The following is a 56,529-nucleotide window of genomic DNA, read 5'->3' as shown; positions in this document are numbered from 1 at the left end:
ACCGCGAGGAGTTCCGCGCGCAGCGCGGGGTCCACGATGCGCGGGGCCAGCGCGCGGAGTTCGCCGTGCGCCTCCCGTACCTCTTCCCACGCGTCCGACCCGTGCTCCCGGCCCACCCCCACCCCCGCCCCCGGCGCGCCGGAGGAAGCCCCCGCACCCCCGTCCGACCGGCCCCGCCCCCGCGCCGTCACCAGCAGGCGCTCCACCTCGTCGCGCACCGCGAGCGCCTGCTCCACGTCGCGGGCCGCCGCCATCGCCGCGTCGAACGTGCGGTCGCCCAGCGCCAGCGGCTCGCGCAGCGCCCCGTACAGCACGCCGCGCACCCGGCGGCGCACCACCACGGGAACCGCGAGGACCGCGCGCAGGCCCTCCGCCGCGACCGGGCCGTCGTACTCGTGGCTGATGTGCCGCGACGCGGGGTAGTCCGTCACCGCGCACGGCCGCGACAGCGCGATCGACTTGCCGCCGAGGCCCGTGCCCGCCGAGATCGCCAGGCCCCGCAGGGCGTGCGAGGCGGCGCCCGTCAGTTCGGCGATCCGCAGTCTGTGCGGGTCGCTCAGCAGCCCGCCGAACGCCACCGGGAGCCCCGTCGCGCGGCGCAGCCCCAGCAGGGCGGCCCGCATCTCCACCGCCGTGGCCACCTGATCGGTTACGTCCTGCCCGTGCACGCGCGATTCGCTTCCCTTCACCCCCGTCCGGGGGTAGTGAGACCCAGGTCACTGATTACACGATGGGCGGGGCCGGTCCCGCAATGAGGAGGACGCATGTCGGAAACCAGCGCGACGGAGGAGTTCCGGGCCGCCCGGGACTTCCTGCTGGCGCACCGCGAGGACTACGCGACGGCGTACGAGGGCTTCGTGTGGCCCCGCCCCGAGCACTTCAACTGGGCCCTGGACTGGTTCGACGCCATCGCGGACGGCAACGGCGGGGACGCGCTGCGCATCGTCGAGGAGGACGGCAGCGAGGTGCGCGTCTCCTTCGCCGAGATGTCGCTGCGCTCGGCCCGCGCCGCCAACTGGCTGCGGGAGCGGGGCGTACGGGCCGGGGACCGGGTGCTCGTGATGCTCGGCAACCAGCGGGAGCTCTGGGAGGTCGCGCTCGCCGCGATGAAGCTGCGCGCCGTCGTCATCCCCGCGACCCCGCTGCTCGGCGCCGCCGACCTGGTCGACCGGGTGGAGCGCGGGCAGGTGCGGCACGCGGTGGTGCGCGACGCGGACGCGGGGAAGTTCGACGAGGTGCCGGGCGACTACACGCGGATCGTGGTGGGGGAGCCGAGGGAGGGCTGGGCCCGCTACGCGGACGCCGACGCCGCGTCCGCGGAGTTCGCGCCCGACGGGCCCACCCGCGCCACCGACCCGCTGATGCTCTACTTCACCTCGGGCACCACGGCCCGTCCCAAACTGGTCGAGCACACCCACGTCTCCTACCCGATCGGGCACTTGGCGACGATGTACTGGATCGGGCTGAAGCCCGGCGACGTGCACCTCAACATCTCGTCGCCCGGCTGGGCCAAGCACGCCTGGTCCAACCTCTTCGCGCCGTGGAACGCCGAGGCGACCGTCTTCATCCACAACTACGGCCGGTTCGACGCGGGCCGGCTGATGGGCGAGATGGACCGGGCCGGGGTCACCAGCTTCTGCGCGCCGCCCACGGTGTGGCGCATGCTCATCCAGGCCGACCTGAAGCAGCTGCGCACGCCGCCGCGCGAGGTCGTCGCCGCGGGCGAGCCGCTCAACCCCGAGGTCATCGAGACCGTGCGGCGCGAGTGGGGCGTCACCATCAGGGACGGCTTCGGGCAGACCGAGACGGCCGTGCAGGTCGCCAACACTCCGGGGCAGTTGCTCAAGGCAGGATCGATGGGGCGGCCGACGCCCGGCTTCGACGTCGTGCTCGTCGATCCGGTGACCGGCGAGGCGGGCGTGCGCGAGGGCGAGATCTGTCTGGACCTCTCCGCCCGTCCCGTCGGGCTGATGACCGGCTACCGCGGCGACCCGGAACGCACGGCCGCCGCGATGGCCGACGGCTACTACCGCACCGGCGACATCGGCAGCCGGGACGAAGACGGATACATCGTCTACACCGGCCGGAGCGACGACATCTTCAAGGCGTCCGACTACAAGATCTCCCCCTTCGAGCTGGAGAGCGCCCTGCTCGAACACGAGGCCGTCGTCGAGGCCGCCGTCGTTCCCGCGCCCGACGAACTGCGGCTCGCCGTACCGAAGGCGTACGTCGTGCTCGCGGAGGGCTGGGAGCCGGGACCCGACACGGCGAAGGTGCTGTTCGCGCACTCGCGCGCGGTCCTCGCGCCGTACCAGCGCATCCGCCGGATCGAGTTCGCCGAGCTGCCCAAGACCGTGTCGGGCAAGATCCGCCGCATCGAGCTGCGCGAGCGCACGGCGGCGGGCTCGGGCGCCGAGTACGTGGAGGGCGACCTGCGATGACCGAGCTCTCCTACGCCCACGGCACCAGCACCACCCCGCTGCTCGGCGACACGATCCCCGCCGACCTCGCCCGCACCGTCGCCCGCTTCCCCGACCGCGACGCGCTCGTCGACGTGCCGTCCGGGCGGCGCTGGACGTACGCGGAGTTCGGCGCGGCCGTCGAGGAGCTGGCGAGCGCGCTGCTGGCCTCCGGGGTCCGCAAGGGCGACCGGGTCGGCATCTGGGCGGTCAACTGCCCCGAGTGGGTGCTGACGCAGTACGCCACCGCCCGCATCGGCGCGATCATGGTGAACATCAACCCGGCCTACCGGGCGCACGAGTTGGCGTACGTGCTCAACCAGGCGGGCGTCTCGCTGCTGATCGCCTCGCTCGCGCACAAGACGAGCGACTACCGCGCGCTGGTCGAGCGGGTGCGGGGCGACTGCCCCGCGCTGCGCGAGACGGTGTTCATCGCCGACCCCGGCTGGGACGCGTTCCTGGACCGGGCCACGGGCGAGGTCGCGGCCGAGGCGCTCTCCTGCGACGAGGCCGTCAACATCCAGTACACCTCGGGCACCACCGGCTTCCCCAAGGGCGCGACGCTCTCCCACCACAACATCCTCAACAACGGCTATTTCGTCGGGGAGTTGCTGGGCTACACCGAGCTGGACCGGATCTGCGTGCCGGTGCCGTTCTACCACTGCTTCGGCATGGTGATGGCCAACCTCGCCGCCACCTCGCACGGCGCGTGCATCGTCGTCCCCGCGCCGTCCTTCGATCCGGCGGCGACGCTCGCGGCGGTCGCGGCCGAGCGCTGCACCGCGCTCTACGGCGTGCCGACGATGTTCATCGCCGAGCTGAACCACCCGGACTTCGCGACGTACGACCTCACCTCGCTGCGCACCGGCATCATGGCCGGCTCGCCGTGCCCGGTGGAGGTGATGAAGCGGGTGGTGAGCGAGATGCACATGCCCGAGGTGTCCATCTGCTACGGGATGACGGAGACCTCGCCCGTCTCCACCCAGACCCGGCGCGACGACGACCTGGAGCGCAGGACGGGCACGGTCGGCCGGGTCATGCCGCACGTCGAGGTGAAGGTGGTCGACCCGGCCACCGGCGCCACGCTGCCCCGGGGTGAGTCCGGCGAGCTGTGCACCCGCGGCTACAGCGTGATGCTCGGCTACTGGGACGAGCCGGAGAAGACCGCGGAGGTCATCGACGCGGGGCGCTGGATGCACACCGGGGACCTCGCGGTGCTGCGCGAGGACGGCTACGCGCAGATCGTCGGACGGATCAAGGACATGATCATCCGTGGTGGTGAGAACGTCTATCCGCGCGAGGTCGAGGAGTTCCTGTACGGCCACCCGAAGATCGCCGACGTGCAGGTCGTCGGGGTGCCGGACGAGCGGTACGGGGAGTCGGTCCTGGCCTGCGTCATCCCGCGCGATCCGGCCAGCCCGCCGACGTACGAGGAGCTGGTGGCCTACTGCGAGGGGCAGTTGGCCCACTACAAGATCCCGGGCGGGCTGCGGCTGCTCGACGCGTTCCCGATGACGGTCAGCGGCAAGGTGCGGAAGGTGGAGCTGAGGGAGGCGTACGGCGCCGGGCGGTGAGCGGGCCCGGTGCCGGGCCCGGTGAACCGGCTTGCCGGGTCGGGACGGCTGCGTCAGGATACGGGCCGGGGGACGTGTGGGACGACGGGGGAAGCTGTCGTGGACACTCGGGCGCCCCGGTCCGTCCACCACCGTCGAACAGCCGAGGCGATCCCACTCATGCATCCAGTCGCACGCACCCTCCAAGTCCTTTTCATGCTGGCCGGCTTCGCCCTCCTCGCCACCGGCTGGATCATGGCCGACGACGCGCACGGGCGTACGGAGTACCGGATGGAGTGGGTCTGTGAGCCCGACGCCGGGAGCAAGACCAAGCAGCGCTGCGCGTCGCAGGGCATGTCCAGCAACTACTCCTTCATCAACGACGACGTCCCGGAGACCGGTGTCACCATCGGGCTCGCGGGCGTCGGCCTGATCGTCGCATCGGCGTCGGTCGCCATCGGCAGCCGCAAGAGCGCGGCCGGTCCCGTCGCGGGCCCCGCCGTCGGCGCGGGCGCGCCCGCGGGCCCGTACGGCGCGTCGCCCTACGGCGGGCAGACCCCGCCCCCGCCGGGGCAGGGGCCGCACCAGGGGTACTAGGGCTGTCGTACCCGGGCCACCCGAAGAGGCCCTTCGGCACAGAACGCGGCGCCGCGTCCCACGGTTGTGGGGCGCGGCGCCCTTTCGTCTTCAGCGGCCCGCCGAGACCAGCTCCTCCGCCGCCGCGTTGACCGGGCGCGGGGTGCCCGTGAGGTCCATGACGAAGAGCGGTACGGACAGTTCGTCGGCGCGGGCCGCGGCGTCGTGCGCGTACCCCGCCAGGGAGAAGCAGGCGCTGGCCGCCGAGGCGCTGAGGCCGTTGAGCCAGAGGCACTCCACGGTGCGCAGGGTGGTGGGCGACGTCGTCGGGTCGACGTGCGCGACCAGCCCTTCGGCGCGCAGGTCCGCGCCGGACGCGGGGCGCGCTTCGGGCCGCACGATGCCGCGGTAGCCCAGCCAGCCCAGGTACCGCGCCGCCACCGTGATGGCGTCGCGGGCCGTGCGGATGGCCTCGGGGCGGAACGCGGGGCGGGGCGCCGGGGCCGTGCGGGGCAGCGGGATGTGGGCGGGGTGCCGGACGGCCGCTTTCGGCGTGTGTGCCGTGGCGGGCCGCGGCCGTGCGACCGGGACGCGGAGCACCGCGCCGCACGGGCAGCCCAGCTCCGGCTGGGGCCACTGCCCGTCGCGCCCGCAGCCCGTGCAACGCACGGTCACCCACTCGTCGGCCCAGGCGCGCCCGGTCACCGGCGCGGCGGGCGCGCCCGCCACCAGCGGCGGGGTCACCGGAGTGCCGCAGGCGCACGGGTAGCTCGCGGGGACGAAGGCGTGCGCGCGGTCGCAGGCCGGACAGCTCACCGGTACGGAATCCACGACGGCCCCCTCCGCGCGGGCCACTTCACGTCCCGCGCTCCCTTCCCATCGTCCCCCAACCGTGCCCTGGCCGGAAGCGGTTTCGGCGACGGCGGGGCGGGCGGGTTCCCCGGCCGAGGGGCGGACGGGCGCGCCGACCGGGGAGCGGACGGGCTCCCTTGACGGTGCCCGGAAGGGCCCTTTACATTGCTTCCGTATAGCAGAACATAACTTCCGCAATATGGAATTGGCGCTCTCAGGTGGCGCGACAGAGCCCGATCCCGCTGTCCCGAGCAGGAGCACTCACATGCCCCGTATGACCGCTGCCCGAGCGGCAGTCGAGATCCTCAAGCGCGAAGGCGTCACCAACGCGTTCGGCGTGCCCGGCGCGGCGATCAACCCCTTCTACCGGGCGCTCAAGGAGGGTGGCGGGATCGACCACACCCTCGCCCGGCACGTCGAGGGCGCGTCGCACATGGCCGAGGGCTACACCCGCGCCAAGGCGGGCAACATCGGCGTCTGCGTGGGCACTTCGGGCCCCGCGGGCACCGACATGATCACCGGCCTGTACTCCGCGATCGCGGACTCGATCCCGATCCTGTGCATCACGGGCCAGGCACCGGTCTCCAAGCTCCACAAGGAGGACTTCCAGGCCGTTGACATCGCGTCCATCGCGAAGCCGGTCACCAAGAAGGCCACCACCGTCCTGGAGGCGGCCCAGGTCCCCGGCGTGTTCCAGGAGGCGTTCCACCTGATGCGCTCGGGCCGTCCGGGCCCGGTCCTGATCGACCTGCCGATCGACGTCCAGCTGACCGAGATCGAGTTCGACCCCGAGGCGTACGAGCCGCTGCCGGTCTACAAGCCGCGGGCGACCCGCGCGCAGGCCGAGAAGGCGCTGCGGTTCCTGCTGGAGTCGGAGCGACCGCTCATCATCGCGGGCGGCGGCGTCATCAACGCCGACGCCACCGGCCTGCTGGTGGAGTTCGCCGAGCTGACCGGCGTCCCGGTCATCTCCACGCTGATGGGCTGGGGCACCATCCCCGACGACCACGAGCTCAGCGCGGGCATGGTCGGCGTGCAGACCTCGCACCGCTACGGCAACGCGACGTTCCTGGCTTCGGACTTCGTCCTCGGCATCGGCAACCGCTGGGCCAACCGCCACACCGGGTACAACCTGGAGGCGTACACCAAGGGCCGGAAGTTCGTCCACGTCGACATCGAGCCCACCCAGATCGGCAAGATCTTCGCGCCCGACTACGGCTTCGCGTCGGACGCGGGGGCGGCGCTGGAACTGTTCGTCGAGGTGGCGAAGGAGTGGAAGGCCGAGGGCCGCCTGCCGGACTTCACCGCGTGGGCCGAGTCCGCGCGGGAGCGCAAGGCGACCCTCCAGCGCCGTACGCACTTCGACGACGTCCCGATCAAGCCGCAGCGGGTGTACGAGGAGATGAACCGGGCGTTCGGGCCCGAGACGCGGTACGTCACCACCATCGGCCTCTCACAGATCGCCGGCGCGCAGATGCTGCACGTCTACCGGCCGCGCAACTGGATCAACTGCGGCCAGGCGGGCCCGCTCGGCTGGACCGTCCCGGCCGCGATCGGCGCGGCGGTAGCCGACCCCGACACCCCGATCGTCGCGCTCTCCGGCGACTACGACTTCCAGTTCATGATCGAGGAGCTGGCGGTCGCCGCCCAGCACAAGGTGCCCTACGTGCACGTCCTGGTGAACAACGCCTACCTGGGCCTGATCCGCCAGGCCCAGATCGGCCTCGACATCAACTTCCAGGTGAACCTGGAGTTCGAGAACATCAACACTCCGGAGATCGGCGTCTACGGCGTCGACCACGTCAAGGTCGCCGAGGGGCTGGGCGTCAAGGCGATCCGGGTGACCGACCCGAACGAACTGGCCGCCGCCTTCGAGGAGGCCAAGAAGCTGGCGCGGGAGTTCCGCGTCCCGGTGGTCGTCGAGGCGATCCTGGAGCGCATCACCAACATCTCCATGAGCAAGACGGTCGACGTGAGCGACGTGACCGAGTTCGAGGAGCTGGCCACGGAGCCGGGCCACGCGCCCACGGCCGTCAGGGCCCTGAAGGTCTGACGCCACGGCACGCGGTCGCGAGGGGCGGTCCACCGGGGCCGCCCCTCCGGCATTGTCGGACCCCGCCGCCACACTGGTCCCCATGACGGTACGGGTGGACATGTCGCTCGACTGGCAGCTGCGCCAGGTCGAGGAGCAGGCCGCGAGCGCGGCCGTGAAGGAAGCGATCGGCGCGGTCTTCACGCACATGCGCAGCGGCACGGGCCGCAATCCCAAGCGGCGCGGCGGCAAGGAGCTGGTCAGGCTCCTGGAGGCGGCCCGCGCCGACGCGGCGGGCGCGGGGGAGTGGCAGGTCGTACGGCTGCTCCAGGACTCCCTCGACTACGCGGAGGGGCGCATCCTGCGCTACGACTTCGAGGAGCGGCACCGGCTGTTCCAGGAGGGCCGGGTGAGGAGCGACAGCAACCGCGACTACCTGGGGCGCCAGCTGTCGATGTCGCTCCAGTACGCGGCGGCGGAGGCCCAGGGGCTGATCGACGACGCACCGCGGACGACCGCGGGCGACGTCGTCGCGCACCTGAGGGAGCGGGCGCGGGACGCCCGGTACCTCGAAGCCCCGGAGGACCGCCCGGGGTGGTACCGGATCACTCCCGGCATGTCCCAGATGGGCCAGTGGGTGGAGCGCGTCCTGCGCGACCGCCGCATAGAGGTGCGCGATCCCGCCGAGGCGGCCCGGCGCATCGTGACGTCCCCCGAGGCGCTGGCCGTCCTGGCCGCCGACGAGGAGGGACAGCTCGTCCTCAGGGCGGCCGAGCTGCACCGGCGGGCCGCGGGCCTCAAGGCGCTGCGCGCCGTCGTCGAGGATCCACTGGCCGTCGAGCACGACCTCCAGAAGGCGCTGGAGGGCCAGTACTGGATCTTCGGCGGGGCCTATGTGGGCGAGGCCGCCCATCGGCGCCTCGTGCCGGGCGACGAATTGGACATCCCTCTCGTACGGGGCGACGGCGCGCTGCACGTGGTGGAGCTCAAGCGCGCGATGTCCCTGCGCGAGGCCCTGGTCAAGCGGCACAGGGGAGCCTGGGTGCCGACGGCTCCGGTCCACGACGCGGTGGGGCAGGCGGTCAACTACCTCGTCGGCCTCGACGAGCACCGCGAGCGGATACGCGCGGAGTTCGGCATCGACACCCGCAGGGCGAGTGCCGTCGTGCTGATCGGGCACCCGGGAGCGCACCCGGAGGTCCCGGAGCAGGCGGTGAACGAGGCGCTGCGCACGTTGAACGCGCACATGAGCCGGGTCGAGGTCCTGACCTACAAGGAACTGGTCGACAACGCCGAGCGGGCGCTGGGGAGGGCCTGAACCGCGGAGCGCACGGGGAGGCCCCGCCGGGCGGGCGGGGGGCGGGGCCTCTGGAGGGGGCGCGCCCGGCTCGGGGTGAGCGCGCCGCACCTCGCCCTCGGCCGGGCGGTGTGTGGGGAGGGACCCGGCCGGGTGGCCGAGACTACGCCCCCGATGGCCGAAAAGTAACCCATTGGGGTAGGAGGGCAGCAGAACGACCGGGATCGGGCCCCGTGGGGGCCGGACCCCGGTCCGGTGCGGTGCGTTGGTGCCGCCCGGCGGTGCGAGGCCGGCGCGACGGAACGTTCGCGCCGCCGGGCGGAGCATGCGGGTCTCCTGGAGGAGACGGGGGAGTGCCGGGACCGCGGCGGGGGCGATCGGCGTCTTCGCCGCGCCCTCCTTCAGGTCAGGAGAGCGCCGCGTCGGGCCTTGACCACCGCACTGGCTCGTCCTGCCGCCGCGGTCCTCAAGCTGTCCGGTACCGGGGAGCCACCCCTCATCGGGCTCCCGGTCCGGACGGCGCACGGAACGTGACCTCCCGTCAGGTCCCGTACGCGGTCTGGGCGTCGAGGTTTCCTCAGTCCTCGCGCAGGGCGCGGACGGCCTCCTCGACGCGCTTGCCGTAGTCGGCGTCGGCGGCGTGGAAGTGGGCGAGGTTCTTCTCGATCACGTCGTCGCGGCCGACCTGCGAGAGGCCGCCCGCGATGTTGGCGACCAGGCGCTTCTTCTCGTCCTCGGACATCAGCCGGTACAGCTCGCCCGCCTGGAAGAAGTGGTCGTCCTTGGCGTGCTCGGGCGCGGCGTGGGTGCCGGTCCAGCCGTGCACGGCGAGCGGGGCGGCCAGCGGGGCGTCCGTCTGCGCCGGGCCCGAGTACGAGTTGGGCTCGTAGTTCTTGTCGTGGCGCGAGCCGTAGCGGGTGGCGTGGACCCCGTCGCGGCCGTAGTTGTCCGCGGTGGTCGCCCTGGGGGCGTTGACGGGGAGCTGGGTGTGGTTGACGCCCAGGCGGTAGCGGTGCGCGTCCGCGTACGCGAACAGCCGGCCCTGGAGCATCTTGTCCGGCGAAGGGCCGATGCCGGGAACGAAGTTGTTCGGGGAGAACGCGGCCTGCTCGACCTCGGCGAAGACGTTGTCGGGGTTGCGGTCCAGGACCAGGCGGCCCACGCGCTGGAGCGGGTAGTCCTTGTGCGGCCACACCTTCGTGAGGTCGAACGGGTTGAAGCGGTAGTCCGCCGCCTCGGCCGCGGGCATGATCTGCACGTACAGCGTCCACGAGGGGTTCACGCCGCGCTCGATGGCCTGGAGCAGGTCGGTCTGGTGCGAGTTGGGGTCCTTGCCCGCGATCTCGGCGGCCTGCTCGGAGGAGAGCGAGCGGACGCCCTGGTTCGTCTTGAAGTGGTACTTGACGAAGAACGCGTCGCCCCCGGCGTTGGTCCACTGGTAGGTGTGGGAGCCGTAGCCGTTCATGTGGCGGTAGGACGCCGGGATGCCGCGGTCGCCCATCAGCCAGGTGATCTGGTGCGTCGCCTCGGGGGCGTGCGCCCAGAAGTCCCAGACGTTGTCCGCCTCCTGCTTGCCCGTGAAGGGGTCGCGCTTCTGGGAGTGGATGAAGTCGGGGAACTTGATCGGGTCCTGGATGAAGAAGACCGGGGTGTTGTTGCCGACGAGGTCGTAGTTGCCCTCTTCGGTGTAGAACTTCAGCGCGAAGCCGCGCGGGTCGCGGACGGCGTCCGCGCCGCCGAGGTTGTCGGCGACCGTGGAGAAGCGGATGAAGGTGTCGGTGCGCTTCCCGACCTCGCCGAGGAAGTTCGCGCGGGTGTACGCGGTGACGTCGTCGGTCACCTCGAAGTAGCCGTAGGCGCCGGAGCCGCGGGCGTGCACGACGCGCTCCGGGATGCGCTCGCGGTTGAAGCGGGCGAGCTTTTCGAGCAGATGCTGGTCCTGGAGGAGGATCGGGCCGCCGACGCCGGCCGTGGCGGAGTTCTGGTTGTCGGCGACCGGGGCGCCGGACTCGGTGGTAAGCACACGCTGCGTCATGGTGGCGGTTCGACCTTCCGTACTGACATCTGCTGACGGTGCCAGGAGCGTAGATACGCCCCGAACAGCGCGTCAACAGTTTGTTGAAATTGAAGTGTGTGGTTCCGGGAGGCGGTGACGCCTGGGCGCGACAGGACAGGTGTCAGCGCCACCGCCACCCGGAGTCTGGGGGCCCGCGGGTCCTAGACCCGCTGGCCGGAGAGGCGCTCGACGGCGCGCAGCAGCGCGGAGTGGTCGAGTCCGCCGTCGCCCTGGGCGCGCAGCGAGGCGACCAGCTGGGCCACCACGGCGCCGACCGGGAGGGCCGCGCCGACGTTGCGGGCGGCGTCGGTGACGATGCCCATGTCCTTGTGGTGCAGGTCGATCCGGAAGCCGGGCTTGAAGTCGCGGTTCAGGAAGTTGTCCTTCTTGCGGGTCAGGACCGTGGAGCCGGCCAGGCCGCCGTTGAGGACGTCGAGGGCCGCCGCGAGGTCGACGCCGGACTTCTCCAGGAAGACCACGGCCTCGGCGCACGCCTGGATGTTGACCGCGACGATCAGCTGGTTGGCGGCCTTCACCGTCTGGCCCGAGCCGTGCGGGCCGCAGAGCACGATGGTCTTGCCCAGCGCCTGGAGGATCGGCAGCGCGGTGTCGAAGTCGGCCCGCTCGCCGCCGACCATGATGGAGAGCACGGCCTCGATCGCGCCCGCCTCGCCGCCGGATACCGGGGCGTCCAGGACGCGCAGGCCCTTCCCGGCGGCGGCCCCGGCGAGGTCCACCGAGGTCTGCGGGGTGATCGACGACATGTCGATGATCAGGGCGCCCGGCTTCGCGTTCTCCAGGATGCCGTCGGGGCCGTACGAGATGGCCTCGACCTGAGGCGACGCGGGGACCATGGTGATCACGACGTCGGCGTCGGCGACGGCCTCGGCGATCGAGGCGGCGGCCGTGCCGCCCGCTGCCGCGAGGCGGTCCAGTTTGTCCCGCTCCAGCGTGAAGCCGGTGACCGAGTAGCCCGCCTTGATCAGGTTCTCGGACATGGGGGAGCCCATGATGCCGAGGCCGATCCACGCCACCTTGGGGAGGTTGGTGCTCATCAGGGTGCCTCTCTCGAAACTCTGGTGCGTAAGGTCAGTTGGCGGCGCGCGAGGGCCGGGGCAGCCACTCGAAGGCGTCCGCGCTCGGCCGGTCGCCGGGCTTGTACTCCAGGCCGATCCAGCCGTCGTAGCCGGCCTTCTTCAGGCGGCCGAGCAGCTCGGTGAAGTCCAGGTCGCCGGTGCCGGGCGCGCCGCGGCCCGGGTTGTCGGCGATCTGCACGTGGCCGGTCCTGTCGGCGAAGGCGTCGATGGCCCCGTGCAGGTCCTCGCCGTTCATCGACAGGTGGTACAGGTCCAGCAGGAACTTGGCGTTGTCCAGTCCTGTCACCGCGTTCACCCGGTCCACGACGTCGACGGCGGCCTGGGCGGTCACCAGCGGGTAGTGCGGCGACTCGGGCCCGTTGAGCGTCTCGATCAGGAGGATCGCGCCCACCCGGTCGGCGGCGCGGGCCGCCAGGACCAGGTTCTCCAGGGCCAGTTCGTCCTGGACCGCCGGGTCCACGCCCTCGACGCGGTTGCCGTACAGCGCGTTCAGCGCCGTGCAGCCGACCGAGGCGGCGAAGTCCGCCGCGACGTCGACGTTCGCCCTGAAGCGGTCCGACTCCGCGCCGGGCACGGAGAGCGCGCCGCGGTCGGGTCCCGGGAGCTGCCCCGCGTAGAAGTTCAGGCCCACCAGCCGGGTGCCCGCGTCGTCGAGCGCCTTCTTGAGGGCGTCGAGCTCGGCCTGCGGCGGGGTGGGGGTCTCGATCCAGGGCCACCACAGCTCGACCGCGGTGAAGCCGGCCGCGGCCGCCGCCGCGGGGCGCTCCAGGAGCGGGAGTTCCGTGAAGAGGATCGAGAGGTTCACATCGAAGCGCTGGTCCGTGACTGCGCCTGTCGGGAAGCGGGCCATGAGGGGCGGCGCTCCTTCCGTATTGCGGAAGTTAGTTTCTGCTTGATGGAAGGTTGCATGGGATCGGCGAGACCTGTCAAGAGGGCCTGCCGGATTTCCTCGGCCGCGCAGTAGGTTGAGCGCGTGCGATTGAGAGTGGAGTTCACGACCGAGCCCTTCGACCTCGACGAGGCGCCCGCCCATGCGGTGGTGGCCCGCGAGGTCATCCAGGCGGCCGCGCTGGACGCCGTGGACGTGGGACCGTTCGGCAATACGGCGGAAGGCGGCGCCGACGAGGTGCTCGGCGCCGTCGACGCGCTGCTGCGCGAGGCGCTGGAGGCGGGCGCCACGCGGGTCTCGCTCCAGGTCAACGTGATCGGCCAGGAGGAGCGGGGCGGCGCCGGGCCGGGGAGCGGGGAGGGTGCGAAGTGACTGAACCGGGGGACCACCCGCTCGTCGCCGCGGTGAAGCCGCTGGTGGACGCGATGGGGGCGGAACTGCTCGGGCCCGACGAGGCCTGTCAGGACGACGTGGTGCTGGCCTGGGAGGGCGAGGACGTCGTCGCGGTGCGCCTCCCCCAGCTCTCCGACTCCCTGGACCACATCCTGGCGGCGCTGGAGCGGCGCCACGGCAAACCGCTCGCGGAGCTCGACCGCAAGACCAAGCAGGGCGTGGTGCGGACCCTCGAAGCGCGCGGGGCGTTCTCCGTGCGGCACGGGGTGGAGACGGTGGCGGGCGCCCTGGGGGTGAGCCGCTTCACCGTGTACAACTACCTGAACCGCGAGTGACCGGCCACGGGGCAAATGCCCCGGAGTGCCGTTCGTGCCCCCTCTCACAGGGGGCGATCCAGGCCGCCGTCCGACTTCCGGACGGCGGCCCTTTTTGTAACTCGAAGTTTTCAACAAAGTGTTGACGTGATGTTTCCGAGGGCGTTAGCTATCCGCAGCCCGTCCAACGCACAGCGAAGAACAGCCACGGAGGCTCCCGTGACTTCGAGTTCGACGCCGGGCCTCGCCCGGTTCAACACCTTGGACGGCAGTGCGGCGACCGCCGCGCTGCACGAGGTGTGCGCCTCTTCGGCCTGGGGGAGCAAGCTGCTCGCCCAGCGCCCCCACCCCACCGTCGAAGCGCTCTTTCTCGCCAGCGACGCCGCCCTGGCCGAACTGACCGAGCAGGACCTCGCCGAGGCGATGGCGGGGCACCCGCCGATCGGCCGGCCGAAGCCGGGGGACCCCACCTCCTCCCGCGAACAGCGGGGGATGGCCGGGGCCTCCGAGGAACTCAAGGCCGAAATGCTCGAACTGAACCTGGCCTACCAGGACACGTTCGGGCACGTATTCCTGATCTGTGCCACCGGTGCCACCGGCGAGCAGATGCGGGACGCGGTGAAGGCCCGGATCGGCAACACGCCCGAGCGGGAGCGCGAGATCGTCCGCGCCGAGCTGGGCAAGATCAACCGGATCCGGCTCGCGCGACTCGTAGAAGAGGACAACGACTGATGAGCACCGCCACCACCGCATCGGTGTCCACCCACGTCCTGGACACCAGCGTCGGACGCCCCGCAGGGGGAGTCGCCGTCGCACTGTCCGCCCGCTCCGGCGCGGACGCGCAGTGGACCGCCCTGGGCGGCTCCGCCACCGACGCGGACGGGCGCTGCAAGGACCTCCCGGCCCTGCCGGAAGGCACCACTCACGTCCGGCTCGACTTCGAGACCGAGGCGTACTTCTCGAACGTCCCGAACACCCCGAACGTCCCGAACGTCTCGGAGTTCGACCACCAGCAAGCCGATGCGCAGCAGGACGCCCCCGCGAATCGGGACAGCGGTGCGTTCTTCCCCGAGGTGGCGATCACCTTCGCCGTCGTACCGGGGGAGCACTACCACGTACCGCTGCTGCTCAACCCGTTCGGCTACTCCGTTTACCGAGGGAGCTAGCAGACATGCCCACGATTCTGGGACAGAACCAGTACGGCAAGGCGGAGAACCGCGTCGTGAAGATCACGCGCGACGGCGACACCCACCACATCAAGGACCTCAACGTCTCGGTCTCCCTCTCCGGTGACATGGACGACGTCCACTACAACGGCTCCAACGCCAACGTCCTGACGACCGACACCACCAAGAACACGGTGTTCGCCTTCGCCAAGGAGCACGGCATAGAGTCCGCCGAGCAGTTCGGCATCCACCTCGCCCGCCACTTCGTGACCTCGCAGCCCACGATCCACCGGGCGCGCATCCGCATCGAGGAGTACGCCTGGGAGCGCATCGCGACCTCCGAGGCCAACTCCCAGTTCATCGGCGCCGACGACGTCAAGCACTCCTTCGTCCGCAAGGGCCAGGAGACCCGCGTCTCGCAGATCACCTACGACGGCGAGGAGTGGGAGGTCATCTCCGGCCTCAAGGACCTCGTCGTGATGAACTCCACCAACTCGGAGTTCTGGGGCTACCTCAAGGACAAGTACACCACCCTCCAGGAGGCGTACGACCGCATCCTGGCGACCCAGGTGTCCAGCCGCTGGCGGTTCAACTGGACCGACGACGAGCAGCGGATGCCGAACTGGGAGAAGTCCTACGAGCAGGTCAGGAAGCACATGCTCCAGGCGTTCGCCGAGACCTACTCGCTCTCGCTCCAGCAGACGCTGTACCAGATGGGCTCGCGCATCATCAACAACCGCGCCGAGATCGACGAGGTGCGCTTCTCGCTGCCCAACAAGCACCACTTCCTCGTCGACCTGGAGCCCTTCGGCCTCAAGAACGACAACGAGGTCTACTTCGCGGCCGACCGCCCGTACGGCCTGATCGAGGCCACGATCCTGCGCGACGGCGTGGAGCCGCGGATCCCGGTCGACATGACCAACCTCTGACGTCAACCACCTGACGCCAGCCTCTGACGCCAGGCCGACGGCGCCCCCGCCCGCCCGCAGCGGGGCGGGGGCGCCGCGGACCGGAGGGAACCACAGCCATGGCACAGCCAGCAAAGGGGCCGGCGGAGAAGACCGCCGAAGGCCCGTGTTCCGCCCCACCGGCCGTTCACCCGGTGGACGAAAAGCTCCCCCCTTCGCGGCTCGTCCCCGCCGCGCTCCAGCACATCGCCGCCATGTACGCGGGCGTCGTCACCCCTCCGCTCATCATCGGCCAGGCCGTCGGACTCGACGCCGCCGGAATGACCCGGCTCATCGCCGCGAGCCTGCTCATCGCTGGTCTCGCCACCATCCTGCAGACCATCGGCGCCGGAGGGTTCGCCGGAAACCGGCTGCCGTTCGTCAACGCCGCCTCCTCCGCCGGAATCGCGCCGATGCTCGCCATCGCCGAGACCAGCGCACCGGGCCGCCAACTCCCCGCGATCTACGGCGCGGTGATGGTCGCGGGAGTGTTCTGCCTCGTGGTCGGGCCGTTCTTCGGCCGGCTGCTCCGGTTCTTCCCGCCGCTGGTGACCGGTGTCGTGATCACGCTGATCGGCGTCACCCTCATGCCCGTGCCCGTCTCCTGGGCCCAGGGCGGCAACAAGGAAGCCGCCGACTTCGGCGCCATGAAGTACCTCGCGCTCGCCGGGTTCACCCTCGCCGTGATCCTGCTCGTCCAGCGCTTCGGCCGCGGCTTCGTCAAGCAGGTCGCACTGCTCCTGGGCATGTTGATCGGCACGCTCGCCGCGATCCCCTTCGGCCTCGCCGACTTCTCCGCGCTCGACTCCGCGCCCGTCGCCGCCCTGCCCGCCCCCTTCGCCTTCGGCGTCCCCGAGTTCCAGCCCGCCGCGATCCTCTCGCTGTGCATCGTGATGCTGGTCCTGATGACCGAGTCCAGCGCCGGGATGCTGGCCCTGGGCCGGATCTGCGAGCGCGACTGCGACGGCCGGACCATCACCAGGGGCCTGCGCACCGACGGCATCGCCACCCTCGTGGGCCCCGTCTTCGGCGGCTTCCCCACCAGCGCCTTCGCCCAGAACGTCGGCGTCGTCTCGCTGACCCGGGTGCGCAGCAGGTACGTCGTCGCCGTCGCGGGCGGCACGCTCCTGGTCCTCGGCGCCTTCCCGGTGCTCGGCGCGGTCGTCTCGCTCGTCCCCATGCCCGTGCTCGGCGGCGCCGGGATCGTCCTCTTCGGCTCGATCGCGGTCAGCGGCATCCGTACGCTCTCCGAGGCCGGACTCGACGACTCCTCCAACATCATCCTGGTGGCCGTCGCGCTCGGTGCGGGCATCATCCCGCTCGCCGCACCCACCTTCTACGCCGACTTCCCGGCCTGGGCGCAGACCGTGCTCGGCTCCGGCATCAGCGCGGGCGCCCTCGTCGCGGTCCTGCTGAACCTGTTCTTCCACCATCTCGGCACCCGCGGCGCAGGGCCGGCCGCGGCACTCAAATCCTCCTAGGGTCCTGCCGTGCCCTCCCCCCATGATCTGTAGGAGCCCAGGCTCCGAACGAGCAGGGGGGACCCCTGCCACGACGAGAAGGAAGCACCATGGCACCTTCGGCACACACCCGGCGCATCGTCATCGAGAACTGCGCGATCGCCACCGTCGACGCCGCCGACACCGAGTACGCCTCGGGACACGTCGTCGTCGCCGGAAACAGGATCGAGTCCATCGGGGCCGGACCGGCCCCCGAAGGACTGGAGGACGTGGTCCGCCGCATCGACGGCACCGGCCACCTCGCCACCCCCGGCCTGGTCAACACCCACCACCACTTCTACCAGTGGATCACCCGGGGTCTGGCCACCGACCACAACCTCTTCAACTGGCTCGTCGCCCTCTACCCCACCTGGGCGCGCATCGACGAGAAGATGACGTACGCGGCGGCACAGGGCTCGCTCGCGATGATGGCCCGCGGCGGCGTCACCACCGCCATGGACCACCACTACGTGTTCCCGCGCGGAGCCGGCGACATCTCCGGCTCCATCATCCGCGCCGCCGCCGAGACGGGCGTGCGCTTCACCCTGGCCCGCGGCTCCATGGACCGCAGCGAGAAGGACGGCGGCCTGCCGCCGGACTTCGCGGTCGAAACCCTCGACGGCGCGCTCGCCGCCACCGAGGCGACCGTCAAGCAGCACCACGACGCGTCCTTCGGCGCCATGACGCAGGTCGCCGTCGCACCCTGCTCGCCCTTCTCCGTCTCCACCGAACTCATGCGCCAGGGTGCCGAGTTGGCTCGCGCCCTGGGCGTAAGGCTGCACACCCACGGCTCGGAGACCGTCGAGGAGGAGAAGTTCTGCCACGAACTCTTCGGCATGGGCCCCACCGAGTACTTCGAGTCCACCGGATGGCTCGGCGAGGACGTGTGGATGGCCCACTGCGTCCACATGAACGACGCGGACATCGCCGCCTTCGCCCGTACGGGAACCGGCGTCGCCCACTGCCCGTCCTCCAACGCCCGCCTCGCCGCGGGCATCGCCCGCGTCCCCGACATGCTCGCCGCGGGCGTCCCCGTCGGCCTGGGCGTCGACGGCACCGCGTCCAACGAGTCGGGCGAACTCCACACCGAGCTGCGCAACGCGCTGCTCATCAACCGCCTCAACTCCCACCACCGCGAAGCCGCCCTGAATGCCCGTCAGGCACTGCGGCTCGGCACCCACGGCGGCGCGCAGGTGCTCGGCAGGGCGGCCGAGATCGGCTCGCTGGAAGCGGGCAAGCTCGCCGACCTGGTGCTCTGGAAGCTCGACACCCTGGCCCACTCCTCCATCGCCGACCCGGTGACCGCGCTCGTCTTCGGCGCCGCGGCCCCGGTCACGCTCTCCCTCGTCAACGGCGAGCCCGTCGTCGAGGACAACCACCTGACCCGGGTGGACGAGGACGCGGTCGCCCGCTCCACCCGAGCGGAGGCACAGCGCCTGGCGCGGATCGCCGCGCAGGGCTGACACCCCCATGGATGTCCGGCCGGGGAGGACGGTCCCCGGCCGGACCTGAGCAGCCGAGCGGGCTGCTCAGGTGCCGCTCCGGAACGTGGCCCAACGCTTCGCGTTCCGGGGCGGTCAGTACTGCCTGGGCGCACCACCGACAACTGAACACCGAGCAGGTCCTTGCACGTCGCACCACCTCCCAGAAGCGCGTGCCGCCGGGCGGCACTGGAAAACAACCGGAGGAATCACGTGGCCACCAAGCCCAGGTTCACCAAGCAAGGCACCACCCCGCAGGAGCCGGACGACAAGGCCGTGCACCCGGTCGACGAGAAGCTGCCGGCCCTGAAGATGGCCACCACCGGCCTCCAGCACGTCGCCGCGATGTACGCGGGCGTCGTCGCACCGCCGCTGATCGTCGGCGCCGCCGTCGGCCTCTCCCCGAAGGAACTCACCTTCCTCACCGGGGCCAGCCTCTTCATGGCCGGCCTCGCCACCTTCCTCCAGACGCTCGGCCTCTGGAACATCGGCGCCAGGCTCCCCTTCGTCAACGGCGTCACCTTCGCGGGCGTCGCCCCGATGCTCGCCGTCGTCGACACCACCAAGGACAAGGGCGACGCGCTGCCGATCATCTTCGGCGCGATCATCGTCGCGGGCGTGCTGGGCTTCGTGGCCGCCCCGTTCTTCTCCAAACTGGTGCGCTTCTTCCCGCCCGTCGTCACCGGCACGGTCATCACCCTGATCGGCATATCCCTGCTCCCGGTCGCCTTCGGCTGGGCCCAGGGGCCCGACCGCGCCGCCGACGACTTCGGCTCCACCACCAACCTCACGCTCGCCGGGCTCACCCTCGTCGTCGTCCTCGTGCTGCGCCGCTTCACGCGCGGCTTCGTCAAGCAGATCGCGGTGCTGCTCGGCCTGGTGATCGGCACGCTCATAGCGATCCCCTTCGACGTCACGGACTTCAGCCCGGTGACGGAGGCGGACGTCGTCGGCTTCCCCACCCCGTTCCACTTCGGCGCCCCGCAGTTCGCGCTCGCGGCGATCGTCTCGATGTGCGTGGTCATGGTCGTCTCGATGACCGAGTCGACGGCGGACATGCTGGCGCTGGGCGAGATCGTGGACCGCCCCGCCGACGAGAAGACCATCGCGGCGGGCCTGCGTGCCGACACCCTCGGCTCGGCGATCAGCCCCTTCTTCAACGGCTTCATGTGCAGCGCCTTCGCGCAGAACATCGGCCTGGTCGCGATGACGAGGATCCGCAGCCGGTTCGTGGTCGCGGCGGGCGGCGGCTTCCTCGTCCTGATGGGCCTGTGTCCGATGGCCGCCTCGCTCATCGCGGTCGTGCCCCGCCCGGTGCTGGGCGGCGCGGGCATCGTGCTCTTCGGCTCGGTCGCGGCGAGCGGCATCCAGACGCTGGTCAAGGCGAACCTGGAGAAGGACAACAACGTCCTGATCGTGGCCGTCTCGATCGCGGTCGGCATCATCCCGATCGCGGCGCCGACCTTCTACCACGCGTTCCCGGAGACCGCGAAGATCATCCTGGACTCGGGGATATCGACGGGCTGCGTGGTCGCGGTCCTGCTGAACCTGGTCTTCAACCACCTGGGATCGGGCCGCGACGCGGACGACGTCACGGCGCCGATGGAGCCGGGCGGGGAGATCAGGGAACAGCGGGCGGGGACGGTGGCCGGCGCGCACTGAGGGGTCGCGGGGCCGTACGGAGGGGTTACGGGGCGGCGCTGCGGCAATCCGCCGACTCCTCCCGGATCCTGGCCGCCGCGTCCGGGGCACCGGACGCGGCGGCCAGGGCCACGTCGTAGTGGGTCACCGCGTCGGCACAGTCGCCCAGGGTGCAGAGGCAGCGGGCGCGGTAGAGCGGGACGAGCCACGGCGGCGCGTCGTCCGCCTCGTCGCCGGGCGCCGACTCCAGGGCGTCCAGTTCGGCCAGTGACGCGGTGGCGTCGCCCAGCTCCCGCAGGGTCTCGGCCAGCAGCAGCCGTACGGAAGTGCTGGCCCGCGTGGTCCCGTCAGGCGTCCTTCCGCAGGAGTCCAGCAGGGCGCGCAGCTCCGGCACCGCCTCGTCGAGCCGCCCGGCCGCGTGCAGCAGATCGAGCTTCCTGCCCGCGAGTTCGGCGATCCACGGGGGCGGGACCGCCGCCGCGGGGCCCGGCAGGTAGCGGCTCAGGAGGCGGTCGACGAGCGCCAGCGCGTCCACGGCCCTGTCCTGTCGCACCAGGTTGTCGGCGCAGTGCAGGGCCAGGTTCAGATAGAGCGGCCGGTCCTCGGCGCCCGCCGCCTCCAGCTCCGCCAGCATCCTGCGGTGGACGCCCTCCGCCTTTGTGAGGAGTCCGGCCGCGTCCAGCGCGTGGGCGACCTGGTGGCGCACCGAGAACTCGGTTTCCGGCCGCTCGTCGAGCGCGGCCGCCAACAGGGCCGCCTCGTCGGCGCAGGCCCGCGCCCGCCCCTGCGGCTCCAGGGCCTGCACCACGTAGGCCCGCGCCAGCAGGGCCGCGTCCAGCGCGCCGAGGCGCACGTGGCCGTCGGCCACTGCGCGGAACTCCCGTTCCGCTTCCTCCCACCTGCCCTGGTCGAAGAGGGTGCGCCCCCAGACCCGCCGCGCGTTGAGGGTGTCGACGTGGTCGGCGCCCCACCGGGCCAGCTGCTCGTCGAGCAGCTGTCGTGCGAGCCCGACGCCGTCGTTCCCTTCGGTCAGGTGGACGCGGTTCCTGCGGACCCTGCTCACCTCGGGGCAGTCCTGCGGCAGTTCGCCGGCCGCTTCCACCATGAGGAGGGACAACTGACGGCACAGCGGGAGGTGGTTGAGCGCCACGGCGTAGTCGGTGGCGGCCAGTGCGGCCCGCACGAAGGGGAGCAGCGTCCCGTGGTCCTCGCGGGGCACGGCGCACAGTCCCGCCACGACGTGGGGGACCAGCGCGCGCCACCCGTTCCAGTTGCGGGGACCGGCAGCGAGTTCCCCGACGTGCTCGGCGACCGCGGCCGCGCCCCGCCACACCAGGGCGCGCTCGCGCGCCGGTGCGGCCGCCGCGTTGAGCGCGTTCGCCTCCAGCACCAGCGCGTGCGCCGTCACGCACGGCCAGTCGTCCTCCGCTTCGCTCCCGGCGGGGAACACCTCCTCGATCCGTACGAGTCCGAGGGCGACCAGCGCTTCGAGCGCCGCCTCGTACCGTTCGGGCTCCGGCGGGCACGGAAACCGCTCCAGTACGCAGGAGTCGAGCAGCCACAGCGGAAACGGCGCCCGTGCGAAGCACGACAGCAGCCGCATCAGCCACCGCGCCTCCGGCATCCCCTGCCGGGCCAGCAGGTCCAGGCTCATCTCCCACGTCTGCCCCACGAGCCGCCGGGCCCGCCGCTCCCCGTTCGGTCCCGCGCCCTCGTCGAGCAGCCTTGCCCCGCGCCGGTCCAACTCCCGCGCGTACCCGGCGAAGTCGCGCGCCAGCCCGCGCAGTAGCCCCGCCCCGCGTCCCGTACGCGCCAGGTACGAGCCCGCGAGGTGCAGGGCCAGCGGCAGTCCGTCCAGGCGCTCCGCCAGCAGCCGGGCGTCCGCCACCTGACCCGCGCCGGGCGCCAGGTCCAGGAGCACCGCCGCGCCGTCCTCGGCCGACAGCACGCCCACCGGGTGACAGGTCGCCTCGCGGCCCCACGCCCGAGGGTCGCCGACCCTGCTCGTCACGACCGTGAGGCCCGCCCGGCTGGAGCGGATCCACCCCGTGCCGTCGCCTGGCACCCCGTGCTCGGACGCCGTGAACGCGGGCTCGTCCACGTTGTCGACCACCAGCAGCCACGGCCGCTCGGCCGCGTCCAGCGCGTTCCACACCAGGTCCGTCGCGCTGGCGCGCCCGGCCCAGGCCTCGTCGGCCAGGTCGTCGGGGACGCCGAGGTCGCGCGCGACCTGCCGCATGCCGGTGAGGAGCGTGTCGTGCGTGACTGCCGACACCCAGAAGACCTGTACGTCACGGTCCTTGGCGCAGCGCGCGAGCGCCAGCGCGACGGTGGTCTTGCCGTTGCCGCCGAGGCCGTGCAGCACCTGTACGCACGCGCCGTCCGTGAACAGCGCCTCGCGCAGCCGCTCCAAGAGGGCATCACGCCCCCGGACTTGGGCGGGGAGCTCGCCGTACGGGGCCCGGATGGTGAACGTGCCCGGCAGCGGGGCGGAGGCGGTGCGCGGCGGAGCGCTCACCCCGCGGACGCGCTGTTTCCCCTGCTCCTCAGCCGACTTGGCCGCCTCCTGGGCCCGCTTCCAGCCCGTGTCGGGGGTGAGGCGGCACGCTTCCAGGAGCTTCCTGACGGTCGGCCAGGTCGGGGCCTTCTCGCCGCCCAGCGCGTCCGAGACGGTCGTACGCCCGAGACCGCACGCGGCGGCCGCGTCCCGCACTCCCGTGTAGCCCGCCGCTTCGAGGGCCGTGCGCAGCCGCCCGGCCAAGTCCCGCACCGCCTCAGGGGCGTTCGCGTCGATCCCGGACAGCTGCTTCAACCCGCGCCTCCCCGTTCCGCCGCACCACACGCCAGCGTACGCGTCCGGACGCGCGGACGTCCGGACACGCGGACACCCGGACACGGCGGGGTCCTGGCCAGTCCGGGGAGGGGTGTCCTGTCCGTGTCCGCGTCCCCTTCGGGCCACCTGCCGCCCTTCCGTATCCAGGTCCCACGAGGCGGCGCGGGCCGCCGGGACTCAAGGAGGAACGGGTCATGGACCTGGGACAGTTGGTCGTCGAGCACGGCGTGGAGATCGTGCGTGCGGCGCGGATCGCGTATCTGGTGGTCCGCCTGGCGGTCCGGGCGCACCGGGCCCGGACCGCCAGGCGCGAGGAGGGGCGGGGTGGTCAGCCGATGCGGTAGCTGTCGCCGTACACCTTCCATTCGAGCGGGGTGCGCAGGTCGAGGTTGCCCTTGCGGAGGAAGACCCGCTGCGCGGTGTCCACGCGGCTGGTGTCCTCGTGGGCCGCCTCCTGCTTCATCGCCCAGACGCGCGCGTCCAGGAAGGCGTTGAGGTACTTGACCTCGTCGCCGCCCTGGGCCGGCGGCTTGGCCTTCGCCAGGGCCTTCTTGCGGATGTTGGTGAAGCTGGTGCTGTCGCCGCCGTCGCCGTGCATCACGATGGCGTCGTAGTACATGAACTGGCCGAGCACGCCGATGCCGTCGCTCTTGCCGCGGTTCACGGCCGGGTTGAAGTAGACCCGGTCGCGCTCGTCGTCCTGCGCCTTCCTGAACGCCGAGTCCTGGGCGGCCTTCTGCCAGTCGCGGGTGAAGTTCGGGTCCAGGCCCTCGTGGGAGGGGGTGCCGTCGACCTTGCGCAGGGCGGGCAGGTACTTGGCGAGCACGTTGCCCGGCTTGCGCTGGGTGTAGAGCTCGACCAGGTCCAGCATGTCGCCGGTGCCGGAACAGAAGCCGATGATCCCCGCGGTGTAGCCGCGGTCGTCGTCGATGTCCTCGATGTACTTGTACTGGGCCTTCCAGTCCAGCGAGGAGTTCTCCGCGCTGGAGACGAGCTGCATGGCGATCTCCTTCTTCGCCGGGTCGTCGAGACCGGTGGCCGCCCTGGCGGCGGAGGAGACCTGCGCGGCGGAGTGGTCGGTGGCGCCTGCCGCGCCCGCCGTGGCCGGTACGGCCACCAGGGCCAGGCCGAGCAGGACGCGGGGCGCCAGGCCGATTCGACGTGCGGTGTGCTTGTGGGGAGCGTGCACCAGTCCTCCAGAGGAGTTCGTCACCGTGCCGTTCTGTTAGGAACCTTTCCTATCAGCTCCCTCATGGTGCCGTACATCCTCGAAGTGCGCAGGAGTTGCGGAAAACCGGAAAAGGTGGTGCGGGAGGCAACCCGTAACGGTCCCAATCGGTCTTTGTCCGTAGAGACGGACTTCCGCCGGACGGGCGGAAGATCAGGTGTTTGACCCTCCGCCGGAGAGCGGCGCGGCCGCCCGGCGGAGCACGGGGGACAGATCGGAACGCATGCCATGCACCGACACCATCGCGAGACCTACTACATCGTCGAAGAAGGGCGCGTACTGGAAGGCGCGGAGAGCCGCGTGCCGACCGCCGCAGAACAGCAACTCGCCTTCCGCTTCTCCCGGTTCGGGAAGAAGAAGGGCGTCCAGCTCAGCCCGGAACTCCGGGCGGAACTCGCAGCCGCGATGACCTCGGCCGCCCCGGACCCCGACCCGGAGTCCCGGGCCGCCGTACCGGCCGGGTTCACCTACCTCGGACAGTTCGTCGACCACGACCTCACCCTGGACAACACCCGGGTGGGACTGGGCGAACCGGTGCCCGTGGAAGACCTCTTACAGGGCCGCTCGCCGGCCCTCGACCTCGACTCGCTCTACGGGCTCGGCCCGAACCACCAGAGCTCCGCCCGCTTCTACCAGCCCGACGGGCGGCTCAAGACCGGCACGACGATCGGCGTGCCCTTCCCGCCCGACCTCCCGCCCGCCAACACCGACCAGAAGGGCTTCGACCTGCCCAGGGCGGGCGAGGGTGCGGGCGGCACCAGGGCCGACCAGCGGGCCGCGCTCGTCCCCGACGCCCGCAACGACGAGAACCTGGCCGTGGGCCAGCTCCACCTCGCGTTCATCCGCTTCCACAACCGCGTGCACCAGCGGCTCGCCGAGCGCGGGCTGCCCGAGCCCGCGATCTTCCCGGCGGCCCGTGACCTGGTGGTCAAGCACTACCAGTGGATGCTGCGCACGGACTTCCTGCCCCGGATCGTCGACCCGGAGATCGTGGACCGGGTCTTCGGGCGCGGCCGCAGGTACTTCGAGGTGCCGGGGTCCTTCCCGCCGGGCGACCGGCCCACGATGCCCGTGGAGTTCTCGGTCGCGGCCTACCGCATCGGCCACAGCATGGTGCGCGAGGCGTACCAGTGGAACCGGGTCTTCCGGGTCGGCGGGCCCGGGGGCGCGGCCTCGCTCGGGCTGCTCTTCCGGTTCAGCGGGACCGCGGGGAACCTCTCCGTGGGGCCCGACGACCTGTCCGACCTGGACGACCCGCAGTCCGGCGACAGCCTGCGGCTGCCGAGCAACTGGATCGCGGACTTCCGCAGGCTCTTCGACTTCGGCGAGGCGGGGCGGGACGACCTGGTGGTGCCGCCCGAGGAGTTCAACCTCGCGAAGGACCTCGACACCCGGCTGGTCGACCCGCTCGCGACGCTCCCCACCGGGACCTTCGCGGGCCGGGGGCGGCCCGCGCCGCCCCCGGTCCAGCGCAACCTCGCCTTCCGCAACCTCACGCGGGCGGCGATGGTGGAGCTGGCGACGGGGCCGCAGCTGGCCGCGCAGATGGGGCTCGCGCCCCTGACCCCCGAGCAGATCCTGCGCGGCGCGGGGTCCGGGGTGCCGCTCGACCTCTCGGCGCGGGAGCGCGCGGAACTCGTCGCGCACACGCCGCTCTGGTTCTACGTGCTGCGCGAGGCGGAGGTGAACCGGCGGCACCCCGGGCGGCTGACGGGGGTCGGCGGGAACCTCGTCGCGGAGGTGTTCCACCGGGCGATGGAGGGGAGCCGGAGCTCGATCGTCACCCAGCCGGGCTGGCGGCCCAGCCTGCCCGCGGCACGGCGGGGGCAGTTCCGGATGACGGACCTGCTGCTGTTCGCCTTCGCGGGGGAAGCGGGGCAGTTGAACCCGCTGGGGTGAGGCGGGCGCGGTGCGGGGGGTGCGGACCGCGGGCGCGGTGCGCACCCCGTCGCCCCCGGGGTGCGAGAGTGGGGGGATGCATACGGACGAGGTGGAGGGTCCCACCGTCGCTGAGCTCGTACGGGAACGCTGGGGCGTCCTCATCGAGGGGGACCTCAACCGCCGCTTCGGCGAACCCGGTTGGAGCTATCAGGAGGAGGTCCCCCGCGAGTGCCCCGAGTGCGCCGCGCCGCTGCACTCGCTCCGCAGGCCGTACGAGTCGCAGGGCCGCGTCTACCGGTACGTCGCCGTGGTCTGCCCCGCCTGCCCGCGCGCCCTCACCCTCGCCGACCTCGGCGTGAAGACGTACGACAAGCTGTGCGCGCTCCCGGGACAGCGCGCCGCGCCGCGCACCGCGCCGAGCGACGCACCGGGAGACGGGGCCGCCGCGCCCGGCGAGCGCCGCCGCAGGGGCGGCTCCCGTACGGCCGCCACCGCCGCACCCCGTACCGCCGACGCCCCCGCACCCCGTACCCCCGAAGCGGCCGCGCCCGCCTGGCCCGCCGATCTCGTCGTCCCCAGCGCCCCCGAGACCCGGCGGCTGCTCTGGTGCAAGGTCGCCGACCCCGCCTGGCGGCCCGCGCGCGCCGCCGTCGACGCCGCCGACGACGTGCGGGTCATCCTCCCCGAAGGGCCAGGACACGACGTGCTGCGCGCGGAGTTGAACGCGCTCGGCGTGCCGCACCGCAGCGTCCGGCACTGGGCGGAGACCGAACAGGTCTCGACCGTCAACGACCTCGGGGGCGCGACCGACCTGGTCGCGCACGACGGGACCCCGGGGGCCGTGCCCGCCGCGGGGCCCGCCGCCTTCGCGGCCCGCGACGCCTTCGCCGCCCAGTGGGACGCGCTGGAGGAACTGCCGTCCGCCGAGGAGCACGCCGCGGCCCACGTCCCGGTCACCGACCTCGTACCGCCCGAGTGGGCCGACCTCCTGCCGTACCCCACCTTCAACCCCACCCAGGCCGCCGCCGTCCCCGCCGTCCTCGAAGCGGACGACGAGGGCGGCGCGGCCGGGAGCGACCACCTCGTGGTCGTCGCGCCGACCGGCGCGGGCAAGACCCCCATCGGCATGGTCGCCGCGCTGCGGGCGCACGCGCGCGGCCGCAAGGCCGCCTGGCTGGTGCCGCAGCGCTCCCTCACCGACGAACTCGACCGCGAGCTGGCGGCCTGGCGCCGCGCGGGGCTCAAAGTGGTGCGCCTGACGGGCGAGTTCGCGGTGGACGCGCGCCTCATCGCGGAGGCCGACATCTGGGTGGCGACCACCGAGAAGTTCGAGGCGATCTGCCGCACCGGATCGCTCCGCGAAGCACTCGCCGAGGTCGGCTGCCTCGTCGTCGACGAGATCCACCTGCTGGGCGACCCGACGCGCGGCCCCGTCCTCGAAGCGCTGCTCGCCCGGGTCCGCGAGGACGCCGAACGGGTCCGCATCGTCGGCCTGTCCGCGACCGTGGCCAACGCCGACGAGGTCGCACAGTGGCTCGGCGCCCGCCTCGTCCGCACCAACTGGCGCCCCACGCGCCTGACCTGGCAGCTCCCCGTGCTGCCCCCACCCGCCGAGGACAACTGGGCCGCCAAGGCGGCCGTCCGCACCCAGGCCGCCGTCGAACTCACCAGGGCCGCCACCGCCGACGGCGGCAGCACACTGGTCTTCTGCGGCAGCAAGCGCGGCGTGCGCCTGACCGCGCTCGCGCTCGCCGCCGACCGGGGCGTGCCGACCAAGGGCGTCGACCAGGACGACGCGGAGCTGGTCGAGCGGCTGTGCACCAAGGCGGGCGTACGGCTCCACTACCGCGACTGGCCCTACAAGCGCGAGGCCGAGCAGGCGTTCAGGGCGCGCGAGGCCGACGTCCTGGTCGCCACGTCCACGGTCGCGGCCGGCGTCAACCTCCCCGCCCGCACCGTCGTCGTGCGCGACACCCAGATCGGTATCGAGCGCATCGAAGTCTCCATGGTCCAGCAGATGTTCGGCCGCGCGGGCCGGGTCGGCGCGGGCGAGCGCGAGGGCTGGGCGCACCTCCTCGCGTACGGCCCCGAGCGCGCCCAGTGGCAGGCGCGGCTCGCCGCCGGGTACACCGTCACCTCGCGCATCCGCGACCGCCTCCCCGACCACCTGCTCGCCGAAGCCGTACAGGGCCGCGTCGCCTCGCTGCGCCACGCCGAACAGTGGTGGACCCGCACCCTCGGCTTCCACCAGGGGCAGGAGAGCTTCGACCCGCTGTACGACGCAGTGGAGTTCCTGGTGCGCGGCGGCTTCCTGCGCAGGACGCCGGGCCGAGACGGCGACGACCTGTTCGCCCCGACCGAGAACGGCAAGCTCACCAGCCGCTTCATGGTCGAGGCCGACGTCGCCGACGACCTGGCCACGGCCATCGCCGCCGCGGAGGTGCCGCAGGACCCGGACACCGCGGAGGACACGCTCATCGCGCTGGCCGCCGCGATCCTGCCCGCGCTGGAGCAGGCGCCGTTCACCGACCGGGCCCGCAAGGCGCTGCTGAAGGTGCTGCGCACCGGCGGCCGCCCGGACGGGCCCGAGCGGGCCGGCGAGCGGGGCCGCGGCGAGGAGGACGACGGGCAGCGGGCCGGGCCCGGCGACCTGGCCAGGGCCGTACTGCTGCTGGTCGCCCGCAGCCCGCGCGCGTTCCGCACCAGCAGCTCGTACGTCCTCGGCATCCCGGTCGACTCCATGAGCGGCATCCTGGAGGAGGCCAGGCGCTACCTCGCCTGGGTCGGGGCGCAGGGCGCGCTCGGCACCGTCCACCCCTGGGCCGCCGTCGTCGCGGCCGACCTCGCGCAGCGGATCCGCTGGCGGACCCTGGGGCCCGAGCGCGGGGCAGGACGGCTGCTGTGGATGTGCGAGCAGATGGCGACCGCGCCGCACGCCCACCGCGTGGTGCCCGCGATGTGGCGCGCGGCCGGGGCGCGGGGCATCGACGCGCCGGACTGGCCCGGCACCGCGGCGCCCACCGGCTGCGAACTGCCGCCCGAGAGGTACCGCGCGCTCCTCGCCGAGCGCACCACGGGCACGGTCCTCACGCCGGGCGGCGCCGGTGCCGGGGTGGTGGCCCCGCCCGGCACGGTCGTACGGCTCTGGAACGGCGCCGAGGTCCACGAGTGGGAGCCCGACGGCACGCCCCAGGAGGTGCTGTACCCGGGGGACGGGGCCGACGACCCGTCGGCGGGGCGCTGCGGGATCGCGGCGTTCACCCGGGGCGACCGGGCGGGCGGGGGCTGGCTGGCGGCCTACAACGCGGCGGGGCGGTCGTCGGGGTAGGGCGGGGACCTCCGCGGCGGCAAGGTCTTCGTACGGGTGTTTAGGGGGCCGCCCCATGCGCTATATAGGTCTGGACCAAAGTCGTCGGACGGAGGGCCTGACCGTGCAACGCCCCATCGGATTCGCCGTGTTGACCAGCCTTCTCCTGCTCACCGCCTGCTCGGCCGCGGAGGGCGACGACAAGGGCGGCAAGGACACCCGGGCGCCCACCGTGCCCGCCGGGGTCACCGCCCAGGCGACCAGCGCCACTTCGGTGCACGTCATGTGGAACGCGGCCGCCGACGACCGGGGCGTCACCGGCTACGAGCTGCGCCGCGCGGGCGCCCCCGTCAAACTCGTCCCGGCCGGGCGCACCATGGTCGACGTCGAGGGCCTCGCCCCTTCGACCGCGTACTCCTTCACCGTCCGCGCGCGCGACGCCGCGGGCAACTTCTCCGCGCCGAGCCCCGCCGTGCCGGTCACCACCCAGGCTCCCGCCCCCGCCGACCGGCGCGCCCCCACGGTGCCGGGCGCGGTCACCGGCCGGGTCGAGGGCACCGACGCGGTCACCCTGACCTGGCGGCGCTCCTCCGACGACATCGCCGTCACCTCGTACGACATCTACCAGGAGGACATCAGGATCCACAGCGTCGGGTCCACGCTGACCAGCACGCGCGTCGGCGGGCTGCGCCCGGGGACCGTCTACACCTTCACGGTCCGCGCGCGCGACGCGTCCGACAAGTCGTCGGGCGACAGCAACGCGGTGGACCTGACGACCCGGCGGGGGAGCGGGACGCCCGCGAGCACGGCGCCCACCGGGCTGCGGGCCGTGCCCGGCGCCGAGGGCATCGACCTGTCGTGGGACCCGCCGAAGACCACGGGCGGCGCCCCCGTCTCCTCGTACGAGCTCTACCTCAACGGCAAGCCGGCGACGACCGTCCTCTTCGGCGGCGAGCCGCCCGAGGGCCGGGCGGCCTACCGGATCTCCACGGACCTGGTGGCGCCCGGCACGCGCTACTCCATCAAGCTGCGGGCCAGGCTGCCCGACGGAAAGTGGGGCGACTTCTCCGCGCAGCGTACGGTCACGGTCGCGTCCTGACGCCGCCGCCGGGCCTGTCGGCGAGGCCGCTGCCGCCGAACGCGCCCGAGTTGTCGGCGCGTTGCCACCACCGCGCGAGCGCGGCCTCGTCCATCTCGCTCCACCGGGGCGTCTGCTGCACCAGCGCGCGGCCCAGGGACCGGCCCAGGTCGACCATCGTGCGGCCGGTCGCGGAGCGCGTGGCGTCGTACGCGGCGCCCGCGTCCGCCCAGGAGTCGGTGGAGGCGAGGGCGGTGGCGAGCACCGAGGCGTCCTGGAGCGCCTTCACCGCCCCGCCGCCGGTGTGCGGGCGAGCGACCGCCGCCGCGTCGCCCACCAGGAGCAGCCGCCCCGCCGCGTAGCGGGGCGCGGTGAAGTCGTGGAGCGGCTGGATGAAGCGTTCCCCGACCGGGGTCGTGCGGATCAACGTGGCCCAGAACGGCGGGAACCGGCGGTCCAGTACGTCTTCGAGGTGCGCGGTGAGCTCGGGGGTGAGGACGCGCTGCCTGTCGGGGTCGTCGGGGAGGGCGTGGCCGGGCGGCGGCGCGGTGTAGAGGACCCAGTTGACGCGGGTGCCTCCGGCGCCGTCGGGGATGCGGTAGACGACGACGTGTCCGCCGTCGAACACGACGTACGCGCAGACGTCTTCGGGCCACAGGTGGGCGTCGGGCAGCGCGTCGGACGGATAGGCGCCGCGCCAGGCGAGGTACCCGGCGTACTCGGGGCGTATCCCCGGGCAGACGGCCTCGCGGACGACGGAGCGGTGCCCGTCGGCGCCGACGACGAGGTCGTAGGGCTCGCCGTCGACCGTCGCGCCGCCCGGCCCGTCGCGCACCTCGCGGACTGTGGCGTCGGACCTGAAGTCCACCGAATCCGGTAACCGCAGGCGCAGTTCGCGCCAGAGGGGGCCCCAGCTGTACGTGCGGAAGGGGAAGGGGGACTCGCCGATGCGGCGGCCCAGGGGGCTGCCGCCGCGGGCGTCCCGGGTGTACCACCACCTGCGGGTCATCCGGACCCACGGCATGTCCGCGTCCATGAATCCGGCGGCGGCGAGTTCGGCGTAGCGGGCCTCGTGGACGGCGAGGCCCACGCCCCGGTCCGCGAGGTCGCCCGCGGCGCGTTCGTGGACGGTGATGTGGTCGGCGCCGCCGCGGTGGGCGGCGAGGGCTGCGGCGCATCCTGCGATGCTTCCGCCGATGACGGCGATGCGGCGGGTGTCGCCGCGGCTGGTCAGCACGGGGCCCATGCTGCCACCGGCGCGCGCGGCGGGGGCACGTTTCCGCCTGCGGCGGGCGGTTCCCCGCCCCGCCCCTTCCCGAAACCCTGCCGGGGGCCCTGCGGGGCCGGTGGGTACGCGGGGCGGTTCCCCACCCCGCGCAGCGGAACCCGCACCCACCCCGCACCCCTCGGAGGGGCTAGCCGCGCAGCTGCTCGTACGCCGGGAGCGTCAGGAAGTCGGCGTAGTCCGCGTCCAGCGACACCTGGAGCAGCAGGTCGTGCGCCCGCTGCCAGTTGCCTGCCGCGAAGGCCTCCTCGCCGATCTCCGCCCGGATCGCCGCCAGTTCCGCCGCCGCGACCTCGCGCGCCAGCTCCGCCGTCGCGGGCTTCCCGTTCTCGAAGACGACGCCCGCGTTGATCCACTGCCAGATCTGCGACCGCGAGATCTCCGCCGTCGCCGCGTCCTCCATCAGGTTGAAGATGGCGACGGCGCCGAGGCCCCGCAGCCACGCCTCGATGTAGCGGATGCCGACCTGGACGGCGTTGCGCAGCCCCTCGTACGTCGGGCTCGCGTCGAGGGAGTCGATGGCGATGAGTTCGCCCGCCGCCACCGAGACGTCCTCGCGCAGCCGGTCCTTCTGGTTGGGCTTGTCGCCGAGGACCGCGTCGAAGGAGGCCAGCGCGATCGGCACCAGGTCCGGGTGCGCGACCCACGAGCCGTCGAAGCCGTCGCCCGCCTCGCGGTCCTTGTCGGCCTTGACCTTCTCGAAGGCGACCTTGTTGACCTCGGCGTCGCGCCGCGAGGGGATGAACGCCGCCATGCCGCCGATCGCGTGCGCGCCGCGCTTGTGGCAGGTGCGGACGAGGAGTTCGGTGTACGCGCGCATGAACGGCGCGGTCATCGTGACCGCGTTGCGGTCCGGCAGGACGAACTTCGCACCGCCGTCGCGGAAGTTCTTGACGATCGAGAAGAGGTAGTCCCAGCGGCCCGCGTTCAGCCCGGCCGCGTGGTCGCGCAGCTCGTAGAGGATCTCCTCCATCTCGTACGCGGCGGTGATCGTCTCGATGAGGACGGTGGCGCGCACGGTGCCCTGCGGGATGCCGACGTGGTCCTGCGCGAAGACGAAGACGTCGTTCCAGAGGCGGGCCTCCAGGTGCGACTCCGTCTTCGGGAGGTAGAAGTAGGGGCCCTTGCCGAGTTCGACGAGCCGCTTGGCGTTGTGGAAGAAGTAGAGGCCGAAGTCGACCAGCGCGCCGGGCACGGCACGTCCTTCGAGCGTCAGGTGGCGCTCCTCCAGGTGCCAGCCGCGCGGCCGCATGACGACGGTCGCGAGCTGGTCGGCGTCCTTGAGGGCGTACGACTTGCCGGACCCGGCGTCCGTGAAGTCGATGTTCCGGGTGTACGCGTCGATCAGGTTGAGCTGGCCGAGGACGACGTTCTCCCACGTGGGGGCGGACGCGTCCTCGAAGTCGGCGAGCCAGACCTTCGCGCCCGAGTTCAGGGCGTTGACGGTCATCTTGCGGTCGGTCGGACCGGTGATCTCCACCCGGCGGTCGTTCAGCGCGGCCGGGGCCGGGGCGACCTTCCAGGAGTCGTCCTCGCGGATGTGCCTGGTCTCCGGGAGGAAGTCCAGCGTGGAGGTGCGGGCGATCTCGGCGCGGCGCTCGGCGCGGCGGGCGAGGAGTTCGTCGCGGCGGGGCGTGAACCGCCGGTGCAGCTCGGCCACGAAGGCGAGGGCCGCTTCCGTGAGGACCTCTTCCTGCCTGGGCAGGGGCTCGGCATCGACGATGGCCAGCGGGGACGGCGCTGGTGCGGACATGAGCTGTCACTCCATTCAGCGGCGGTGCCTTGCGGCCGCCGGGCGTACGCAGACGGCACGGAGTGCCGCAGGAGCCGGGATACGGTCGCGGGCGCCGTCTGGGGTATCGGGCGCTTCTGACGTGTGGATACTAGTTTCCTCATGGTGGAAGTTCAACGGTCTGTTGACGTCGAGATTCTCCGGGTCGAGGCACCATGGCGCTCGGTGCCAGCGCGCTCACTCAAGGTGGCGCAGATCGTCGGCCGTGTCGATGTCGTACGCCTGGGCGACGTCACCGCACTCCACGAGCGCGATCCGCGCGGAGTGTTCGCGCAGGTAGCCGCGGGCTCCCCGGTCGCCCGCCGCGCCCGCCGCCACGTCCGCGAGCCGGTCCGCGCCGAACAGCACCGGATGCCCGCGCTCCCCGCCGTACGCGGCGGCCACCAGGCTCTGCCGCCCGGTGTACCCCGCCAGGACCCGGCGCACCGCCGCCGCGCCGATCCCCGGCTGGTCCACCAGCATCACCAGCACGGCGTCCGGGCCGCCCGTCCCGCTGTCCCGCACGTCGGCGAGCCCCGCCCGCAGCGACGTCCCCATGCCCTCGGCCCAGCCCGGATTGACGGTCACCGCGCACCCGGAGAGGTCCGCACGCTCCCGTACGGCATCGGCCGCGGCGCCCAGCACCACCCGCACCGAGGAGCAGCCGCCGTCCCGCAACACGCCCACCGCGTGCTCGACGAGGGGGCGTCCGCGGTGGGGGAGGAGGGCCTTCGGCCGTCCGCCGAGGCGCCGCCCCCCGCCCGCGGCGAGGAGGAGTCCGGTGATGTGCGCGGTGTCAGCCATGGCTCCTGCATACCGCACGCGGGGGCCAGGGGGTGCGGCCCCCCGTCACGCGGCCCGCACCGCCGCGCCCGCCGGCCGTCCTGCCGTGCCCGTCCGCCTGCGGTAGTACGCGACCGTGAGCACCGCCAGCAGCGGGCCCCACGCCAGCAGCGGCGTGTAGCAGACGTACAGCCACGCCTCCTGGAGGGCGTCGGGGGAAAGCCCGTTCCCCTCCTCCAGCGGGCCCACCCAGTGGAAGACCGAGTTGAGCCCGCCGTACAGGCACAGCGACGTCACCAGGAACGCGCCGACTCCGGCCGGGATCACGGCGGCGAGCACCGGAACGCGCCTGCCGCCCAACAGCGGCACCCACCGGGGCAGTTGCTCGCCCCACGGCCTGACCAGTCCGAGCGAGAGCAGCGCCAGCGTCTCGGCGACCACCGACAGGCTCAGGATGTAGAGCCGTTCACCAGGGGGCGGCAGGGGTATCCACGAGTACAGCGCCGGAAGACCGCCGAACACCAGCGGCAGCCGCCACAGGGTCGAGGGCAGTACGCACAGCGGGACGGCGTGGGCGATGCGTACGGCGGTCGTGTGCTTCAACTGCTTCACGGGAGGGCTCCAGGAGGCGTACGGCGGTTCCGAACGCTCCGAGCCTCCCGCGCGCCCACCACTCCGCACGTCCGCCGCAGGTCCCCACCGGCTCCCCCGCGCGGCGGAGCCCGGCCCCTGCCGCGTCAGTCCTGGAACGAACCGTCCCTACGCCGCTGGTGGCGCCGCATCACGTGCTTGCACTGCGGACAGTTCCGCAGGAACACCGGCTTCACCAGCCACGAGAGCGTCACCACGTACAGCGCGCCCCTGGCCGTCCGGCCCACCAGGCTCTTCGTGCAGGTCCCGCAGTCACGGCAGCCGTTCGCCATCTCGACTCCTCAACACGCCTCGATACGTCTCCGGGTCATCTCCCAGCACCGTACGGCGGTCGAAGAGCCTGCCGGACGGGGTGCGGAGCCTTGTGCCCAGGCCGGGCCCGACCCGGGACGACACCGCTACCGCCGCCGCTCAACCCTCCGCGCCCGTCACCGCGTCCGCGCTCAGCCGCCCGTCCGCCATCCGCACCGTGCGGTCCATCCGCTCCAGGTGCGCCAGGTCGTGCGTGACCAGCACCGTCGCCGTCGACCGCGCCCGCGTGAGGCGCACCAGCAGGTCGAGGACCGCCGCGCCCCGCTCGTGGTCCAGCGCGCTCGTCGGTTCGTCGACCAGCAGCACCGCCGGGTCGTTCATCAGCGCCCGCGCGATGTTGACCCGCTGCCGCTGCCCGCCCGACAGCTGGTGCGGGCGGCGGTCCGCGCGGTCCGCGAGCCCGACCGCGTCCAGCAGCTCCAGCGCCCTGGCCCGCGCCTCGCGCGGCCGCCGCCCCGCCAGGTCGGCCATCACCTGGAGCTGTTCGACCGCCGTCAGCGACGGCAGCAGGTTGGGCTGCTGGAAGACGATGCCGATCCGGTCCCTGCGCAGCGCGGCGCGGCCCGCCCGGTCCAGCCTCCCCGTGTCCGTGCCGGCCACGACGACCGACCCGCTGTCCGGGGGGACCAGCGTCGCGGCGACCGCGAGCAGACTGGACTTGCCTGAGCCCGAAGGGCCGACGACGGCCGTCAGCGAACCGGCCGGGACGTCCAGGTCGACGGAGTCCAGGGCGGTCAGCCGGCCGTCCCCGTCGGGGTAGGTCAGCGTGACGCCACGCAGTGACAGGGGGGACGGCAGAGCGGTCATCGGACACTTCCCAGCGCGGTCAGCGGGTCGACGGCGGTGATCCGCCGGATGGACAGGGCGGCGCCGAGCGCGCCGAGGACGATCAGTACGAGCGCGGGCAGCAGCACGGTCGGCGCGTCCAGCACGAACGGCACGTCGCTCCCGCTGATCAGCGCCCCGGCCCCGACGGCCAGCGCCGTCCCGAGCAGCGTGCCCGCGACGAGCATCACCACCGCCTGCCCCAGCGCGTCCTTCAGCAGGTACGGGGTGGAGGCGCCGAGCGCCTTCAGCACCGCGACGTCGCCGCTGCGCTGGATCGTCCACACCGTGAAGAACGCCCCTATCACCAGCGCGGAGATCACGAAGAGGAAGCCGCGCATCAGCTGGAGCGAGCCGTTCTCCGCCTGGTACGAGCCGATCGCCTCCAGCGCGTCGTCCAGCGACCGCGACACCGTGCCCGTCGCCGCGTCGCCCGCGGCCACGTCCGCCCCCGCGCCCGTGCTCAGCGCGATGACCGTGGCCTGCTCCTCCAGGGCCGTCCCGGTGTGCCCGAGCCGCTGCCAGTCGTCCAGCGAGACCCACACCACCGGCGTGTGGCTGTAGGAGGCGTCGCCGTCGACCGCCGCGACGCGCACGTCGAGCGACGGGCCGAGCCGCACCGAGCCGCCCGCCCCCACCCCGAGGTCGTCGGCCGCCGACCGCGAGAGCACCGCCTTCCCCGGCTCCAGCGCACCCGGCGCCAACGGCCCGCCGGGCTCCACGCCGAACGCCGACACCGCCGCCGTACGGTCCCCGGCCGCGCCGTTCAGCGTGCGGATCCCCAGCGGCTCCGCGCCGCTCACCCCGGGCCGCCCCGCCCACGCACGCCACTGGCTCTCCTTCACCGAGGAGTTCGTGAACGACACCGACTGGCCGTCGGGCGGCGCGGCGAACGCCAGCCTGTCGGCGGGCAGCCCGGTGATCGCCGAGGTGTTCTCCCTGGCCAGCCCCGCGGTCAGCCCGGACAGCAGCCCCACGAGCAGGGTGATCAACACCACCACGGCGCCCATCAGCGCGAACCGGCCCTTGGCGAACCTGAGGTCTCTCCATGCGACGAACATGCCACCAGCTTCCCGGCGCCCCGCGCGCGAAACATCGCGCCACGGTGCGTACCCCTCTCAACCTTTTGATTGACCCGGTCCCCGCGCGTCCCGTTTACGCTGGAAAGCCATGGAATCCCACACCCCCACCCCGGTCACGGGCGTGCTCAGGCTCTGTCTGCACGCACTGCTCGTCGGCCTGCTCGCCCTCGCGGCGCTCAGGTCGGGCGGCGACGCGGCCGTCCTCGCGGCGGCCTGCGCGACGGGCGCGGTGTACGCGGCGGGGGCGCTGCTGCCCGCCGTACGGCCCCGCAGCGGCGCCGCCGCCTGCTGGCTCGCGCTCCTCGGCGCGGCCTGGCTGGTGCTGCTCGCCCTCACCCCGAACGGGCTGTGGACGGCGTTCCCGCTCTACTTCCTCCAGCTGCACCTGCTGCCGATGCGCTGGAGCCTGCCCGCGGTCGCCGCGACGGCCGCCGCCGCGATCGGCGGCTTCGTGCTGCACGGGCAGCCCGTCACCCCGGGCACCTTCATAGGCCCGCTGCTCGGCGCGGCCGTCGCGGTCGCCGTCGTGCTCGGCTACGACGCGCTGTTCAAGGAGAGCGAGCGGCGCCGCGAGCTGATCGAGGAACTGGTCTCCACGCGCGCCGAGCTGGCCGACGCCGAGCGGACCGCGGGCACGCTCGCCGAACGCGAGCGGCTCGCCCGCGAGATCCACGACACGCTCGCCCAGGGCCTGTCCTCGATCCAGCTGCTGCTGCGCGCGGCGGAGCGCGCCCTGCCCGCCGACTCGCCCGCCACGGGACACGTCCGGCGGGCGCGGGAGGCCGCCCAGGACAACCTCGCCGAGGCCCGCCGCTTCGTCCGCGCCCTCACCCCGCCCGACCTGGAGCGCGGCTCGCTCACGGGCGCGCTGGAGCGGCTGTGCGAGGCCGCGCCAGGCCCCGGGCCCGTCGTGCAGTTCGGGGTGAGCGGCACGCCCGTCGAGCTGCCCACGCCCTACGAGGTCGCGCTGCTGCGCACCGCCCAGTCGGCGCTCGCCAACACCGTGCGGCACGCGGGGGCGGGGCGCGCGGAGATCACACTGAGCTTCATGGACACGTCCGTGTCGCTGGACGTCGTCGACGACGGCCGGGGCTTCGACCCGGCACGGGAGGTCGGCGACACCGCCGACGGGGGCTTCGGACTGCCCGCGATGCGCTCGCGCGCCCGGCAGCTGGGCGGCACGCTCAGCGTGGAGTCGGCGCCGGGACAGGGGACGGCACTGGCCCTCACGCTTCCCCTTCCCGGGGAGGAGAACTGATGGCTCCCGTACGCCTGCTGCTCGCCGACGACCATCCGGTGGTACGGGCCGGACTGCGCGCCGTCCTGGACACCGAACCGGACTTCGAGGTGGTCGCGGAGTCCCCGACCGCCGAGGGCGCGGTGGCCCGCGCGGCGGCCGGGGGCGTGGACGTGGTCCTCATGGACCTCCAGTTCGGCCGGGCCGCGATGCACGGCGCGGAGGCGACCGCCGCGATCACGGCGGTGCCGGGTGCGCCCCGGGTGCTCGTCCTCACCACGTACGACTCCGACGCGGACATCCTCGCGGCGGTGGAGGCGGGGGCGAGCGGCTACCTCCTCAAGGACGCCCCGCCGGAGGAGCTGGCGGCGGCGGTGCGCACGGCGGCGGCCGGCCAGTCCGCGCTGGCCCCGGCGGTGGCGCACCGCCTGATGGACCGGATGCGGACGCCGGCGGACGCGCTGACGAAGCGCGAGCTGGAGGTGCTGCGGCTGGTGGGGGAGGGGCTGTCGAACCTTGAGATCAGCAAGCGGCTGTTCCTGAGCCAGGCGACGGTGAAGTCCCACCTGGTGCACATCTTCGCGAAGCTCGGCGTGGACTCGCGCACGGCCGCGGTCGCGGAGGCGGCGTCGCGCCGCTTGATCCGTCGGTAGGCGGGGCCGGGCGCGACGGACACGTGCGGACGCGTGGGCCGCTGCGCGGGGCGGTTCCCCACCCCGCTCCTTTTAGGGGCGCGGGGAACTGCGCGAATCTTTGGCGGGGTCTGGGGCAGCGCCCCAGTTCCGGGAAGGGGCGGGGCGGGGTGTGGCCCGCCGCAGGCGAAACGGCGCCCCGGGCAACGGTCCCCCGGCGCGCCGGTCCTCCCCGGGCGCAGCCCGGTTACGCCGGGGTCTGGTTCGCGAGTGCCTCGGAGAGTTCCTTCGCGACCGTCTGGAGGATCGGCACGATCCGCTCCGTCGCCGCCTCCGTCACCCGCCCCGCGGGCCCCGAGATCGAGATCGCCGCCGCCGTCGGCGAGTTGGGCACGGGGACGGCGAGGCACCGCACCCCGATCTCCTGCTCGTTGTCGTCCACCGCGTACCCGGACCGCCGCACGACCTCCAGCGCGTCGAGGAAGCCGTCGGGCGTGGTGATGGTCTTCTCGGTCGCCGCGGGCATCCCCGTACGGGCGAGGAGCGCGCGCACCTCATCCGCGGGGGTGTGCGCGAGCAGCGCCTTGCCCACGCCCGTGGAGTGCGGCAGCACCCGCCGCCCGACCTCGGTGAACATCCGCATGGAGTGCTTGGACGGCACCTGCGCGACGTACACGATCTCGTCGCCGTCGAGCAGCGCCATGTTCGCGGTCTCGCCGGTCTCCTCGACGAGCCGGGCGAGGTACGGCCGCGCCCACGTGCCGAGCAGCCGGGACGCGGACTCGCCGAGCCGGATGAGCCGGGGGCCGAGCGCGTAGCGGCGGTTGGGCTGCTGGCGGACGTAGCCGCAGGCGACCAGCGTGCGCATCAGCCGGTGGATGGTGGGCAGCGGCAGCCCGCTGCTCGCGGAGAGCTCGCTCAGCCCGACCTCGCCCCCCGCGTCGGCCATCCGCTCCAGGAGGTCGAAGGCGCGCTCCAGGGACTGCACGCCGCCGCTGGACGCGGCGGGCTTCGAGTTGGCGGAGTCGGAGGTGCTGGCGTTGGACGGCGGCACGTCAACGGTCCTTTCGGGGCGGGCGGGCAAGGCAGCAGCCTACCGGGCGGCTTCCGATCGGCACACTGCGGACTTCAGGGCTTCCTCGCCGGTCAGGACCCGTTTGTCCGGGTGGGGTCGCGCTCCGCACGGCGAAAGCTACGTTCTGCCTTTCGAAAGGATACTTTCACTTTGTGGAAATCTCCAAGGTGAAGCCGGGTCTTGACGCGGCCAACCCGGAAGTGAAGACTCCTTCAACAGTTCGTTGAATTTCTCTGCTGCGGAAATGAAGGAGGGGCCCGGTGTCCGACGTCGAACTGGTCCTGCGCTCGACGCGCGTCATCACCCCCGAGGGGACCCGGCCCGCCTCGGTCGCCGTCTCCGGCGGGAAGATCACGGCCGTGCTGCCGCACGGGGCCGGGGCCGCGCCCGGCGTACGCGTGGAGGACTTCGGGGACGACGTGCTGCTGCCCGGTCTCGTCGACACCCACGTCCACGTCAACGACCCGGGCCGCACGGCCTGGGAGGGCTTCTGGACCGCGACGCGGGCCGCCGCCGCCGGCGGCATCACCACGCTCCTGGACATGCCGCTCAACTCCCTCCCGCCGACCACCACGGTCGACCACCTCGCGGTCAAGCGGGACGTCGCCCGGCCCAAGGCGCACGTCGACGTCGGCTTCTGGGGCGGCGCGATCCCCGCCAACGTCAAGGACCTGCGCCCGCTGTACGACGCCGGGGTCTTCGGCTTCAAGTGCTTCCTGTCGCCCTCGGGCGTCGAGGAGTTCCCCGAGCTTGACCAGGAGCAGCTGGCCGCCTCCCTCGCGGAGGTCGCGGGCTTCGGCGGCCTGATGATCGTGCACGCCGAGGACCCGCACCACCTCGCGTCGGCCCCGCAGCGGCCGGGCCCCAAGTACGCCGACTTCCTCGCCTCGCGCCCGCGCGACGCCGAGAACACCGCGATCGGGAACCTGATCGCCCAGGCGAAGCGGCTGAACGCCCGGGTGCACGTCCTGCACCTCTCCTCCTCCGACGCGCTCCCGCTGATCGCCGCCGCCAAGCGCGAGGGCGTGCGCATCTCGGTCGAGTCCTGCCCGCACTTCCTCACCCTCACCGCCGAGGAGGTCCCCGACGGGGCGACGGAGTTCAAGTGCTGCCCGCCGATCCGCGAGGCCGCCAACCAGGGCGCGCTCTGGCAGGGGCTCGCGGACGGCACGATCGACTGCGTCGTCTCCGACCACTCGCCGTGCACCACCGACCTCAAGACCCCCGACTTCGCGTCCGCGTGGGGCGGCATCTCCTCGCTCCAACTGGGCCTCCCGGCGATCTGGACCGAGGCGCGGCGGCGCGGCCACGGCATCGAGGACGTCGTCCGCTGGATGTCGACGGCCCCCGCCGAGCTGGTCGGCCTGCGGCGGAAGGGCGCCATCGAGGCGGGCCGGGACGCGGACTTCGCGGTCCTCGCGCCCGAGGAGACGTTCACCGTCGACCCGGTCGAGCTGCACCACCGCAACCAGGTCACCGCGTACGCGGGCAAGACCCTGCACGGCGTCGTGAGGTCGACCTGGCTGCGGGGCGTGCGCATCGCGCACGAAGGGGAGCTGGCCGAGCCCGTCGGCCGCCTGCTGGAAAGGACCGACTGACCGGCTCCCCGGCGCCGGTTCCGTTTCGGGGGTGCGGGGCACCTGGAAGGCCCCGCACCCCCGAGCCACCCGCTACACCGCGTGGCCCCCGTCCACCGCGTACTCCGCTCCCGTCACGTATCCCGCCGACTCGCCCGCCAGGAACGCCACCACCGAGGCGACCTCCTCCGCCGCCCCGAACCGCCCCAGCGCGGTCAGCGCGGCCTGGCCCTTCGCGTGCGGCCCGTCCGCCGGGTTCATGTCGGTGTCCACCGGGCCCGGGTGCACGACGTTCGCGGTGATCCCGCGCCCGCCCAGCTCCCGCGCCAGCGCCTTCGTCAGGCCGGTCAGCGCGGACTTGCTCATCGTGTACAGCGTCCCGCCGGGCCCCGGCACCCGCTGCGTCATGCACGTGCCGATCGTGATGATCCGCCCGCCCCGCTCCAGCCGCACCGCCGCCGCCTGCGAGGCGAGGAACACGCCCCGCACGTTCACCGCGAGCACCCGGTCGACGTCGTCGAGCGAGAAGCCCTCGATCGGGCCGAGCAGCCCGACGCCCGCGTTGTTGACCAGCACGTCCAGCCGCCCGAACGCCTCGTGCGCCCGCTCCACCGCCCCCGCTGCCGCCACCGGGTCCGCCGAGTCGGCGCGCAGTGCGAGCCCGCGCACCCCGGCCGCCTCGATCTTGCCCACGACCTCCCGCGCGGCCTCCTCGCCGTTGACGTAGGTGATCGCCACGTCGGCCCCGTCCCGGGCGAGCCGCAGCGCGGTCGCCGCGCCGATCCCGCGGCTGCCACCGGTCACCAGAGCCACCTTGCCGTTCATGAACATCTCCTCAGAAGGGAACGTGAGAACTCGTTGCGGGTTCAATGAAACCGTCGGCCCCACGCCCGTACCGGCGGGAAACGGACACCGAACCCGCCCCGCCCCGCCCACCCCGCGAGACGGCCCTTTTCGGCCAACGCCCCGCCCGTATACGGTGATCGTTCCCGTGCGAGCCGCCGCGGCCTCCACGCTCCAGCCAGCCGTTCCCGTCACCCCCGGAGGCCCCGGTGTCGTCGATCGCCGTGCCCGCGGACGGCCTCGCGCCGCGCCGCACCTGGCTCACCGACCTGCCCGTCCTGCTCGTCGCCGCGGTCTGGGGCGCCAGCTACCTCGCGGCGAAGGGCGTCACCACCACCCACACCGTCGTCGCCGTCCTGGTGCTGCGCTTCGGGCTCGTCGTGCCCGTGCTCGTCGTCGCCGGGTGGCGCGGCCTGCGCGCGCTCGACGCGCGCCAGTGGCGGGGCGCGGCGCTCCTCGGCGCCGTACTGAGCGGGATCTTCCTGCTGGAGACGTACGGCGTCGTCCACACCTCCGCGACCAACGCCGGGCTCATCATCAGCCTCACCATGATCTTCACACCGCTCGCGGAGGCCGCCGTCACCCGGGTCAGGCCGCCGCGCGCGTTCCTCGCGGCGGCCGGGCTCTCGGTCACCGGGGTGGTCCTGCTGACCCAGGGCGGCGGCTTCACCACGCCCTCGGCGGGCGACCTGCTGATGCTGCTCGCCGCGCTCGCCCGCACCGCCCACGTCCTGCTCATGGCGCGCGGCAAGGCGGTCGACGGCGCGGACCCGCTCTCGCTCACCACCGTCCAACTCGGCACGGCGGTACTGGTGTTCGCGCTCCTCGCCGCGCTGCCCGGCACCGGCGCCGCGCCCTGGACGGCGGCCCTCGACTTCGGCGCCGCCGAATGGGCCGGGCTGCTCTTCCTCGCCGTCCTCTGCACGCTCTTCGCGTTCTTCGTGCAGATGTGGGCGGTGCGCCGCACCTCGCCGTCCCGCGTCAGCCTGCTGCTCGGCACGGAACCGCTGTGGGCGGCGGCCGTCGGCATCCTCGTCGCGGGCGAACACCTCGGCGCCGCTGGCCTGGTGGGCGCGGCCCTGGTCCTCGCGGGCACGGCCTGGGGCCGCCGCGCGGTGGCGGAGGACTGAGGCCGTACGGGAACCCGCGGAGGAGTTCAGCCCCGCACCTTCCCCGTCACCCTCTCCGCCCCCGCCATCACCACGAACCCCACCACCGCGAGCGCCGCGTTCGCGGTCAGCGGGTGCTCGTCGAAGCCGGGCAGGCGCTGGAGCACGTCGAGGAAGCGGAACCAGCCGACCCATTCCTGGGCCAGCCCCGCGATGCCCGCGATCATCAGAAGGAAGCCGAGCGACTCAAGTGGTTTGCGCATGCCCCCAGCCTGCCGCGCACCCGCCCGCCGTCGCCTCGGCCTTCTGGCTGCGGCGCCCCGACCAAAGTCTGGACCGCTCCGACTTTGGTGGCGATCGGGCCCCGGATCGCGCTGGTACGCCTTCGACCTGCGTAAATTGGCCGACATGAAGCGTACGGAGTACCCCTGGCTGCTGCCGTCGGCCATGAGCGAGCCGGACCTGCCCGGCGACCGCGACCGGCCGCGCAGGACCGTACGCGACTGGCTGGTCGACGTCCTCTTCTTCCTCGTCGCCGTCTTCGTCTGCCTCCTCGCCACCGAGGCCAGCGAGAACGCGGGCAACTCCGAGACCGCCGTCTTCATCGACTTCGTGGTCGGCATGGCCGCCTGCTGCACGCTCTGGCTGCGCCGCCGTCGGCCGGTCGGGCTCCCGGTCGCCCTGACGGCCGTCTCCGTCCTCGTGCCCACCGCGTCCGGCGCACTGCTCATCGCGCTCTTCGGCCTCGGCGTGCACCGCTCCTTCAGACCGGTCGCCCTCGGCGGCGGCTTCGCGCTCGCCGCCTTCCTGGCCCAGCCCGCGATCCGCCCCGAGCCCGGGTCCTCGTACCTGAGCCAGGCCGTCGTCGGCGTCATGATCATGGCGATGGCGATCGGCGGCGGCATGCTGGTGCGCGCCCGCCGCCAGCTCGTCGTCGCACTGCGCGAGCGGGCCGAGCGCGCCGAGACCGAGGCCGAACTGCGGGCCCAGCGCGCCCAGCAGCTCGCGCGCGAGGCCATCGCGCGCGAGATGCACGACGTGCTCGCCCACCGGCTCACCCTGCTCAGCGTGCACGCGGGCGCCCTGGAGTTCCGCCCCGAAGCGCCGCCCGCCGAGGTCGCCCGCGCCGCCGGAGTCATCCGCGACAGCGCCCACGAGGCGCTCCAGGACCTGCGCGTGATCATCGGCGTGCTGCGCGCGCCCGGCGACGCCGACGGCGCCGAGGGCGAACGCCCGCAGCCCACCCTCGTCACGCTCGACGCCCTGGTCGCCGAGAGCCGCGAGGCCGGGATGCGGGTCGTCCTCGACAACCGCGTCGACGACCCGGCCGCCGTGCCCGTCGCCACCGGCCGCAACGCCTACCGCATCGCCCAGGAGTCCCTGACCAACGCCCGCAAGCACGCGCCGGGCGCCCAGGTCACCGTCACCGTGACCGGGGGGCCCGGCACGGGCCTCACCGTCGACGTGCGCAACCCGGCCCCGACCGGCGACTTCGAGAAGGTGCCGGGGTCGGGCCAGGGGCTCATCGGCCTCGCCGAGCGCGCCGCGCTGCTCGGCGGCAGCCTCGACCACCAGGCACTCCCCGGCGGCGGCTTCCGGGTCACCGCCTGGCTACCGTGGGCCCCATGACCATTCGACTGCTCGTCGTCGACGACGACCCGCTCGTCCGCGCCGGGCTCACCTTCATGCTCGGCGGCGCCGACGGCATCGAGATCGTCGGCGAGTGCGCCGACGGCAGCGAGGTCGCGGCGCGCGTCGCGGAACTCGCCCCCGACGTCGTCCTGATGGACATCCGGATGCCCGTGATGGACGGCCTCACCGCCACCGAGGCGCTGCGCCGCGCCCCTGGCGCGCCCGAGGTGATCGTGCTGACCACCTTCCACGCCGACGAACAGGTGGTGCGGGCGCTGCGGGTGGGCGCGGCGGGCTTCGTGCTCAAGGACACCCCGCCCGCGCAAATCGTGGAGTCCGTGCGCCGCGTCGCGGCCGGTGACCCGGTGCTCTCGCCCACGGTCACCCGGCAGCTGATGGCACACGTCGCCGAGGCGTCCGCCGACCCGCGCCGCCGCACCGCGCGGCAGCGGCTCGCCCTGCTCGCCGAGCGCGAGCGCGAGGTCGCCGTCGCGGTGGGGCGCGGCCGGTCCAACGCGGAGATCGCGGCGACGCTGTTCATGAGCCTGCCCACGGTCAAGACCCACGTCTCGCGCGTGCTGGCCAAGCTCGACCTCAACAACCGCGTCCAGATCGCCCTGTTGGTGCACGACGCGGGCCTCCTCGACGAGGAGACGGGCACGGGGGTGTAAGAGCCCGTGCCCGGCTCTGGGCCGGGGCGGGCGGGGCGACGTACGCTGGTCATGATCATGACCGCCCTGAACTCTCCGTGGAGGGACACTCGTTGAGCACTGACGGCGTCATCGACCTCACCGCCCTCGGCCACGACTTCGTCCGTGACCCCTACCCCGTCTACGCGGACTTGCGCTCCCGCGGTCCCGTGCACCGCGTGCGCATGCCGGAAGGCATGACCGCCTGGCTCGTCGTCGGGTACGAGGAGGGGCGCGCCGTGCTCGCCGACCCGCGCTTCTCCAAGGCGTGGAGCAGCGCGTCGCCCGACTCCGGGGCCCGGCAGATATCCGCGGGCACGACCATGCTGATGTCCGACGCGCCCGTGCACACCCGGCTGCGCAAGCTCGTCACCCGCGAGTTCACCCCGCGCCGCGTCGACCGGCTCGCCCCGCGCGTCACGGAGATGACCGGGGCGCTGCTGGACGCGATGCTCAAGGAGCCGGGGCGCTCGGCCGACCTGGTGGACGCGCTCTCCTTCCCGCTGCCGATCGGCGTCATCTGCGAACTCCTCGGCGTGCCGGGCCTGGACCGCGAGGAGTTCCGGCACTGGTCGGGCGCCGCGCTCTCCGCGACGAACCCCGAGGAGCGCGCGGCGGCCGCGCAGGCCATGCGCGCATACCTCACCCGGCTCGTCGCGGACAAGCGGGAGCGGCCGGGCGAGGACCTGATGAGCGCGCTGATCCACACCGCCGACGAGGAGGGCGACCGCCTCTCGCCCGACGAACTGCTCGGCATGGCCTGGCTGCTGCTCATCGCCGGACACGAGACCACCGTCAACCTGATCTCCAACGGCGTGCTGGCCCTGCTCACGAACCCCGACCAGCTCGCCGCGCTGCGCGCCGACTTCGACGGCCTCATCGACAACGCGGTGGAGGAGATGCTGCGTTACGACGGTCCCGTCGAGACCCCGACGTACCGCTTCACCGTCGACCCGGTCGACATCGGCGGCACGGTGGTGCCGGGCGGCGGCGAGCTGGTGCTGGTGGCCCTGGCCGACGCCAACCGCGACCCCGCGCGGTACGCGGACCCGAACCGCTTCGACGTCCGCCGCGACACCCGCGGCCACGTCGCCTTCGGCCACGGCATCCACTTCTGCCTGGGCGCCCCGCTGGCCCGCCTGGAGGCCCGCGTCGCGATCCGCGCCCTGCTCGAACGCTGCCCCGACCTGGCGCTCGACGCCCACCCCGCGGCGCTGACCTGGCGGACCGGGCTGCTGATCCGGGGGCCCGAGGCGCTGCCCGTGAAGTGGTGAACCGGGGGCGGGCGCGGGTCACGGGGCGGCCCCGTCGCCCGCCCCCGGCACCTCGTCGAGCCGCACGGGGCGGTGCTCGCGGCGCGAGCGCTCGCACGCCTCGGCGATCCGCAGCGCGGCCAGCGCCTCGTACCCGTCGCACGGATTGACCGCCCCGCCGCCGCCCCCGTCGCGGGCCAGTGCCACGAACGCGTCCAGTTCCGCCTCGTACGCGGGGCCGAAGCGCTCCAGGAAACCGGGCCAGGGGTCGGCCGGCGGGGGAGGGCCGACGGGCTCGGCCGAGGTCAGCGGCGTCCGGCCGTCGAGCCCGACCACCCACTGGTCCTTCTCCCCGGCCAGTTCCATGCGCACGTCGTACCCCGCGCCGTTGCGGCGGGTGGCCGTCGCCGTCGCGAGCGTCCCGTCGTCCAGCGTGAGCACGGCCGCCGCCGTGGACACGTCCCCGGCCTCGCGGAACATCGGGGGACCCGCGTCCGAACCGGTCGCGTACACCTCCACCACCTCGCGCCCGGTCACCCAGCGCAGCGCGTCGAAGTCGTGGACGAGGCAGTCCCGGTAGAGGCCGCCGGAGAGCGGCAGGTACCCGACGGGCGGCGGCGCCGGGTCGGAGGTCACGGCCCGTACGGTGTGCAGCCGTCCGAGCAGGCCCGTGCGCACCGCGTCGCGCGCGGCGGTGTACCCGGCGTCGAAGCGCCGCATGAAGCCGAGCTGGAGCGCGGTCCCGGCGGCGGCGGTCGCCGCGAGAGCGGCCCGCGTCCCCGCCAGGTCCAGCGCGACGGGCTTCTCGCAGAACGCGGGCAGCCCGGCCCGCGCCGTCCTGCCGATCAGCTCGGCGTGCGCGGAGGTCGCGGACGCGATCACCACCGCGTCGGGGCCCGAGGCGAACAGCTCGTCCACCGAGCGGGCCGCCTCGACGGACGGCCCCGTCCGGTGCGCCGCCCCCGCCCGCCGCGCCGCCTCCGCCGCCTCCGCCGCTCGCGCCGGGTCCGCGTCGGCGACCACGAGCGAGGTCACGCCGGGATGACGGGCGAGCACCGCCGTGTGGAAGGTGCCGATGCGTCCCGTTCCCACCAGTCCGATGCGCATGGCCCTCAAGGTGACGGCGGCCCCGCACACTGTCAAGCATTTGTCCTGACAAATGTGTCCGCGCCTCGACGGGCCATGGCTTTGTCCGGACAATCGGACTACCCTCGCCCCGTGCCCAAAGTGCCCAGAGAAGGAACGGCCCCCCAGCTCGGGCTCAGCGTGGACCGCGCCAGTCCGGTCCCGCTCTACTACCAGCTGGCCAGGCAACTGGAGGAGGCCATCGGGGCGGGCACCCTCGCGCCCGGCAGCCTGCTCGGCAACGAGATCGAGCTGGCCGCCCGCCTCGGCCTCTCCCGCCCCACCGTCCGCCAGGCCATCCAGTCCCTGGTCGACAAGGGACTGCTGGTGCGCCGCAGGGGCGTCGGCACCCAGGTCGTGCACAGCACGATCAGGCGCCCGCTCGAACTGAGCAGCCTCTACGACGACCTGGAGGCGGCGGGCCAGCGCCCAGGGACCCGCGTGCTGCGCATCGCCGTCGAACCGGCGACCACCGGGGTCGCCGCCGCGCTCGGCGTCTTGGAGGGCGAGGACGTCCAGCTCGTCGAGCGGCTGCGGTACGCGGGCGGCGAACCGCTCGCCCACCTGCGCAACCACCTCCCGCTCGGGCTGCTCGCACTCGACGCCGAGCGGCTGGAGGCCACCGGCCTCTACCGCCTCATGCGGGCCGCGGGGATCACCCTGCACAGCGCCCGCCAGTCGGTCGGGGCCCGCGCGGCGGAGCCCGCGGAGGCGGGGCGCCTCGGCGAGGACGCGGGCGCGCCGCTGCTCACCATGGAGCGGACCACCTTCGACGACAAGGGGCGCGCGGTGGAGCTCGGCACCCACGTCTACCGCGCGTCGCGCTACTCCTTCGAGTTCCAGCTCCTCGTACGGCCGTAGGACGCCGCCGTACGGCCGTAAGAATGTTCGGACAAAGTGGTTGACGGTGCGTGCGCCCGCCGCTAGAACTCCCCCAGCCGCAACCGGGCGGCCGGGGAGACAAGGCGGACCAGTCATGCGTACGCGTCACCGCACCCGCGCCACCACCCGCACCCGTACCGCCACCCGCACCGCCACGGTCCTGCTCGCCGTCTGCGCGCTCGCCCTCACCGCCGCCGGATGCAGCGACTCCGGCGGCAAGGACTCCGAGGACGGGACCGCGAGCGGCGGGGCGAACGGCGCGGCGAACGGCAGGGGCGTCACCACCCCGCGCCTGAAGATCGCCATGGTGACGCACTCCGGCGAGGGCGACACCTTCTGGGACATCGTCCAGAGCGGCGCGAAGCAGGCCGCGGCCAAGGACAACGCCGAGCTGCTGTACTCCGCGAACAAGGAGGGCAAGGAGCAGGCCCAGCTGATCCTCGCCGCCGTCGACAAGAAGGTCGACGGGCTGATCGTCACCCTCGCCAAGCCCCAGGCGGTCACGGCCGCGGTGAAGAAGGCGGTGGCCGCCGGGATCCCCGTCGTCACCATCAACTCGGGCGCGCAGTTCTCCACCTCGACCGGCGCGCTCGGCCACATAGGGCAGGACGAGGCGATAGCGGGCGAGGCCGTCGGCACCGAGCTCAACACGCGCGGCAGGAAGAAAGCGGTCTGCGTCATTCACGAGCAGGGCAATGTCTCGCTCGAAGAGCGCTGCGCCGGAGTGAAGAAGACATTCCGGGGCACCGTCGAGAACCTCAACGTCGAGGGCACCAATATGCCCGCCGCGACCTCCTCCATCACCGCGAAACTCCAGAGCGCCGAGGACGTCGACGCGATCGTCACGCTCGGCGCCCCCTTCGCCGCCGCATCGGTCAAGGCCAGGCAGGACGCGGGCAGCAAGGCGGAGATCGACACCTTCGACCTCAACGCGGAGGTCGTCAAGCGGCTGAAGGCGGAAGAAGTCGGCTTCGCCGTCGACCAGCAGCCCTATCTCCAGGGCTATCTCGCGGTCGACGAGATCTGGCTCAACAAAACCAATGGAAATGTCCTGGGAGGCGGCAAACCGGTCCTGACCGGACCCGCGATCGTCACCGCGAAAGACGTACCCGCCCTGGAGAAGTACACCGCGCGCGGTACCCGATGACCGTCGTGAGATCCGCCATGACCGATACTTGGGCGGCACCGAAATGACGGACAGCGAAACAGACAGCGAAACAGGCAGCAAGAAGGGCACGGCGTCGTGGCAAGGGTTCGGACAGGGGTACGCGCGATCGGCGTCGTGCTGGCGGCAGTGCTCGGAGCGTCCCTCGTCGGATGCAGCAGCACGGGGGGCAAGCGCGCCGAGGACGCGCGGAAGGCGGCAGCGGCCGAGGGCAGGGCCGCGGTGAACACGCCCAAGTGGACCATCGCCATGGTCACCCACTCGGGCGACGGCGACACCTTCTGGGACATCGTCCAGAACGGCGCCAAGCAGGCCGCGGTCAAGGACAACATCAACTTCCTCTACGCGCACAGCGCCGAGGGCAAGGAGCAGGCCCAGCTCGTCGAGTCGTACATCGACAAGAAGGTAGACGGGCTGATCGTCACCCTCGCCAAGCCCGACGCCATGAAGGCCGCGGTCGCCAAGGCCGTCAAGGCGGGCATCCCGGTGATCACCGTGAACTCCGGCTCCGAGCAGTCCAAGGCGTTCGGCGCGCTCAGCCACATCGGCCAGGACGAGACCATCGCGGGCGAGGCCGTCGGCACCGAGCTGAACGCGCGCGGCAAGAAGAAGGCCGTCTGCGTCCTGCACGAGCAGGGCAACGTCGGCCACGAGCAGCGCTGCGCGGGCACCAAGAAGACCTTCGATGGCACGCTGGAGAACCTCTACGTCACCGGCACCAACATGCCCGAGGTGCAGGCGTCCATCGAGGCCAAGCTCCAGTCCGACAAGGCCATCGACGCCGTCGTCACGCTCGGCGCGCCCTTCGCGGACGCCGCCGTCAAGGCGAAGAAGACCGCGGGCAGCAAGGCGGAGGTCGACACCTTCGACCTGAACGCCAAGGTCGCGGGCGCGCTCAAGGCCGGCACGCTCGGCTTCGCCGTCGACCAGCAGCCGTACCTCCAGGGGTACGAGGCGGTCGACCTGCTCTGGCTCTACCGGTACAACGCCGACGTGCTCGGCGGCGGCCTGCCCGTCCTCACCGGACCGCAGATCATCACCGGCAAGGACGCCGCGGCCCTGGAGGAGTACACGAAGCGGGGTACCCGATGACAGCGACCGACACCGCGGTGGACGAGCGGCTGCTCCACACCTCACCGCTGCGCAAGCTGCTGGGCCGCCCCGAGCTGGGCTCCGTGGTCGGCGCCGCGGCGGTCTTCCTCTTCTTCGCGATCGCCGCCGACAGCTTCCTCCAGGCGTCCAGCCTGGGCACGGTGCTGTACGCGGCGTCCACGCTCGGCATCATGGCGGCGCCGGTCGCGCTGCTGATGATCGGCGGCGAGTTCGACCTGTCGGCGGGCGTCCTGGTGACCTCGTCGGCGCTGATCTCCTCGATGTTCAGCTACCAGATGACCGCGAACGTCTGGGTGGGGATCTTCGTGTCCCTGCTGGTCACCCTGCTGGTCGGGGTCTTCAACGGCTTCATGCTGACCCGTACGAAACTCCCCAGCTTCATCATCACGCTCGGCACGTTCCTGATGCTGACCGGCCTGAACCTCGGCTTCACCAAGCTGGTCAGCGGCACGGTCTCCACCAAGTCGATCGCCGACATGGAGGGCTTTCCCGCCGCGCAGAAGGTCTTCGCCTCGCAGTGGACCGTCGGCGGCGTCGACCTCAAGGTCACCATCCTGTGGTGGTTCGGCCTGGTGGCGCTCGCCACCTGGATCCTGCTGCGCACCCGCTTCGGCAACTGGATCTTCGCGGTCGGCGGGAACGCGGACGCGGCGCGGGCGGTCGGCGTCCCGGTCCTCAAGACCAAGATCGGCCTGTACATGGGCGTCGCCTTCGCCGCCTGGGTCTCGGGCCAGCACCTGCTCTTCTCCTTCGACGTGGTGCAGTCGGGCGAGGGCGTCGGCAACGAGCTGACGTACATCATCGCGGCGGTCATCGGCGGCTGTCTGATCACCGGCGGCTACGGCTCCGCGATCGGCTCGGCGGTCGGTGCGTTCATCTTCGGCATGACCAGCAAGGGCATCGTGTACGCCGAGTGGAACCCGGACTGGTTCAAGTTCTTCCTGGGGGCGATGCTGCTCCTGGCGACCCTGTTGAACGCGTGGGTGCGCAAGCGCGCGGAGGCGACGAAATGACCGAGACCGCCAGCACCGCCGCTGCCGCCGACGCGGTCGCCGCCCCGCTCGTCGAGCTGGACGCCGTCAGCAAGTACTACGGCAACATCAAGGCCCTCCAGGACGTCTCCCTGGAGGTCCACGCGGGCGAGATCACCTGTGTCCTGGGCGACAACGGCGCGGGCAAGTCCACGCTCATCAAGATCATCGCCGGTCTGCACCAGCACGACGCGGGCACGTTCCGCATCGACGGCGAGGAGACGAAGCTGGTCAACCCGCGCGACGCGCTGGACCGGGGCATCGCCACGGTCTACCAGGACCTGGCGGTCGTACCGCTCATGCCGGTCTGGCGGAACTTCTTCCTCGGCTCCGAGCCGACGAAGGGGGCGGGGCCCTTCAAGCGCCTCGACGTCGAGCTGATGCGCCGCACCACGCGGGCCTCGCTGCTGCGGATGGGCATCGACCTGCGCGACGTCGACCAGCCGATCGGCACGCTGTCGGGCGGCGAGCGGCAGTGCGTGGCCATCGCGCGCGCCGTGCACTTCGGGGCGAAGGTGCTGGTGCTGGACGAGCCGACCGCGGCGCTCGGCGTGAAGCAGTCGGGCGTCGTCCTGAAGTACGTCGCCGCCGCCCGCGACGAGGGGCTCGGCGTGGTCCTGATCACGCACAACCCGCACCACGCGTACCTGGTCGGGGACCGGTTCGTGCTGCTGAAGCGCGGGGCGATGCAGGACAGCCACACGAAGGGGTCCGTGACGCTGGACGAGCTGACGCGGCAGATGGCCGGGGGCAGCGAGCTGGAGGACCTGCGGCACGAGCTGGAGCGGGGCGAGGGGTAGGGGGGGCGGGGGGCTCCTTGCGGGGTGCCCGCTCGGGGTGGGTGGGCCGGTGCGGCGTGTGCCCCACTCTCGCGCAGTTCCCCGCGCCCCTGACGGGGCGCGGGGAACTGCGCGATCAGCCCCCGCCGGCCCGCGGGTGAGTCACGTCGGGGGATCGCGCACCGCTCCGCTCCGGCCGCGCCCACAGCCCCGCCCCCGCCAAGAGCACCGCACCCCCCACCAGCCACGGCGCCGCCCCGCCCGGCAGGCGACCGATCACCAGCCCCACCACCGCGCCCACGAGCTGAAGCGCCAGCGACTGCACCGACAGGGCCGTCGCCCGGTTCCCGCTCGCCACCCTCCGGTGCAGCACCTCGTTCTCGTTGGGCCCCGCCGCCCCGAGCCCCAGGTACACCAGACAGAAGCCGGCCACCGCGAGCGCCCCGGCCGCCCCCGCGCCCCGGCCCTCGTCGAACGCCGCCGTCACCCCGAGCACCAGCAGTCCGCCCGCCGCCGTGCCCAGTCCCGCCAGCACACCGGCCCCGCTCCCGCCCGCGAGGCGTGCCGTCAGCGGAGCGAGCTGGTTGCCGAGCGCCGAGCACACGAAGCCCGCGCAGGCGAGCGCGGCGAAGAGCACCGCCCCCGACTCCGCCGCGCCGGTCAGCCCCGCGGCCCGCCCCGGGGTCAGCAGCTCCACCGTGGCCAGCGCGCCCCCGGCCGCCCCCGCGCTGAGCACCACCCGGCGCACCAGCCCGTCGCGTCCCGCCAGCCGCACCCCGTCCCTGACGGTGACCGGTACGTCGCGGAGCACGGCGCGCAGCGTCGCCGGGGGCCTGGGCGGCTCGGGCAGGGCCACCAGGACGCACACCACGTACGCCACCTCCACCGCCGCCCCCAGCAGCGGCGGCACGGAGAGCGGCAGCACCAGCCCGCCCGTCGCGTCGCCCAGCCGGGCGCCGAGGTCGGGGCCGAGCCCCAGCAGCCAGGGCAGGCCGCCGCCGAGGAGCGTTCCGGCGGCGAGCGCCGCGGACGTCGCGACGCCTCCCTTGGCCAGCCCGGTGCGCAGGTCGGCTTCGGGGCCCGCCGCGGCCTGGACCGTATCGACGTACCAGGCTTCGGCCGGTCCGCTGGACAGGGCGCGGCCCGCGCCCATGAGGGCCATCCCGAGCGCGAGCGGCCAGGCCGTCGTGCCCAGGCCGAGCAGGACGAGCGCGCCGAGGTTCAGCAGCCCGGCGGCGGCGAGGACGGCCCGCCGTCCGAGTACGTCGGAGAGCCCGCCGGTGGGCAGCTCCAGCACGGCGGCGGTGAGGGAGTGCGCCGCGAAGAAGCCGGTGACGGCGGCGAGGGCCATGCCGCGCTCGGTGAAGAGCAGCACCATGGGCGCGATGGTCAGCCCGATCGGCAGCCAGAAGAGCGCGCTGACGGCGACGTACCGCCGCCGCGCGCCGCGCTCGTCGAGCCCTGCGCCCGTGTGCGTCCCGGCGCTCACCCGCCACCGCCCGGGGCCTCGCCGCCGTCCGCCGCGCGCGGCGCCAGCGGCAGGCCCGCCGCCAGGAGCACCACCTGCACCGCCCGCTCGTCGTCGGCGTCGCGCGCGGTCAGCTCCCGCACCTTGTCGCCCAGGACGTCCCACAGCTCGCTCAGCGATTCGGGCGTCAGGCGCGGCAGCAGGTCGGTGATGCCCGAGGGCTCCACCCACTCCGGGCCGAGCCGCCCTTCCGCCAGGTCCGCCTCGTGCCGCCCGAGCGACGCCGCCAGGTGGTCGAGCTGGGCCCTGCGCGTCACGCAGACGTACTCCCGGGTGCCCGCCGACGCCTCCATCGCCCGGTTGCTCCACGAGGTGACCGCGTGCACCGGCTTCCAGCGGCGCTCGCGCCCGTCGCGGTGCTCGGCGTCGGCCACGAAGCCGTGCTTGGCGAGGACCCGCAGGTGGTAGCTGGTGGACGCGGACGACTCACCGGCCCGTACCGCCAGCTCGCTCGCCGTCGCCGGGCCGTCCTGCCGCAGCATGCCCAGGAGCCGGATGCGCAGGGGGTGGGTGAGGGCCTTGAGCGCGGCCGCGTCGTGCTCGGGGTCGAGCACGCGCTGCCCTTCGCCGTTCCCGGGGGCCGGGCCGGGGTCCTTTTCGGGGTCCGTTTCGGTGTCCATGGGGTGGAGGGTAGGTGGCTCCCGGCACTCTGCAAAAGTATTTTTGCCAAATTTCTTTTGCGAAGTGTGGCGTCCGGCCCGCGCCCGCCCGCCCCGCCCCGCAGGGACGCCCGCCCCGCCGGATGGCAGAATCGGGGCCGGTGGGCGCCGTCCACCGTCGGGGCGGGGCCGCCCCCCGACCTCCCGACACCCCCGCAGGGACGATGAGCACGTACCGCGACCTGACCCACAGTGGCTCCGCCCGCGCCACCGTCCTGCGGACCGTCGGCACCCGGGAGCGCCGCTCCCACCTCACCGCCCCCCGCGTCCCCACCGTCGGCATCGACATCGGCGGCACCAAGGTCATGGCGGGCGTCGTCGACGCGGACGGCAACATCCTCGAAAAGATCAAGACCGAGACGCCGGACAAGTCCAAGAGCGCCAAGGTCGTCGAGGACACCATCACCGAGCTGGTCCTCGACCTCTCCGACCGCCACGACGTCCACGCGGTCGGCATCGGCGCCGCGGGCTGGGTCGACGCCGACCGCGCCAACGTCCTCTTCGCCCCGCACCTCGCCTGGCGCAACGAGCCGCTGCGCGACAACCTCCAGGCCCGCCTCGCGGTCCCCGTCATGGTCGACAACGACGCCAACACCGCCGCCTGGGCGGAGTGGCGCTTCGGCGCGGGCCGGGGCGAGGACCACCTCGTGATGATCACCCTCGGCACCGGCATCGGCGGCGCCATCCTGGAGGACGGCCGGGTCAAGCGCGGCAAGTACGGCGTCGCGGGCGAGTTCGGCCACATGCAGGTCGTCCCCGGCGGCCACCGCTGCCCCTGCGGCAACCGCGGCTGCTGGGAGCAGTACAGCTCGGGCAACGCGCTGGTCCGCGAGGCCCGCGAGCTGGCCGCGGCCGACTCCCCGGTCGCGTACGACATCATCGAGCGCGTCAAGGGCAACGTCCCCGACATCA

General features: G+C 72.9%; 50 protein-coding genes (2 of these 50 running past the window's edge). 30 read left to right on the top strand and 20 right to left on the bottom strand.

Translation table 11 applies throughout. The annotated features are described in order from the left end of the window. On the bottom strand, positions 1-623 hold the 5' portion of the coding sequence (locus ACIBNE_RS35345; protein WP_399279390.1) for a response regulator transcription factor. It extends 247 nt beyond the left edge of the window; only the first 623 of its 870 coding nucleotides appear in the window; its start codon is at positions 621-623; its stop codon lies beyond the left edge, outside the window. Between the two features lie 141 nt (positions 624-764). Between ACIBNE_RS35345 and ACIBNE_RS35340 the strand changes: the two genes are divergently transcribed. The 3 genes from ACIBNE_RS35340 to ACIBNE_RS35330 all read left to right on the top strand — a co-directional run bounded on the left by ACIBNE_RS35340 (position 765) and on the right by ACIBNE_RS35330 (position 4,609). Beyond that, positions 765-2,441, top strand: a complete 1,677-nt coding sequence (locus ACIBNE_RS35340; RefSeq protein WP_399279070.1) for an AMP-binding protein — start codon at positions 765-767, stop codon at positions 2,439-2,441. Further along, positions 2,438-4,033, top strand: coding sequence for an AMP-binding protein (locus tag ACIBNE_RS35335; protein WP_399279068.1), 1,596 nt, complete (start codon positions 2,438-2,440; stop codon positions 4,031-4,033). Before ACIBNE_RS35340 ends, ACIBNE_RS35335 begins: the two co-directional genes overlap by 4 nt. Before the next feature lie 159 nt (positions 4,034-4,192). Continuing rightward, complete coding sequence (locus ACIBNE_RS35330) at positions 4,193-4,609, top strand: hypothetical protein (protein WP_399279066.1); 417 nt, start codon at positions 4,193-4,195, stop codon at positions 4,607-4,609. Positions 4,610-4,699: 90 nt separating this feature from the next. On the opposite strand, the gene ACIBNE_RS35325 is transcribed toward ACIBNE_RS35330, so the two are convergent. Continuing rightward, on the bottom strand, positions 4,700-5,419 hold the full coding sequence (locus ACIBNE_RS35325; RefSeq protein ID WP_399279065.1) for a hypothetical protein: 720 nt from the start codon (positions 5,417-5,419) through the stop codon (positions 4,700-4,702). Between the two features lie 286 nt (positions 5,420-5,705). Between ACIBNE_RS35325 and gcl the strand changes: the two genes are divergently transcribed. Next, positions 5,706-7,493 (top strand): glyoxylate carboligase, encoded by a 1,788-nt coding sequence (gene gcl / locus ACIBNE_RS35320; protein ID WP_399279063.1) that lies wholly within the window; start codon positions 5,706-5,708, stop codon positions 7,491-7,493. Positions 7,494-7,575: 82 nt separating this feature from the next. Then, positions 7,576-8,790 (top strand): Shedu anti-phage system protein SduA domain-containing protein, encoded by a 1,215-nt coding sequence (locus ACIBNE_RS35315; RefSeq protein WP_399279061.1) that lies wholly within the window; start codon positions 7,576-7,578, stop codon positions 8,788-8,790. A gap of 556 nt (positions 8,791-9,346) precedes the next feature. Here the strand turns inward: ACIBNE_RS35315 and ACIBNE_RS35310 are convergent. From ACIBNE_RS35310 to ACIBNE_RS35300, 3 genes are all read right to left on the bottom strand, one after another. Beyond that, the gene (locus ACIBNE_RS35310; RefSeq protein WP_399279059.1) at positions 9,347-10,804 is read right to left on the bottom strand and encodes a catalase; all 1,458 of its coding nucleotides are present in this window, start codon (positions 10,802-10,804) and stop codon (positions 9,347-9,349) included. 182 nt (positions 10,805-10,986) lie between these two features. After that, positions 10,987-11,880: a 2-hydroxy-3-oxopropionate reductase gene (locus tag ACIBNE_RS35305; protein ID WP_399279058.1), complete on the bottom strand. Its 894-nt coding sequence runs from the start codon at positions 11,878-11,880 to the stop codon at positions 10,987-10,989. A gap of 34 nt (positions 11,881-11,914) precedes the next feature. After that, a complete protein-coding gene (locus tag ACIBNE_RS35300) occupies positions 11,915-12,772 on the bottom strand; it encodes a TIM barrel protein (protein ID WP_399279056.1) in 858 nt (285 codons plus the stop codon). A gap of 123 nt (positions 12,773-12,895) precedes the next feature. Between ACIBNE_RS35300 and ACIBNE_RS35295 the strand changes: the two genes are divergently transcribed. The 8 genes from ACIBNE_RS35295 to ACIBNE_RS35260 all read left to right on the top strand — a co-directional run bounded on the left by ACIBNE_RS35295 (position 12,896) and on the right by ACIBNE_RS35260 (position 20,273). Next, on the top strand, positions 12,896-13,183 hold the full coding sequence (locus ACIBNE_RS35295) for a hypothetical protein (protein ID WP_399279054.1): 288 nt from the start codon (positions 12,896-12,898) through the stop codon (positions 13,181-13,183). Then, positions 13,180-13,539, top strand: coding sequence for a helix-turn-helix domain-containing protein (locus tag ACIBNE_RS35290; RefSeq protein ID WP_399279053.1), 360 nt, complete (start codon positions 13,180-13,182; stop codon positions 13,537-13,539). The genes ACIBNE_RS35295 and ACIBNE_RS35290 overlap by 4 nt, the downstream gene beginning before the upstream one ends. A 198-nt stretch (positions 13,540-13,737) precedes the next feature. Then, complete coding sequence (gene uraD, locus ACIBNE_RS35285) at positions 13,738-14,250, top strand: 2-oxo-4-hydroxy-4-carboxy-5-ureidoimidazoline decarboxylase (RefSeq protein WP_399279051.1); 513 nt, start codon at positions 13,738-13,740, stop codon at positions 14,248-14,250. Further along, on the top strand, positions 14,250-14,684 hold the full coding sequence (locus tag ACIBNE_RS35280; RefSeq protein WP_399279049.1) for a hydroxyisourate hydrolase: 435 nt from the start codon (positions 14,250-14,252) through the stop codon (positions 14,682-14,684). Before uraD ends, ACIBNE_RS35280 begins: the two co-directional genes overlap by 1 nt. A 5-nt stretch (positions 14,685-14,689) precedes the next feature. Continuing rightward, positions 14,690-15,613, top strand: a complete 924-nt coding sequence (gene pucL / locus ACIBNE_RS35275; protein ID WP_399279047.1) for a factor-independent urate hydroxylase — start codon at positions 14,690-14,692, stop codon at positions 15,611-15,613. A gap of 98 nt (positions 15,614-15,711) precedes the next feature. Beyond that, positions 15,712-17,112: a nucleobase:cation symporter-2 family protein gene (locus tag ACIBNE_RS35270; RefSeq protein WP_399279045.1), complete on the top strand. Its 1,401-nt coding sequence runs from the start codon at positions 15,712-15,714 to the stop codon at positions 17,110-17,112. A gap of 89 nt (positions 17,113-17,201) precedes the next feature. After that, on the top strand, positions 17,202-18,593 hold the full coding sequence (locus tag ACIBNE_RS35265; RefSeq protein WP_399279044.1) for an 8-oxoguanine deaminase: 1,392 nt from the start codon (positions 17,202-17,204) through the stop codon (positions 18,591-18,593). 330 nt (positions 18,594-18,923) lie between these two features. Continuing rightward, positions 18,924-20,273 carry a nucleobase:cation symporter-2 family protein gene (locus ACIBNE_RS35260; RefSeq protein ID WP_399279388.1) on the top strand — a complete coding sequence of 450 codons (1,350 nt, stop codon included), beginning with the start codon at positions 18,924-18,926 and terminating at the stop codon, positions 20,271-20,273. Between the two features lie 25 nt (positions 20,274-20,298). On the opposite strand, the gene ACIBNE_RS35255 is transcribed toward ACIBNE_RS35260, so the two are convergent. After that, a complete protein-coding gene (locus ACIBNE_RS35255) occupies positions 20,299-23,064 on the bottom strand; it encodes a hypothetical protein (RefSeq protein WP_399279042.1) in 2,766 nt (921 codons plus the stop codon). A 215-nt stretch (positions 23,065-23,279) separates the two neighbouring features. On the opposite strand from ACIBNE_RS35255, the gene ACIBNE_RS35250 reads away from it, so the two are divergent. Beyond that, entirely contained in the window at positions 23,280-23,429 is a 150-nt protein-coding gene (locus tag ACIBNE_RS35250; RefSeq protein WP_399279040.1) for a hypothetical protein, read from the top strand. Here the strand turns inward: ACIBNE_RS35250 and ACIBNE_RS35245 are convergent. Further along, a complete protein-coding gene (locus ACIBNE_RS35245) occupies positions 23,414-24,274 on the bottom strand; it encodes a chitosanase (protein ID WP_399279038.1) in 861 nt (286 codons plus the stop codon). The genes ACIBNE_RS35250 and ACIBNE_RS35245 overlap by 16 nt on opposite strands. A 267-nt stretch (positions 24,275-24,541) precedes the next feature. Here ACIBNE_RS35245 and ACIBNE_RS35240 point away from each other — a divergent pair, with 267 nt between their 5' ends. The 3 genes from ACIBNE_RS35240 to ACIBNE_RS35230 all read left to right on the top strand — a co-directional run bounded on the left by ACIBNE_RS35240 (position 24,542) and on the right by ACIBNE_RS35230 (position 30,600). Further along, positions 24,542-26,212, top strand: a complete 1,671-nt coding sequence (locus ACIBNE_RS35240) for a heme peroxidase family protein (RefSeq protein WP_399279037.1) — start codon at positions 24,542-24,544, stop codon at positions 26,210-26,212. A 76-nt stretch (positions 26,213-26,288) separates the two neighbouring features. Further along, the gene (locus tag ACIBNE_RS35235; protein WP_399279035.1) at positions 26,289-29,522 is read left to right on the top strand and encodes a DEAD/DEAH box helicase; all 3,234 of its coding nucleotides are present in this window, start codon (positions 26,289-26,291) and stop codon (positions 29,520-29,522) included. A gap of 127 nt (positions 29,523-29,649) precedes the next feature. Then, positions 29,650-30,600 (top strand): fibronectin type III domain-containing protein, encoded by a 951-nt coding sequence (locus tag ACIBNE_RS35230; protein ID WP_399279032.1) that lies wholly within the window; start codon positions 29,650-29,652, stop codon positions 30,598-30,600. On the opposite strand, the gene ACIBNE_RS35225 is transcribed toward ACIBNE_RS35230, so the two are convergent. From ACIBNE_RS35225 to ACIBNE_RS35195, 7 genes are all read right to left on the bottom strand, one after another. Beyond that, positions 30,584-31,825, bottom strand: coding sequence for an FAD-dependent monooxygenase (locus ACIBNE_RS35225; RefSeq protein WP_399279030.1), 1,242 nt, complete (start codon positions 31,823-31,825; stop codon positions 30,584-30,586). The two genes, ACIBNE_RS35230 and ACIBNE_RS35225, sit on opposite strands and share 17 nt — an antisense overlap. Positions 31,826-31,994: 169 nt before the next feature. After that, a complete protein-coding gene (aceB, locus tag ACIBNE_RS35220; protein WP_399279027.1) occupies positions 31,995-33,617 on the bottom strand; it encodes a malate synthase A in 1,623 nt (540 codons plus the stop codon). Positions 33,618-33,833: 216 nt separating this feature from the next. Beyond that, the gene (locus tag ACIBNE_RS35215; protein ID WP_399279025.1) at positions 33,834-34,439 is read right to left on the bottom strand and encodes an NTP transferase domain-containing protein; all 606 of its coding nucleotides are present in this window, start codon (positions 34,437-34,439) and stop codon (positions 33,834-33,836) included. Between the two features lie 45 nt (positions 34,440-34,484). Continuing rightward, positions 34,485-35,030, bottom strand: a complete 546-nt coding sequence (locus ACIBNE_RS35210; protein ID WP_399279023.1) for a hypothetical protein — start codon at positions 35,028-35,030, stop codon at positions 34,485-34,487. A 125-nt stretch (positions 35,031-35,155) separates the two neighbouring features. Continuing rightward, positions 35,156-35,341 carry a hypothetical protein gene (locus tag ACIBNE_RS35205; RefSeq protein WP_399279021.1) on the bottom strand — a complete coding sequence of 62 codons (186 nt, stop codon included), beginning with the start codon at positions 35,339-35,341 and terminating at the stop codon, positions 35,156-35,158. Positions 35,342-35,480: 139 nt separating this feature from the next. Further along, positions 35,481-36,188 (bottom strand): ABC transporter ATP-binding protein, encoded by a 708-nt coding sequence (locus ACIBNE_RS35200; protein WP_399279020.1) that lies wholly within the window; start codon positions 36,186-36,188, stop codon positions 35,481-35,483. Beyond that, complete coding sequence (locus tag ACIBNE_RS35195; RefSeq protein ID WP_399279018.1) at positions 36,185-37,267, bottom strand: ABC transporter permease; 1,083 nt, start codon at positions 37,265-37,267, stop codon at positions 36,185-36,187. The genes ACIBNE_RS35200 and ACIBNE_RS35195 overlap by 4 nt, the downstream gene beginning before the upstream one ends. A gap of 109 nt (positions 37,268-37,376) precedes the next feature. Between ACIBNE_RS35195 and ACIBNE_RS35190 the strand changes: the two genes are divergently transcribed. Together ACIBNE_RS35190 and ACIBNE_RS35185 are read left to right on the top strand one after the other, a co-directional pair. After that, on the top strand, positions 37,377-38,546 hold the full coding sequence (locus ACIBNE_RS35190; RefSeq protein ID WP_399279016.1) for a sensor histidine kinase: 1,170 nt from the start codon (positions 37,377-37,379) through the stop codon (positions 38,544-38,546). Further along, positions 38,543-39,178 carry a response regulator gene (locus tag ACIBNE_RS35185; RefSeq protein WP_399279386.1) on the top strand — a complete coding sequence of 212 codons (636 nt, stop codon included), beginning with the start codon at positions 38,543-38,545 and terminating at the stop codon, positions 39,176-39,178. Before ACIBNE_RS35190 ends, ACIBNE_RS35185 begins: the two co-directional genes overlap by 4 nt. Positions 39,179-39,404: 226 nt before the next feature. Here ACIBNE_RS35185 and ACIBNE_RS35180 read toward each other — a convergent pair whose 3' ends face one another. Beyond that, entirely contained in the window at positions 39,405-40,211 is an 807-nt protein-coding gene (locus ACIBNE_RS35180) for an IclR family transcriptional regulator (protein WP_399279014.1), read from the bottom strand. A 281-nt stretch (positions 40,212-40,492) separates the two neighbouring features. Here ACIBNE_RS35180 and allB point away from each other — a divergent pair, with 281 nt between their 5' ends. Further along, positions 40,493-41,830: an allantoinase AllB gene (gene allB / locus ACIBNE_RS35175; protein WP_399279012.1), complete on the top strand. Its 1,338-nt coding sequence runs from the start codon at positions 40,493-40,495 to the stop codon at positions 41,828-41,830. 72 nt (positions 41,831-41,902) lie between these two features. Here the strand turns inward: allB and ACIBNE_RS35170 are convergent, their stop codons facing one another. Further along, complete coding sequence (locus tag ACIBNE_RS35170; protein WP_399279010.1) at positions 41,903-42,634, bottom strand: 3-oxoacyl-ACP reductase family protein; 732 nt, start codon at positions 42,632-42,634, stop codon at positions 41,903-41,905. 227 nt (positions 42,635-42,861) lie between these two features. On the opposite strand from ACIBNE_RS35170, the gene ACIBNE_RS35165 reads away from it, so the two are divergent. Continuing rightward, positions 42,862-43,782 carry a DMT family transporter gene (locus tag ACIBNE_RS35165; RefSeq protein WP_399279008.1) on the top strand — a complete coding sequence of 307 codons (921 nt, stop codon included), beginning with the start codon at positions 42,862-42,864 and terminating at the stop codon, positions 43,780-43,782. Positions 43,783-43,808: 26 nt separating this feature from the next. On the opposite strand, the gene ACIBNE_RS35160 is transcribed toward ACIBNE_RS35165, so the two are convergent. Next, the gene (locus ACIBNE_RS35160; protein WP_399279006.1) at positions 43,809-44,024 is read right to left on the bottom strand and encodes a hypothetical protein; all 216 of its coding nucleotides are present in this window, start codon (positions 44,022-44,024) and stop codon (positions 43,809-43,811) included. Between the two features lie 145 nt (positions 44,025-44,169). On the opposite strand from ACIBNE_RS35160, the gene ACIBNE_RS35155 reads away from it, so the two are divergent. The 3 genes from ACIBNE_RS35155 (at position 44,170) to ACIBNE_RS35145 (ending at position 47,356) form a co-directional block, all read left to right on the top strand. Next, the gene (locus ACIBNE_RS35155) at positions 44,170-45,390 is read left to right on the top strand and encodes a sensor histidine kinase (RefSeq protein WP_399279004.1); all 1,221 of its coding nucleotides are present in this window, start codon (positions 44,170-44,172) and stop codon (positions 45,388-45,390) included. Next, on the top strand, positions 45,387-46,064 hold the full coding sequence (locus ACIBNE_RS35150) for a response regulator (RefSeq protein ID WP_399279002.1): 678 nt from the start codon (positions 45,387-45,389) through the stop codon (positions 46,062-46,064). The genes ACIBNE_RS35155 and ACIBNE_RS35150 overlap by 4 nt, the downstream gene beginning before the upstream one ends. Positions 46,065-46,156: 92 nt before the next feature. Then, complete coding sequence (locus ACIBNE_RS35145; protein WP_399279000.1) at positions 46,157-47,356, top strand: cytochrome P450; 1,200 nt, start codon at positions 46,157-46,159, stop codon at positions 47,354-47,356. A gap of 18 nt (positions 47,357-47,374) precedes the next feature. Here ACIBNE_RS35145 and ACIBNE_RS35140 read toward each other — a convergent pair whose 3' ends face one another. After that, complete coding sequence (locus ACIBNE_RS35140) at positions 47,375-48,442, bottom strand: Gfo/Idh/MocA family oxidoreductase (RefSeq protein WP_399278998.1); 1,068 nt, start codon at positions 48,440-48,442, stop codon at positions 47,375-47,377. Positions 48,443-48,601: 159 nt separating this feature from the next. On the opposite strand from ACIBNE_RS35140, the gene ACIBNE_RS35135 reads away from it, so the two are divergent. The 5 genes from ACIBNE_RS35135 (at position 48,602) to ACIBNE_RS35115 (ending at position 53,451) form a co-directional block, all read left to right on the top strand. Then, complete coding sequence (locus tag ACIBNE_RS35135) at positions 48,602-49,321, top strand: GntR family transcriptional regulator (protein WP_399279384.1); 720 nt, start codon at positions 48,602-48,604, stop codon at positions 49,319-49,321. 115 nt (positions 49,322-49,436) lie between these two features. Next, entirely contained in the window at positions 49,437-50,489 is a 1,053-nt protein-coding gene (locus ACIBNE_RS35130; protein ID WP_399278995.1) for a substrate-binding domain-containing protein, read from the top strand. A 96-nt stretch (positions 50,490-50,585) separates the two neighbouring features. After that, positions 50,586-51,599 carry a sugar ABC transporter substrate-binding protein gene (locus ACIBNE_RS35125; RefSeq protein WP_399278993.1) on the top strand — a complete coding sequence of 338 codons (1,014 nt, stop codon included), beginning with the start codon at positions 50,586-50,588 and terminating at the stop codon, positions 51,597-51,599. Then, positions 51,596-52,633 (top strand): ABC transporter permease, encoded by a 1,038-nt coding sequence (locus ACIBNE_RS35120; protein WP_399278991.1) that lies wholly within the window; start codon positions 51,596-51,598, stop codon positions 52,631-52,633. Before ACIBNE_RS35125 ends, ACIBNE_RS35120 begins: the two co-directional genes overlap by 4 nt. After that, positions 52,630-53,451, top strand: a complete 822-nt coding sequence (locus tag ACIBNE_RS35115; RefSeq protein ID WP_399278989.1) for an ATP-binding cassette domain-containing protein — start codon at positions 52,630-52,632, stop codon at positions 53,449-53,451. Before ACIBNE_RS35120 ends, ACIBNE_RS35115 begins: the two co-directional genes overlap by 4 nt. 115 nt (positions 53,452-53,566) lie before the next feature. On the opposite strand, the gene ACIBNE_RS35110 is transcribed toward ACIBNE_RS35115, so the two are convergent. Together ACIBNE_RS35110 and ACIBNE_RS35105 are read right to left on the bottom strand one after the other, a co-directional pair. Further along, a complete protein-coding gene (locus tag ACIBNE_RS35110) occupies positions 53,567-54,919 on the bottom strand; it encodes an MFS transporter (protein WP_399278987.1) in 1,353 nt (450 codons plus the stop codon). Further along, positions 54,916-55,578 (bottom strand): ArsR/SmtB family transcription factor, encoded by a 663-nt coding sequence (locus tag ACIBNE_RS35105; RefSeq protein WP_399278985.1) that lies wholly within the window; start codon positions 55,576-55,578, stop codon positions 54,916-54,918. Before ACIBNE_RS35105 ends, ACIBNE_RS35110 begins: the two co-directional genes overlap by 4 nt. Before the next feature lie 203 nt (positions 55,579-55,781). On the opposite strand from ACIBNE_RS35105, the gene ACIBNE_RS35100 reads away from it, so the two are divergent. Then, positions 55,782-56,529, top strand: the 5' portion of a protein-coding gene (locus ACIBNE_RS35100) for an ROK family glucokinase (RefSeq protein WP_399278983.1). Its footprint extends 422 nt past the window's final position; 748 of the gene's 1,170 nt are visible here — the first part of the coding sequence; it begins with the start codon at positions 55,782-55,784; its stop codon lies beyond the right edge, outside the window.

It is taken from the genome of Streptomyces sp. NPDC050504, from assembly GCF_044458065.1.
In the GTDB taxonomy this organism is placed as follows: domain Bacteria; phylum Actinomycetota; class Actinomycetes; order Streptomycetales; family Streptomycetaceae; genus Streptomyces.
This window is presented reverse-complemented; position numbering and strand designations above follow the sequence as displayed.

Coding starts and splice junctions, on each gene's coding strand:
- ACIBNE_RS35190 (WP_399279016.1), top strand. CDS start 37,377: ATGGAATCCCACACCCCCACCCCGGTCACGGGCGTGCTCAGGCTCTGT.
- ACIBNE_RS35155 (WP_399279004.1), top strand. CDS start 44,170: ATGAAGCGTACGGAGTACCCCTGGCTGCTGCCGTCGGCCATGAGCGAG.
- ACIBNE_RS35170 (WP_399279010.1), bottom strand. CDS start 42,634: ATGAACGGCAAGGTGGCTCTGGTGACCGGTGGCAGCCGCGGGATCGGC.
- ACIBNE_RS35250 (WP_399279040.1), top strand. CDS start 23,280: ATGGACCTGGGACAGTTGGTCGTCGAGCACGGCGTGGAGATCGTGCGT.
- ACIBNE_RS35300 (WP_399279056.1), bottom strand. CDS start 12,772: ATGGCCCGCTTCCCGACAGGCGCAGTCACGGACCAGCGCTTCGATGTG.
- ACIBNE_RS35205 (WP_399279021.1), bottom strand. CDS start 35,341: ATGGCGAACGGCTGCCGTGACTGCGGGACCTGCACGAAGAGCCTGGTG.
- ACIBNE_RS35115 (WP_399278989.1), top strand. CDS start 52,630: ATGACCGAGACCGCCAGCACCGCCGCTGCCGCCGACGCGGTCGCCGCC.
- ACIBNE_RS35335 (WP_399279068.1), top strand. CDS start 2,438: ATGACCGAGCTCTCCTACGCCCACGGCACCAGCACCACCCCGCTGCTC.
- ACIBNE_RS35225 (WP_399279030.1), bottom strand. CDS start 31,825: ATGGGCCCCGTGCTGACCAGCCGCGGCGACACCCGCCGCATCGCCGTC.
- ACIBNE_RS35140 (WP_399278998.1), bottom strand. CDS start 48,442: ATGCGCATCGGACTGGTGGGAACGGGACGCATCGGCACCTTCCACACG.
- ACIBNE_RS35105 (WP_399278985.1), bottom strand. CDS start 55,578: ATGGACACCGAAACGGACCCCGAAAAGGACCCCGGCCCGGCCCCCGGG.
- ACIBNE_RS35150 (WP_399279002.1), top strand. CDS start 45,387: ATGACCATTCGACTGCTCGTCGTCGACGACGACCCGCTCGTCCGCGCC.
- ACIBNE_RS35270 (WP_399279045.1), top strand. CDS start 15,712: ATGGCACAGCCAGCAAAGGGGCCGGCGGAGAAGACCGCCGAAGGCCCG.
- ACIBNE_RS35315 (WP_399279061.1), top strand. CDS start 7,576: ATGACGGTACGGGTGGACATGTCGCTCGACTGGCAGCTGCGCCAGGTC.
- ACIBNE_RS35235 (WP_399279035.1), top strand. CDS start 26,289: ATGCATACGGACGAGGTGGAGGGTCCCACCGTCGCTGAGCTCGTACGG.
- ACIBNE_RS35200 (WP_399279020.1), bottom strand. CDS start 36,188: ATGACCGCTCTGCCGTCCCCCCTGTCACTGCGTGGCGTCACGCTGACC.
- ACIBNE_RS35280 (WP_399279049.1), top strand. CDS start 14,250: ATGAGCACCGCCACCACCGCATCGGTGTCCACCCACGTCCTGGACACC.
- ACIBNE_RS35215 (WP_399279025.1), bottom strand. CDS start 34,439: ATGGCTGACACCGCGCACATCACCGGACTCCTCCTCGCCGCGGGCGGG.
- ACIBNE_RS35310 (WP_399279059.1), bottom strand. CDS start 10,804: ATGACGCAGCGTGTGCTTACCACCGAGTCCGGCGCCCCGGTCGCCGAC.
- ACIBNE_RS35120 (WP_399278991.1), top strand. CDS start 51,596: ATGACAGCGACCGACACCGCGGTGGACGAGCGGCTGCTCCACACCTCA.
- pucL (WP_399279047.1), top strand. CDS start 14,690: ATGCCCACGATTCTGGGACAGAACCAGTACGGCAAGGCGGAGAACCGC.
- ACIBNE_RS35195 (WP_399279018.1), bottom strand. CDS start 37,267: ATGTTCGTCGCATGGAGAGACCTCAGGTTCGCCAAGGGCCGGTTCGCG.
- ACIBNE_RS35305 (WP_399279058.1), bottom strand. CDS start 11,880: ATGAGCACCAACCTCCCCAAGGTGGCGTGGATCGGCCTCGGCATCATG.
- aceB (WP_399279027.1), bottom strand. CDS start 33,617: ATGTCCGCACCAGCGCCGTCCCCGCTGGCCATCGTCGATGCCGAGCCC.
- ACIBNE_RS35130 (WP_399278995.1), top strand. CDS start 49,437: ATGCGTACGCGTCACCGCACCCGCGCCACCACCCGCACCCGTACCGCC.
- ACIBNE_RS35240 (WP_399279037.1), top strand. CDS start 24,542: ATGCACCGACACCATCGCGAGACCTACTACATCGTCGAAGAAGGGCGC.
- ACIBNE_RS35160 (WP_399279006.1), bottom strand. CDS start 44,024: ATGCGCAAACCACTTGAGTCGCTCGGCTTCCTTCTGATGATCGCGGGC.
- ACIBNE_RS35265 (WP_399279044.1), top strand. CDS start 17,202: ATGGCACCTTCGGCACACACCCGGCGCATCGTCATCGAGAACTGCGCG.
- gcl (WP_399279063.1), top strand. CDS start 5,706: ATGCCCCGTATGACCGCTGCCCGAGCGGCAGTCGAGATCCTCAAGCGC.
- ACIBNE_RS35340 (WP_399279070.1), top strand. CDS start 765: ATGTCGGAAACCAGCGCGACGGAGGAGTTCCGGGCCGCCCGGGACTTC.
- ACIBNE_RS35330 (WP_399279066.1), top strand. CDS start 4,193: ATGCATCCAGTCGCACGCACCCTCCAAGTCCTTTTCATGCTGGCCGGC.
- ACIBNE_RS35260 (WP_399279388.1), top strand. CDS start 18,924: ATGGCCACCACCGGCCTCCAGCACGTCGCCGCGATGTACGCGGGCGTC.